The following is a 57,671-nucleotide window of genomic DNA, read 5'->3' on the forward strand; positions in this document are numbered from 1 at the left end:
TCTCGCCGGCATGGACACGATTCTCGAGCAGGCTCCGGCCCGACCGGAGCCCGCCACCGCCGCGGACGGCCCGCCGCCCGTGGCCTCCGCACCGGACCGGCAGCGGCCGGACCGGCGGTGGATGATCGACGTGGCCATCGGGGTCGTGTCCAGCCTCGCGGTCGGCCTGCTCCTGGCGGGGTACCAGGCCTGGATCGACGACGAGCGCGAGGAACGCACCCAGGCGGTCGAGGCCGAACGCTCCGACCACGACCAGATGCTGGCCAACGTGCAGTTCATCCGCGAGACCATCCGTGACGCCCCGGAGGGGGTCAAGCCGTTCCGCGGGATGAACCTGCGCGGTGCCGACCTGTCCGGGATGGACCTCGGCTGCGCCGTCCGCTACGACGCGTCCGGCAGCTGGGCGCGCACAAGCGTGGAGACGTGCGCCGACTTCACGGGTGCCGACCTCACCGGGGCACGGCTCGACGGCGCCAACCTGACCGGGGCCCTCCTGGTGGACGGCTCGCTCGAGGACGTCTCCGCCGTCAACCTCTTCGCGCCGGCCGCATCGATCGGCGGCTCCCTCGACGGCGCACGGTTCGAGGGGGCCGTGCTCTTCGGGTCGATGTTCCGGTCCCCCACGGGGACGCCGTCCTTCGTGAACTCCAGCCTCGACGGCGTCCAGGTCGAGTCCGGGCCGCAGGCACGCTCCGTGCTCACGCTCGACCAGGTCTCGATGACGGGGCTGCGGGTCACGTCCGCCGACGGCGCGACCGGTGCCCGGACCTCCATCGACTGCCGGACAGGGTTCGCGCAGGCGCGTCGCGGCGGTGAGGTGCAGCAGATCTCCTCGTACACCGACCTGACCGACGGCGGCCGCGTCCAGTGCGGCGACTACGGCGAGAACTGCGACTTCGACCGGTTCCCGCAGGTCGGCGCGCAGCTGGTCAGCGCGGGCGTCTGGAAGATGCCCGCCCCGGGATGCTCGGACGGCGCGTCCGGTCAGGTGCCGCAGGACACGCCCGCACAGGACGTGACCCGCTTCTACGACGAGCTGCTGCCCGACTGGACGCGCGAGGACATCGCGCAGGCGGAGACCCTCTGACACGCACGGCCGGCGGTCGCATGAATGTGACCCATGTCACCGTGCGAGGTCGAACTCGTTCCGGGTCGCGCCTCTCCGTACAGGGGTGAGCATCTCCGCACATCAGGCACCCGCCGCCGTCCGCGGCGCATTCAGCGTCCTCGGCCGTACCGCACCCGGTCCGGCCGCCGCCCTCGCCGCACGCGCGTTCCTGCGCGTCGGTCGGCCCGCGCCGGTCCGCGCAGCCGACCGACCGGTCCATGAGGCGGCACGCCGCGGCCGGCTGTCGCACGAGGGTGTCGACGTCGCCACGTACGCCTGGGGCGTTCCGGATGCCCCGGCGGTGCTGCTCATGCACGGCTGGCAGAGCCGCGCGTCCGCCTTCGGGAGCCTCGTGTCCGCGCTCACCGGAGCGGGTCTCCGCGCCGTCGCCTACGACGCGCCGGCTCACGGCGACTCCGGCGGGCGCACCCGGACGGCGCTCGACGACGTCGCCATCGCCCGCCGCCTGACCGAGGCCGAGGCCGAGCCGTGGGCCGGCGTGGTGGGCCACTCCCTCGGAAGCCTCGCGGCCGGCGTCGCCGTCCGCGAGGGGGTACCCACCCAGCGGCTGGCAGGGATCGCGAGCATCGCGTCGTTCCGCTTCACCGAGGACGTGTACGTCCGGGCGATCGGGCTGCCGTGGTCGCTGCGTGACCGGTTCTCGCGGGCGTGGGCCCGCCACCTGCGGGACAACCCGGAGGTCACGCCCGACGTCGCCGACCGGTTCGACCTCGTGGCACACCCGCTGCCGGGGCACGTCCGGGCGCTCTGGCTGCACGACGAGGGCGACCGGCAGATCCCGCAGACCCAGAGCGAGCTGCTGCTCAGGGCGCACCCGGACACCGGTGAGCTCGTCACCACCACCGGTCTGGGCCACAACAGGATCCTGGGCGACCCCACGGTCCGCACCCAGGTCGTCGACCATCTGTCGTCCCGGTAGCCGCCGGGTCCGGCGGGTCCGCCGACGCCGGGAGGGACACGTGCCGGGCGAACCACCGCGCGTGCCAGATCTCGAGGGGCACGGTCATGTCAGCACCACGCCCTTGCCGCCGATCGTGCCTGCCTCCATGTCGCGGTGGGCCTGCACGATGTCGTCGAGCCGGTAGACGCGGCCGACCGGCACGGCCGCACGGCCGGCGGCGACGTCGTCGAGGAAGCCCTGCAGCGTGGCCGGAGCGAGGTCGGTGCTCTCGCCGGAGTAGGCGGTGAGCCGGACACCGTTGGGCAGCCAGTCCATGGGGTAGAACTCGGGGACGGTCCACTGGTCGGAGAGCATGCCGGTGAAGCAGACCACGCCGCCGGGACGCACCGCCCGCAGGGTGTCACGGAGCACGTTGGTGCCGACCAGCTCGACGGCGCCGTCCACCCCGCCCGGCACGAGGTTGCGGACCACCGGGGCGATGTCGCCGTCGTCGATCACCACCTGGTCCGCCCCGCCGGCCAGGAGCAGCGCGCGCCCGCTCTCCGAGCGCGTGGTGGAGATGACCGTCATCCCGCGCGCCCTGCCCAGGACGGCGAGGGCGAGGCCTACGGATGACGTCCCGCCGCGGATCAGCAGCGTCTGCCCGTCCCGGGCCTCCAGACCCACGCGGAGGGAGCCGGCGGCGGTCTGGAGCATCTCGGGCACCGCGCCGAGGACCTCCCAGGGAAGATCGCTGCGGAACGGGATCACCTGGGCGGCCGGCACGGTGACGAGCTCGGCGTAGCCGCCGTCGAACTCGCGGCCCATCCCGCCCATCATCGTCGCGACCTGGGTGCCCGCGGCGAGCCGGCCGCTCGGGTCCTGGTCGACCACGCCCACCGCCTCGATGCCGGGTACCCGGGGGAACGAGCCGCTGTACGCAAGACCCTGTCGGAAGTGCAGCTCTGAACGGTTCAGCCCGAAGGCCGCGACCCTGATCCGCACCCAGCCGGGCGCGGGCAGCGGCACGGGCACGTGGCGCACCCGCAGCACCTCGGGACCTCCGGCGTGGTCGACGACGACGGCCCGCATCGTCGCGCTCATGCGCCCAGCCCCTGCCGCCTCGAGGCGCCGAGCCGCTCCCGCAGGACGGCGAGGGCGTCGGCCAGCGCTGCGACGTCGACCCCGGACGGGTCGAGGTGGTCGGCGAGGGCACGGCCGGCGGTGTCGTCCGCGAAGGCGAGGGCGTCGGCACCGGCCGGGGTCAGGACCACCAGAGCGGACCGGCGGTCCTGCGGGTTCGGTGCGCGCCTCACCAGGCCCGCGCGCTCGATCCGGTCCACGAGCTTGCTCGCCGCGCCGACCGTGATCGACAGGTCTTCCGACACCTCGTGGACCCGGCAGCGGCCGGCATGCCGGTCCACCACCCTGAGGGCTTCGAGCGTCGCCAGGGAGACCGCGCCGGCGGCGGCGAGGCGGCTCTCGACCATCGCCCAGAGCTCGGTCTCGTACCGCACCAGTACATCGAAGAAGTTCCGCATGCCCGCAGAACAGCCTTCCACGGAATTATATTCCCTGGAATATTAATGCCCCCCGGGGGCGCACATCACACCCTCTGCGGGGCGATGCCTCCAGGCCGGGGCAGGAGACCGATCGCGGTCTCGGCGACGCCTTCCAGCCGGTCGGCCTCCATCCCGGCCTTGCCGAGGGCCTCGATGCCTCGCAGGACGGCCAGGACGAGGGTGGCGAGCCGGTCGGCGTCGGCCGTCCGGTCGAGGTCGCCGTGCCGCTGCGCGGCGCGGCGCGGATGTCGTCACCCAGGATCGTGACGAGGTGCCCGAGGGTCCGGCGGGACCGGGCGGTGACGTCGGGGTCGTGCTCGGAGAGCTCGGCCGCACCCTTCGCGAGCAGGCATCCGCGGTGGGCGGTGTCGGCGGCGATGCCGGCCGCCGCCACGCGGATGTGAGCGCACAGCCGGGCGTAGGCGCCGTCGTCCGGTCCGGCCAGCCCTTCTGCCACGGCGTCAGCGATGCGCGCGCAGTAGGCCTCGAAGATCCGGAGGTACAGCTGGCGCTTGCCGCCGAAGGCGCCGTACAGGCTGCCCTTGCCCAGCCCGGTCGCCGTCGCGATCGCGTCCATGCTCGTCCCGGCGTAGCCGGTCGTCCAGAACTGGTCGAGGGCGACGTCGAGCACCGCCCCCTCGTCGAACTCTCTCGGCCTGGCCACCTCTGCAGGATAGGCCATAGTTGACCACTCGGTCCATAACTCGCTACGGTTATGGACGACACAGTCCATAACGAAGGTGGGGATAGTAGTGACGAGCAACGAAGAGATCGTCCGTGAGGCGTACCGGCTGGCGGAAGGCGACGTCCTCGACGGACCCGGTTTCCGCGCCTTGTTCACCGAGGACGGGACGTTCAACGACATGCCGAACTCGCTGACCGTCCGCGGGGACAGGATCCCCCAGGCGCTGACGGCCCTCGCGAGCGCGTTCCCCGACATCCACCGGGAGCTGCTCGAGGTGCACCCGATCGGTGACGTGGTCGCCGTGGAGCTGCGCATCCAGGGGACACACCTCGGCGGGTTCCCGACGCCGGCGGGCGAGATCCCTCCGACCGGTCGCCGCATCGACGTACCGACGGCGGACCTCTGGTATCTGCGGGACGGAAAGATCGAGGCCTTCAACTGCTACAACGCGGCGAACGTGTGGTTCGCCCAGCTCGGGGCCGGACCGGACTTCGAGTCGGCGATCGAAACCGCGAGGGCAGCCGCCGCGAGCGTGTAGCACTCCGCGGCACCGGAACTGACCGCACACCCCGAACGGAGTCCGTCATGGACCAGCTGAAGATCTACACCCTGCGCACGGAAGAAGCGCTCCAGAGGTACGCCACCGTGCACTGGCCGCGGCACGTCACCAGCATGCCGTCGTTCGGTGTCACCGTGCGCGGCTTCTGGACCGATCACCAGGCCGGCGCACACCGGCTGATCGCCCTGCTCTCCTTCGAGGAGAGCGTCGATCCCGACGAGTTCTTCACCGCGTACGTCGCGAGCCCCGAGCTGGCGGCGGACATGCAGGGTTTCGACACCAGCGACATCCTGGACGTCGAGGACCTCCTGCTCGATCCGGTCGCGGGGTCTCCCCTGACCCGGAAATGAAAAACAGCCGGACCTACGATTCCGTAGGTCCGGCTGTTTGCGATGTCCTGCAACATCGCATCGTAGCGGGGGCCGGATGTGAACCTGCGACCTCTGGGTTTCTGGAACGAACTAGCTGACGCCCTCTGTGCGTACCTCGGACGACATTCACGCTGCGAGCGAAGATCAACGATGTGCGCGGAGTGCTACGCTTGCGCACATGACAACGATCGCTGCTCGCGAGCTTCGCAACCACACGGCCGAGGTGCTACGCCGCGTGGCCGACGGCGACCACGTCACCGTGACGCAACACGGCACTCCGGTCGCAGAAATCGGCCCGGTGACGTCGACGCGGCCCCGGTCACTCCGCCGCGCCGAGCTCCTGAAGATCCTCGGGACGGTCCAGGCCGACCCCGGTCTGCGCGAGGACCTGGCAGAGCTCGCCGGCGAGACCACCGACGACCTCGGGCCGATCCTGTGAGCACACCCGTAGCACGGGGCCTGCTCGACACCAGTGTCTTCATCGGCCTGGAGTCCGGGCGACAGCTCGATGGCTCCGCGCTCCCCGACGAATCCTTCGTCTCGGTCATTACTCGCGCGGAACTTCAGGCGGGCGTGCTCGCCGCCAAGGACTCCGAGACGCGCGCCAGACGGCTGGCCACTCTCGACGCGATCGGTTCGCTCGAACTGCTTCCGGTCGACGCGACCACGGCATCGCACTGGGCACGACTTCGCGTCAAGCTGGCGGAGAACAAGCGTCGCGTGAACGTCAACGACCTGTGGATCGCCTCGATCGCACTGGCCAACGGCCTCCCCGTGGTGACCCAGGACGCTGACTTCGAGCCGCTCGCCGAGCTGGATGCGCTGAGCGTCATCTCGGTGTAGGCCTGACCCCGACGAGTGGTCCACCACTGTCCACCGAATCAGACAGCCGGGCCAGCTTCCCCGCGGGTCACTCCAACGACGTCGGCATAGTGCGTCGTCAAGACCTTGGGTCGATGCCGCACCGGGGTGCGGGCATAGGGTCTATGGGCGCTCAACGACGTCGAGCCGCCGAAGAGCTCGTTCCAGGCCGCCCCGGTCTCCGCGGTGGCGACCCGCATCGGCGAGGGCCTCGCCAAGCAGGCCGGCAAGGTCGACAACATGAGGTGCGGTCATCGTGATGATTCCGTTCGAGGGTTGCTGTGAAGGGCTAGTTCTCGCAGGATCACGAGGTTGCCGCATTTCGTCGCCTCGAAGACGACGATCCCGGCGACCGCGCTGAATCACTATGCGGGACTCAACTCCCGGCCGTTCACATCGGGCATCGAGCGAATCGAGGTCGAGGCGCGACCACGCCGTCGGGATAGGGCAGGTTTCCCATTGGGCCGCCCAGCAGTCCTCCGGCACAGCCGACAAAAGAATGGATGCGTCGCGGCAGGAGTGAGATCGCGCGCTCCGGCACGTCGGTGTCCGCGCCAGCAATCCGCGCATCGGACGGGCCAGGAGATCGGGGGCATGGTCCCGAGCGGCACAGCGAGCCAGGTGACAGCGCTCCGTGGTGTGTCGAGCCACAGATCCCGCCAGGGCCTGTCACTGGAGACAGCAAGACATGGCGGAGATTGGCCGCGGTGTGCGTCATTTTGTGCGTACCCCGCTGTGTGACAGGAGCAAAGCGAAGGGCCCCTCCCCGGTCTGTGACCAGGTGAGAGGCCCTTCTATTTGTAGCGGGGGCAGGATTTGAACCTGCGACCTCTGGAACACGTCGTGCCCGAGATGTCCAACTACGTAAAGGTCTGGAGTCGGCGGGATCTGCCTTGGTTTCTCGGGAGATACCCCGACTAGCAGGCACGATGCTAGCGCAGCCTCGATGGAGGTGCTTGGGCGTGGATGGACTTGTCGGGGCTGAATCTGTTGCGTTCTTGTTGCGGGGCTCGAAACGATGACCCAGAGCGTTCGACAGTCACGCTGCGTCGCTCCCAGCGGTCCTGCGAGCTGCTGCTCGTGCAACTGCTTGTTCCGCAGGCGGCCAGACTCCGAACGATCTGGCGGCAGCCCGGCACCGTAGGGTGCCAGATCCGCACTCGAGACGGTCAGCTGCGTGATACCGACAGCGACGACGGCGACAGGCGCAGGAGTGTTCTCGGCGGCAAGCGCGAATGGCAGACCACCCCAGAACCACACTTCGTGCACCAGCACGACTGGTTCGTCGGCTTCGGCGATCAGCCGCTTCAGGACCTTGAACTGCTCAGGAATCGCATCAGCAAACAACACCCGCATGTCATAGGCGAACTGTTCGACGCCAGGCGGAAGCTCGAGCCGCTCAGGCCGTACGGCTTCCACAGCCATATCAAGGTCTGCCGCGCCTGCGACCGGTGCGAAGGAAGCCCCTGTCACCTCTACGGCGTCGCGATACCTGGAGCCGGTGACGAACGTGACGTCGTGGCCGCGGGCCACCAGGTCTTCGGCGACGGCGAGCATCGGGGCAACGTGCCCGTAGATCGAAGTGGCTGCCACGATGATCCGTGTCATGACGTTTCTCCCATTACGTGTGATAGCCGCGCGGACTGTTGCCGCGCTGTCGAACCGCTGCCATCGGAGTCGTAGTGACAGCCAATGGGTGAATCTTCTGCTCGGCGGCGGCCGTCGTTGTCCATGTGACGACCGTCCGCAGCACGACCGGACAGCGCCGAGGCGTGAACTACGTACTCGAGGAAGTGATGCACCTGTTGCTCCCCTATCGGTCAGAGGCCAGCCCCAGCGGTCGGACCGCCTCAGATGACCGTCGATCAGCTGACAGAAGATCGATATCGCGTCGACGACACAGCGCTCGTGCCTGTCGGGCGGGCTGCGGACTCAACCTCACAGCCGTCTCAGCGTCAGGGCAGGGCCACTTCGCACGGGTCGCCCGAGCATGTCGCCCAAGGGCTCCCGACCGCCCAGTTCCGCCCAGCGTGCGACTTCGCCTTACGACCACCCTTCGCTCGGCGAAGCTCACGCCAGCGCCGTTCCTGCTCGGCCTCCCGAAGCCGGTCCTGATGGATGGATCGAGCCAGCTCGTACTGCATGAAGTTCATGTCAGTGCCTTTCCATGTGCATGATTCCCGGTCATTCGGCGCGGGTCTCGGCGCGCCTCGATAACAGCGGGGTGTGACCCCGGTGAGCGGTGCCGCAGCACCACAAATACCCTACGGGGGTATAGCCGGGCCCGGGTGCACAGTTGCCCCGAAGCACTCGTTGAGTGGTCGACGGTGCAATGCGCTGCCGGCGGTGGAGCACCTGGAGACCCCCGCGAGTTCTGTGGCGAGGGCCGGTGTCACCTGTGCCACGTGTTGCTCGGTTCCATGGCCCAGCCAAGCCGGCCTGCGTCGACAGCGCGTCGACGTCGCGTCCACGCACGTCGCTCAGGCCCGGAGAGCCGCGGATCTCCGGGCCTCGTTCTTGAGCGAGGGAGCGTGTTCCCGGTTCAACTGGAACCGGGCGACCCCACCGGGCTCAGGAGACCCGGCCGGCCGGCTTGGGTGCGCCCGGCGCGAGCAGCCCGTGGTCGATGGTCAGCAGATCAGCGTCCAGGGCCATGGCCGCGTTCTTGCCGGCAGCCGCCGCGGCGACGACGGAGGAGAGCGGGACGGGCGTGGCCGCTGTGTGCGCGGAGTCCCCGGCGGCGTAGACCCCGCGCATGCTCGTCCGACCGACCGGATCGACCTCGGTGCACCCGGAAGGCAGCAGATCCAGGCCGAGCTGCTCGGCGAACGGCGCACTCTGCACGGGGGCGGTCCCGACCAGGACACCGCCCACCTGCTCGTCGGCGCCATGGGCGAATGTCACCCTGACGCCCGACCCGTCGCGACGAAGGGCTGTGACCTCGTCCGCCCGGACCGTGACCCCTGCGGCATCCAGGATCGTCCGGTGGGTCGGGTCGAGCTCGCCACCATTCGTCAGAACGGTGATCCTGCTCGCGACGCGCTCCATGAGCAGCGCCATCCGTGGCACCTGAGATCCGCTGCCGAGCACGGCCACATGGGTGTCTGCGTACTCGAAGCCGTGGCAGTAGGGGCAGTGCGCGACAAGAGAGCCGAACAGCTCCTGAAGGCCGGGCGTGGGCGGCAGCTGGTCGCGAAGTCCGGTGGCCAGGAGCAGCGTGCGGCCGGCGACGACTCCCCCGTTGTCCAGGAACACGACGAAGCCGCTCCCGGGCACCTGGACGATCTCCGTCGCGGTGGCCTCGCGAATCTTGACCGAGTCATACTCAGCCAGCTCGGCCCGGGCCGTGGCACGGAACTCCGCTGGTGTGGTGCCGTCGCGCGTGACCATGTTGTGGATGGCGTCGGCCGAACCGTTGCGGTACTCACCGGAGTCGAGCAGCAGTGTGCTGCGGCGCACCCGGCCCAGCGTCAGGGCCGCCTGCAGGCCGGCGGGTCCACCTCCGACCACGATGACGTCGTAAGGATCGATGGCGGCGTCGGGCGAAAGGTGTTGCGGCATGGGGAGTTCTCCTCGGGATGGACCTACAGGAATCAACACGGCACCGGATGCCCCTCAAAGAGCTCCAGGCTCGCGGCATCGCTCTCGACCATCAGGCTGGCGCGGGCCTCTGCCCCGGCATGGTCCTGCTCCAGCGGGCGTCGGCCGTCATCCGCAGGACGCCTGCGGCCGGCGCCGTCAGCCATGATCGGGGCAAGGACTGTGTACCGGACGAGGTGCTGCATCCGTTGTTCCTGCACTGATAGACGGCGGCCCGGAACCCGGGCCCCGTCCATCTGAACCTCGACCGGTCGACGGAATGTCGACGTCGTGTCGACGTCCCGGCATCCAGGATTCTGCGGACATGGGGGCAGGCGTACGGGCACGGCTGCCCCGAAGAGCTCAGTTCCTGCCTCATAGGGCATCGAGCAACCGGACGAAGCAGTCGTTCGGCCAGCGTTCGCCGGGCGTTGTCCGTCAGGTCGCCCTTGTCCGAGAGACTCCACGTCCCTCGCGCCTCTGCCGGACCTGTCCCTCGCCTGCGACGGGTACGCCGCCGTCGAGCGCGATCGCCAGGAATCGCAGGAGGATCATGTCCGCTACCGGTGCCGCTCTCACGAACTGGTCGAACGATGGCAGGGTCGACGCCCGGCGATGCCAGCCGGGCGCGCGGTTGGACGACGAACTCTGGCGCACGTCGCGTCACAGCCTTCACGCGTGCGTCCAGGCGAAGGCGCTCGGTCTCGTCGTGCGGAACGGCGTGGTGCTGATCGACGAGGCGACGCCGCTCGCGGTGCCGAGCCGCGTGGGGTCCCCGCCGGTGCAGGAAGAGAGCCGACAGCCACGAGCACCCTGGTACGTGGAGCACGGGATGCTCGGTGAGCTGACGGTGGCGGGCCTCTTGAGATGGACCTCTGAGGAGGCGGCCCTGGCAGCTCGTGCCGCTGTCGCAGGGTTCGACGGCGAGTTCGCCGATCTGGCCGTCGCGGACCTTGTCGAGGCCAAGATCGCGGCCCTGCTCGCGAGCAACGAACCGGCGGTCTGGGATCGCCGGCTGGAGCGCGGCGAGATGCATGTCACCGGCGAGCACCTGGTGTGGATCAGGCCGGAGCTGGTCGAGCCACGTCCGGCGGAAGAGGTGGACGTCACGGCTCTGCGCAGGTACGACGTGCGATTCGCGACCACGACGTCCGCCTTGGAGTCCAGCCGAACGGTGTCGTCCGGGCTCGATGCGCTCTTCTTCACGGCGTTCAACCTCGCGTCGGGGGCCGCGTCCGCCCAGGGTGTCGGGGTGCCGCTGCTCGCTGCCGATGGGTCTGCCTCGAGCTCGCGGACGGCCACGACCACCGTGATCACCGGGAGGAAGCTCTTCGTCGAGAGGTCCTCGCGGTTCCTCAGCGGTGTGCGATTCCGGGTGTTCGTCGACGGCATCGAGCTCAGCGGCACGCCAGGGGCGGTTGCTCGCGGCGTGGCAGTGGACCTGCCGGCGATCTTCTCCTCGGCCGCCGAACCGCGGGCGGTGCTGACGTCGCCGACACAGGTCGTGACGGGCCAAGACACCTTTGCCCGGCCGCTCTCCGGCGACGAGGTGCTCCATGCCGTCGACCTGACACCGGTCGTGGCCCAGGAACAGGCACGCCTGCGACGCGCTGGGTTGGGCCCCGAGCTGACTCGATCGATCGTGGCCCAGGTCCAGGACGTGCTCAACGAGCGCAACGCGCGTAACAACAGCAGGTGGTGGCTGACGACCGGCAGCGTCTCACGTGGGATTACTGCGGGCGCGGACACACCTCTTCTGCGGCGCCTCACCTCCCGGTTCAGCGGCCATTTCCGGGTCGTCGCGACGCTGGAGAGCATCCAGCGCCTGGGCACGACCGATGCGGTGCCGATGCGCACCGACCTCGGCGGAGCGCGCGCCGTGGCGCTCGGCGAGGGAGGGTCGAGCGCGGCGGCGATGACAGTGGCGCTGAACACCACGGGACTGACCGGCTCTCTCCCGGATCCCAGCACCGTTGCGATACGCACGAGCGGGGTCGCGCCTCTGCTCGGGGTGACGGTGAGCCGGAGCCGGGAGTGGAGCCACCGCTTGACGTCGCAGCCCGCGACCCACTCAGTGCTCAACGCGACCGCACCGCAGGCACGCTACCGGTCCGTGCTCGCCATCAAGGTGATCTGGGAGTCCAGCAGCATCGCGGCGCTGACGCGCAGGCCGTCGGTGACCACCCGGACCAACGGCGACATCGGCGTCCCTGAGCTCGGTACGCACGGTGCTGCCGCCTTCGAGGAGCGCCTGCTCGGTCCGCGTGCCGGCAAGGACACGCCGCCCACCGGCGCTGCCGTCGTCGTGCCGACGGAGGCAGCGGGCTCGGCCGGCCCGCACCTGCAGGTGCTGCCGCAGGAGACCGAGACGCTGCGCCACACCGTCTCGGTCCGGCCCGCCACACTGCATCCGGACTACCGCCCTCGACGTGGTCGGCGCGAACCGCTGGCGCTCGCCAGCCGGATGGGTCTGGGCTTCGCCGTGGGCAGCTCTCTTCCCGGCTCCGAGCTGGTGGCAGAGCACTTCCGCACCCGGCTGGAGCAGCTGGTCACCGAGCGCGGCATCCGCGGGGTCGACTGGGCTGCCGTGCACCGGGACCTCCTCGTGAACTTCGGTACGCCACGGCTCGAGGGCGACATGAACGGCGTGCTGGCCGGGATCAAGCACACCCTCCGGGTCGGTGACCGTCAGGTGAGTCTGTTCGTGCGCCTGCATCTGACGGACACGGTCGACGTGACCGACTACCCCGGCGTGATCAACACGCGTGCCGCGGTCGGCGAGTCCGTGGTGGGCGGAGTCTCGAAGCAGTGGACGGCGCAGGGCACGGTGGGTGGCGCGCTGCGCGTGACCGTCCCGTGGGTGCGGGTCCAGGCGGGAGCCGTTCGGATGATCGGCCGGTTCTTCCGCGGTCACGGCGACCACTTCGGCGTGGGCACCGAGACGTACCGCCGTGTGGAGAGCATCGGCCGGGAGGACGAGCACACCATCGACGCCGTCTACGAGTCGTCCGTGCACGTGGTCGATGACCGGAGGCTCCGTCCCGAGCGATGGTGGACGCTCGACCCGACCAATGTCGTCGCCAAGATCGTGGTGCCGGGACAGCACGTCCCCGCAGAACCGGTGCGCGCGGACGTGGCACTCCGTACTGGTCTACTGACCCAAGCCACCAGGGCATGGCCAGAGGGCCACCGGCTCGACCTGACGGCCGGCACCGCGGGTCTCTTTCCCGTGTTCCTGACGCTCCCGGTGCTGGCGCGGACCACGGCCGGCCTGTACGCCAGGTTGCACGGTCTCCCTCCGGCCTGGGCGCAGAGCGAGGTCTGCTGGCCCACCGAGATCCTCGACCTCGCGGACCCTACCTGGCACGCGGCGCGGCTGGGCATGCTCGCCGGCGAGCGGGGCTTCACCGCGGAGCTGCCGGACCGCGACGGGTGGCGGACGACGGTCACGGTCAGGTTGCGCGCGTACGCCCCACGGGAACTCGCGACCACCGGCGAGACGGAGATCGAGCAGTACTCGAAGACGACCCAACACCATGCCCGCGAGCGAGAGCACGGTCACGCGGTCGGCGTGCAGGTAGCCCTGGGCCCGCAGGTTCGACTCGGTTCCGACGCGCCTCAGGACATCGAGTCGGTCGGCGACGACGACTTCGGACGCGACACAGTCACCTCGCGCCAGGGACCTGGCGGCAGGGCGGCCCTGCTCGCGCACGGCGGGGCGGAGCAGTCCTGGACGCGTACCGCGAACCAGAAGACAGGATTTCTCGACATCACCCGTGCCACGTACTCGGGCCCCAAGACGGCCCTGCGGGTCGACCCCGTTTACCAGGTGACCGTCACCCGGGCCCGGGGTGAGCGGCCCGACGTGGAGCACGCCCGCCGGTACCTGAGATTCGACGGCGCACTCGACCTGCTCGCACCCCCGCGCCGAGCCGAGGACCTCCTTCCTCCGACCCGGCGGGCCGGTGCCCCGGCCTCGCGCGACATGCCGCGGACCTATATCGGCCCCGGGCTCCCACGGGCCTCGGCACACGCCGAGCAGCTCATGGCCGACGGTGTGCTGGACGCCGTGGAACGCCACCTGATCCGGCACGGCGCACTGCGGTCACGCCCGGACGAGCGCGCCGGCGTCGCCGATCCCTTGCGCCGTTCCCTGGAGGCCGTGTTCCGCTCCGACGCGTTGCTCGCTCAGATGCCGGCTCTGCTCAGCTCGGGCGTCTGGGTGTGGCTCCCGGTCAAGGGGTTCGCCGGGGCGGCGTACTACCTGTGGGTTCGGGTCACGGTGGCGCGGATGGACCCGGCACACGGCCAGCGGCCCCGTCCGGAGGTCAAGCTCACCCTGCGCGGCGAGCGGCTCCACGAGACCGAGGACGGAAGGTCGAGCAGGGTCACCGTGCTCGGCGGCGCCGCCGTTGTCGCGCGTGGCGGCACACGATCGGCGGAGTCCCACGAGCACGGGCACGGTGGCGCGGAGCTGCGAGCGGGCAGGCTCTTCAGCCGGGAGAGCGCCGTCAGCAACTCGACCAAGACCGTCGACATCTATCGGCTTGGCACCAAGGACGAGCACGGGTCGCACGAGTTCGAGCACAACGTGAGCTTCCGGGTGGAGACCGCCATGTCGTACGACCCGCCCGAGATCGTCAGGGTAGTGGCGGACGCCATCGGCACGGTCACCCGTGGCGCGCGACAGCTGACGCACCGGATCGCCGACGTCGCGACACGACCGACGGGACTCCTGGGCGATCCCGCCGCTGCCGTGCTCGCCGGCTCGTCCGCACGGCCGACGCTGCGGTCAGAGCGCACCTGGTGGCTCTGGCGGGAGGTCGAGCACGTCGAGGGCCGGACCAGGTTGCTCGTCCCCCACCACATGACGGCAGCGGACGCGGTGCCTGAGCAGGGGGCCGCGTCCGTCGCACCGTTCCGACGCACCTTCGGACAGGACCCGCGCTGGGAGCCGGTCGACCTGCGGCCGCACGGCCTGCCGCCGGCATTCCTGGAGAACTTCCACCCCGGAGACGTCAACGCCGAAGCCATCAACCGCTGGACGTGGCTGGCGGCCGTGCGTACGGTACGGCCGCCAGACCTCACCGATCACGCGGTCGACGAACGTGCGGGAATCGATGTCCCCGCACGCGCCGGGCTCAGCCACGCGCACGACATGGCCTACCTGCACGACACCAGTCACGGCGCGGTGCGGCCACGCATCGTCGAGCTCCTGAGCCGGGAGTACGAGGTGCATGTCGGCACCGAGGTCGTCAAGGTCGGCTTCGAGCTGCGGGCGGCGCGAGAGTTCCGTCCGGAACAGGAGATCCGGAACAAGACGCGCCGGTACCAGCAGGTCGACACCGCGACGGAGTCCGCGCGGAGCACATCCTCCGGCTGGTTCGTCAGCCTGGGACCGGAAGGCGGAGGAGGAGGCGCGGACCAGGCGTTCATCGGACGGCTACCTTACGAGCGAAAGGTGGCCACCGGTGAGAAACGGACCGCCGGTGACTCAGCAACGCACGAGACCAACCAGGAGGGCACCCGCCAGCTGCGGTACTTCGCCTTCGACGTCACGCTGGTCGCACAAGTCGCGACGTCACCTCGACGCGCCCTTCGGGTCGACGTCACCGATGGACTGGTCGGCGCCCTGCCGGTGGAGAACGGTCGGCTCGTCGGAGACCTGGAGGACTCCCTCGGATGGCTGCTGCGGCCCCAGGACGAGGTCCGGGCTACCGTCGACGCAGGCGCTCGACCGATCATCTGGCAAGCCAGCAGCCACAGCGACGGGCAGGCATGCGTCTCGGTGGCCACGGTCACGCTCGTTCCGCCGACACGCTCCGGCTACTGCTCGTCCGCAGATCGTTCGATGTCGCCCTCGGCCCGCCAGATCCAGTTCCACCGGTGGTAGAGCACCTGGAGGCCCGCGCGAAGCTGGTTGTCGAGGGACGGGTTGGACCGGCCGGGCTCCGGCAGGGCCGCCTCGCCGATTGCCCACGTGGCGCCCGCCTCGCGTGCAGCCCGCAGCCGAGCGGCGATGAGCGCGGACTGCGCACCCCGGCCGCGATGCGCCTGCAGTGTGGCACCCGAGTTGAGCGAGGCGACCGTGCCGTACACGTACAGGCTCGCCCCGGCGACCATGTGGTTTCCGTCCCAGGCGGCGAAAGGCGTGGCGGCGGGGTTGTGGAAGCTCTGGGCGAGCATCGCCACAAGGTGCTCGTTGTCCATCCCGAACTGACCGGTGACCAAAGCGGCCCACTCCACCGCCTCGCCTTCGGTAACGGGCCCGACCCGCAGATCGGTGAGGGCTGTGGTCCGGGTCTCCTCAATCGGCGCGCCCAGCTTCGCCCACGAGCTGCCCTCCTCGAGGCCGTGGGCGGCCGAGATGTCGTCCCAGTCGGCGGGCAGTACCGACGGCGCGATCTGGAGCACCGCCATGGGCGCTCCCCGGTCCCGGTAGAAGGCCAGCACCCGGTCGATCAGGTCGTACGTCACCGGCTCGGCTAGCCGCGAGTTCGATCAGTGGTGGATGGCGAGTGACGCCGACCGACAGGCACACGGGCACGAACATCTCCGCCATGCCGTTGTCGGAGACATGAGCTTCGCGTTCGAGACGTTCGCAGCGGCGGACGATCCGGAGCAGGTGCTCGGCGTCCACACCCCCGAGGCCGGCTCTGCGTCGGAGCGCGCGGTCGTCGAGCTGGCGGCACTGGCGGTGCCCTCTGTCGTGAGAGGAGCACGCACGCAGAGCCTCCGCATCGCGTGACCGGAACGGTGCAGCCTCACCGGGCTCCCGTGGTCCCGACGGCAGGCTGGGGGGTCGCCGGGCGGCGACGCGCTCCAGCGGCAGCTGGTCACGAGGTCCGGTGGCCAGGAGCAGCGTCCTGCGGCGGGGGTCAGCACGGCACCGGGTGCCCGGCGAAGAGCTCCAGGTACCGGGAGTGGACCTTTTCGGTGTGGTCTCCCAGCGCCGCCGGGGTGAGGATGTCGTGCCCGAGCTTCGCCGCCGCGGGGATCAGGTAGCTGCTGAACGCGGCACCGGCCGCCGCCGCGATCGCGGCGGGCACCGCGAGAGCCGTCTCCGGATGCACGGCGTCGTCCGCCTCCGAGAGCGCGGCGGCCACCCGGGTCAGCCGGGTGCCCTCCGGCACCCTGCGGATCGCAGCCGCGATGCTCAGGTACTGCGCCAGCGCCGTGTACGAGTAGCCCCGGTCCGTGACCCGGTCGGGCAGCAGACCAGGTCGGTACAAGATCCGCAGCGCCGCCGCGACCGGACGCGCGGCCTTGCGGGGGTGGGGGTCGTAGAAGGGAGCGATGACCAGCAGGCGCCGGACCTGGAGCGTGGGCCTCGTCGCCAGCCAGCTCGCCAGCACCGCGCCGGCAGATATCCCGACGACACCGACCTCCGTTCCCAGGCTCGAGGCAACGGCCCACGCCGCCAGGGCGTGGCCGCGCAGGCCGGCAGCGGTGACCCCGGCGTGCGCGTCCTGCTGGACCAACCCGTGCAGGGGCGCCCTCGGCGCGAGGACGTTGTATCCCTGCGCGTAGAAGCGTTCGCCCAGCGCCGCGAACTGCGCCGGCGTGTGCGTGTAACCGTGGAACATGAGAACGGCTTTCGGTCGTCGCGTCCCGTGCGACCACACCTGAGTGCCCGCACCGGGCAGAACAGCGGGATTCGCGGCATCGCTGTCGACCATCGACCTGGCGCGGGCGTCTGCCCCGGCATAGTCCAGAGGGTTCAACGTCGCTCGTCCGCGGTCGCGCGGTGGGTGTCGAACCGGCACCCGACGGGCGGTCCCTCCGGTGGGCGTCGGCCGCCGTCATCCACAGGGCGCCTGCCGCCGGCACGGTCGGCCATCACTGACGCAAGGACTGTGTACTGGACGAGGTGCTGCATCTGTTGCTCCTGGACTGATGGACGGACGGCCCGGATTCCGGGCCACCTCCAGGAAAACCTCGACCGGTCGACGAAATGTCGACGTCGTGTCGATGTCCGATCAGTCACGCATCCGCCCGTGTTCGCGCCCGGACCAGCAGCGGCTACTGCTCGTCCGGCGATCGCGGCGCGGGGTCCAGCGTGCTCCACGTCCCCGCCGCGATCTGCGCGGCACGTTCAACGTCCCCCTCGGCGCACGCCTGGATGAGGTCGTCGTGCCTGTTCGCCGATGCCACCCCGGCCACGGACGAGAACCGCAGCATCTCCGCCCGGCGCAGCACCGGAGAGAACTGATCGAGCACCGCGGCCAGCGCACCGTTGGCCGCTGCGGCGATGGGCACGGCATGGAGCTCGTCGTCCACCCGCAGTGCCGTCTCGATGTCACCACGAGCGATCGCCTCCCGGAACCGGAGGTTCGCCTGGCGCATCCTCTCGATCTCGGCCTCGCTGAGATTGCCGACGGCGCGGCGGACCGCGAGCTGGTGCATCGCGGCCACGACATCACGGGCCTCGCGGACCGCCCGCTCGCTGAGGGAGGTGACGGTCGTCGAGCGTCCGGGCTGCGCGGCGACCAGGCCGGCCTCGGCCAGGCGCAGGAGCGCCTCACGCACGGGCGTGCGGCTGACGCCCAGCCACGTGGCGAGGTCGCCGTCGCGCAGCTGCTCGCCAGGTGCCAGCGTTCCGTCCACGATGGCGTCACGCAGCCGATGGTAGACATCGTCCCGGAGCAGCCGACGGTCGATCGCAGGATCATTCTGTGGAATGGGCACGCAATATATTGCACCCCCCGATGAGGTGAAAGCAAACGGCAGAGCGCATACGTTGCGATATATTGCATGAGATACACTCGATAGCGTGCATGGGACGCGAGGGTTCGCAGAGGCCCTCGCTGAGCCAGCGGCCCGACGAGAAAGAGTGGACATGAGCGTCAGGACAGTCCGAGGGCCGGCCCGTGCGGCGACGGACGACGAGACTCGCCCGGCCGCTGCCGAGCGCATCCTGGACGCGGCCGACACTCTCTTCGACGCCCACGGGATTCGCGCGGTCAGCGCCGACAAGATCATCGACACGGCCAGGACAGCGAAAGCCACCTTCTACCGGCACTTCCGCACCAAGGACGAGCTCGTCGTCGCCTACCTGGAACGACGAGCGGCCCAGGAGCTCTCGGTGCTGGACGGCATCCGCGGCTCGGCGAGAGACGGCTCCGAGGAGCTGCGGCTCCTCGCCGACGGGATCGAGTCCGAGATCGGTCGCCCGGAGTTCCGAGGCTGCCCGTTCCTCAACGCGGCGGCCGAGTACCCGGACCCGGAAAGCCCCGTCCGGGCAGCGGTGGCGCGTCAACGGACGCGGTACCGAACGGTGTTCGCCCAGATGCTCGGACGGCTCGGTGTGGCAGACCTCGCGGTGGCCACCGAAGCTGTGATGATGCTGCGCGACGGCGCCATGACGGCCGGCCGTCTCGACGGGGGACGAGATCGACGGACGCTTGCCGTGGCGCTGTTCGCCGTGGTGGACGCCCATCGGACCGAGACGCAGGAGAACCGGTCTGCCTAGGCGTTTCGGCGATGCGCCGCTGGGCACACCGCCGAAACGCTCACGCCGGCACCCTGCTCAGGGCTCCGCGTGCAGCCCTCGGTAGTTCGCGTGGAAGAGCCGCTTGCCGACCGCACGCAGCGCGAGGTCCCGGGTGGTCGGAGACATACCTCGCGTTCGGTCTCGTTTGTTGCTCTCGCGCTGCACGTGCTCCACCCGCGGCCGACGCCGCCGCTCGTACGCCTGCACGGCACGTTGGATCGTGGGAGTCGTGCGGAGCACGTCGGAGAGCACCAGGGCGTCCTCGACGGCCATCGCGGCGCCCTGGGCCATGTTCGGCGTCGTGGCATGCGCCGCGTCACCGATCAGCAGGACATTTCCCCTCGACCATGCCGAGAGCACCACCTGTTCGATCGGTCCGCTGTGCACGACGGCCCCTGACGTCAGCTCAGGGACGGGCGCCGCGAAGCGCTCGCTGAGCCCTTCCGGACCGGTGCCCGCGTCCTTGACTCCCACATCGACGTAACAGTACGCCTGGTCCGCGCTGATCGGGACCATCAAGAACGACGCACCCCGGCCCAGGCGCGCCGACCACGCGGCGTCCATGGCGCCACGAGCCGCGAGCAGCCGCCAGACGTGCAGGCCCGTCTGCTCGAGCCCGGCGTCGGCGAACGCGAGCCGACGCACCGTCGAGTGGACGCCGTCCGCCCCGATCACCAGCTCGTAGTGCCCGGAGGCGCCGTCGTCGAACGTGACATCGACGCCCGCACCGTCCGGGACGATCGACGTCGGGCTCACGCCCCATCGGATCGGCACGTCGTCGACCCCGTCGAGCATCACACCGCGTAGCGCCGCTCTGGAGGTGGCGACCGTCGGGGCGATGCCTCGCCACAGGTCAGCCATCCTCACCTCGTAGAGGAGACGCCCGCTGGAGTCTGCGACCCGCTGGCTGTCGATCTGGATCGACACGTCGACCACCGGCTGACCGAGCCCGAGCGCGCGCAGCCCACGTACCGCGTTTGCGGGGAGGAAGATCCCTGCACCACCGGGATCGGGCGCCGGGGTTCGTTCGACCACCTCGAGCTCAGCACCCCATCCGCGCAGCGCGCGCGCCGCGGCGAGTCCGGCGATACCAGCCCCCACGATCAGGACCCTGCGCACCGCACCGCTCTGCGTCGACGCTCCCGAGGACTCGGACGACGGGTTCGACATTCTTGTTTCCCTTTCGAAAGTGCACATCTGTCTTGCTGGGTCCTGCGCCCGGGCCCGCCGGTCGGCAGCGCCCGCGCCGTCGGTCGCTCATAGCCCGACCTCGGCACCCGGTGGCGGTCAGCGCAGGCTCCACTTCTGGTTGTCGGCTCCCGAACAGGACCAGAGCTGAAGCTTGGCGCCGTTGTCACCCACCCGGCCGTCCGTCACGTCCACGCACCTGTCGGCGCTGATGTTCACCAGGTCGTGCGAGGCGTTCAGCGTGAACCGCTGACCGGCACCCCCGGTGCAGGCGCGAACCTGGATCGGCGCGCCGTCTCCCGTTCCAACAGCGGTCATGCAGTTGCCTTCGGAGCGGACGGTGCCGTCCGAGTAGAACGTCCAGGTCCGCCACGGTGTGACGGGTTCGCAGTCCCAGAGCTCGATCTGGACGCCCGTGCGTCCCTCGTCGGTGACGTCGATGCACTTGCCGGCCCCGTGGTTGACGACGGCGCTCCTGGCGAGGACCTTCGGTTGCGGCGCCGTCCGCGACGCGGGTTCGTCGGCACCTTCGGACGTCCCAGAGCCTGAGTCGCCGGCATCCGGGGGCGTGTCCTCCTGGGCCGCCCGGGTGTCGGAGGTCGGCGTTCCGGTGGGCTTGGAGCTGTCCTCGGCGCTCCCACCAGACGAACCTGCGACCGGAGCAGACCCGCCCCTGACGGGGCCGATCGCCGCGGGCTCAGCCGCCGGTTCGGCGCCCCGGGGCTCCGCGCCGCCAGTCCTCGTGGGTCCCGAGTCTGTGTCCGACCGGTCGGCGTCCGTCCGGTCGCTGGCCCTGGCCTCGGCCGAGGGCGAGGCCTCCGCCTCGCTCCGGTGGGCTGGGGCCGCCGAGCCGGTGTGACCGGTCAACGCGCCGACACCGACCGCGAGGCCGCCCGCCAGCGCCACGACGAGGAGCGCGGGCAGCACTCGGCCGAGGAGGGTCGCGGGGCGCTCCCCCGGCCGTCTGACGACCGACGTCAGGGCGCGGGCCAGGCTCGCGTACTTCCTGCCGCCACGGGGCTCCTGCGGTGTCTGATCCACTGTCATTCCCTCTCGATCTGGTTGCTCTCGGCGCGGCCGCCGGACGCATGCTGGGTCGGGGCACGACGGCTCACGGCGGGCCCGTCGGGACGTCCTGCGGGAGCACGAGGGTCAGGTCCTGCGAACCCGGCTCCTTGAGTCCCGCCACACGTTGTGCCTGGTTCTCCGTCATCCGCTGGAAGACCTGCCGCGCCGTACGGCCGTTGCCGAACCGCTCACCCCGGGGGATGCCGGCGAAATAGTCGCCCAGCTGCTCGACCGCGCTGTCGGCGAGCTGGTAGTCGTAGAGCTCCGCGAGACGGCACACGATGCCGACGAGTTCGTCGGAGGAGTAGTCCGCGAAGGTCAGCGTCCGGGTGAAGCGGGAGGCGAGCCCCGGGTTGGAGTCGATCAGCCGTTCCATGTCCCGCGGGTAGCCCGCCGCGATGACGACGACGTCGTCCCGGTGGTCCTCCATGAGCTTCACCAGGGTCGACACCGCCTCCTGGCCGAAGTCGGCGCCTTGTCCGTGGGGGACGAGGGCATACGCCTCGTCGATGAACAGCACGCCCCCGATGGCCTGCCGGAAAACCGCCTGGGTCTTGGGCGCGGTGTGTCCCACGTACTCACCGACCAGGTCGCCCCGGGACGCCTCGACCAGATGACCGCGCGTCAGCAGGCCCAGCGCCGCGAGGATACGGCCGTAGAGGCGAGCCACCGTGGTCTTGCCCGTGCCGGCGTTCCCGGCGAACACGAGGTGCCGGGACAGGGGTGGCGCCGAGAGTCCTGCCTCCTGCCGGCGCTTGACCATCCGCATGAGGTTGGCGAGCGCGTTCACCTCGTCCTTCACCCGCTCCAGGCCCACCAGCAGTGCGAGCTCCCCGAGCAGGTCGTCCAGGCTCTCCTCCCGAGGATCGGTCTCGTCCGCGCCGGCGGTGCCGGCTCGGACCTCCGTGACGGCTCCCGGTGTCCTCTGTGAGTCCGCTCTCGCGCTGTGGGCCGGCAACGAGCTGGTAGCGACCGCCCGGGTACTGCACCCCTCGAAGACCGGCGCCGCGCCGTCGGTCAGCGTCAGGTCAGCCGTCGTGTCGTGCACCAGGCAGTCCCGGAACAGCGGTGTGGCCGCCGCGCCCACGTAGATGGCGGGGAACTCGGTCTCCGACACGGTGGACGTCTCGATCAGGCCGGCGGCGCCGTCCGCCACGTACACCCCGTTCTTGCGGGTGCGCGCGATGGTGACCGACCGGACCCGCGGCCCGGCGGAGGCCCACACGACCAGGCCGCTGCCCCCGGTGTCGGTGATCGTCACGTCCTCCAGCGACGCATTGCTGCCCTCGTCGACGAAGATCCCCGCTGAGCCGGTCTCCATGACCTGCCCGCCCCGGACGAGCGCGTCGGTGCGAGGACCGATCTCGATGCCGGTGCCGGCGATGCCGGACACCTCGCAGCCGTCGAGCAGGGGACGGTGCCGGGTGCTCAGGCACACGCCGGCGCCGGAGTCGCTCACCCGGCAGTCACGCAGCAGGAGGTCCCCGTCCTCGACGGACACACCCACGCTCCGGGCGCCCTCCACCCGCACCCGCTCCCCGACGAGGTCCGCGCGCTCCACCACACGGACGCCGTGCTCCGGCGTGGTGCTCACCAGGCAGTCGCTCAGCGTGGCCCGCGAGCCGCCACTGAGATGGACGGCCGTGAACGCGGTGTGCGAGACCTCCCCGCCCGTCAGGACCACCGTTCCCTCGCCGGACACGTGGATGCCGTTCGCCCTCGAGCGGGTCAGGACCGTGTCCCGCACCCGCGCGGTCGCGGCCCCCGTCACGACGAGGGCGGTGCCTTCCGAGTCGGCGACCCGCACCGTCTCCAGGGTGACCTGGGCGCTGCCGGCGGCGTGGATGCCGCTGCTGCGGGTGTCGCGCACCTGCGTGGTCGCCAGACATATCCGGACGTCACCGGCCACGAGCACGCCTTCCGCACCCGTGCGGACGATCTCGCAGCTCTCCACCCTCGTCCGCTGCTCGTCCTCCCCAGAGGCGGCGACGTCCAGGTCTGCGCCGACGACCGCGGGAACGGCGCCCGGAGCAGCGGTGCCGACGGCGAGGACTCCCTGCGCACCCGCATCGTGGATGCGGCAGTCTCGCAGCACGGGATGCCCGAGGGTCTCCAGCTGCACGGCAGGCCCACCGGTACGCTGGAACTCGCACGACTCGAACACCCCGCTGGCCGCGCCGCCCACGTGAAGTCCCCGGCCGCGGACGTTGTCCACCCTGGTTCCGGAGCACTGCGCCCGGGCGTCGTCGTCGAGGCGGATACCGTCACCGTCGATCCCGCGGAGGGTGCAGTCCACGAGCACGGTTCGGCTCGTCCCGGTCAGGTGGGCTCCGGCCCCCTCGCTGTCCGAGACGTCGCAGCGACGCAACGTCACGTTCGCGTCACCGGTCACCTCGAGGCGTCCGCCGGTGACGCGGCACCCCTCCAGGACCGGTGCCCCGCCACGAAGCAGGACCGCCACGTCGTTCGCGGCCGGGCCTTCGAACTCCAGGTCACGGACGGTCGCGCCCGACCCGGTCACGGTCAGCGCCGGCCGGTCCACCGAGACGACGTGCACGGTTCCGGCCCCTTTCGCCGCGAGGATGGTGACGGGACGGTCGACGACGAGGGGCTCGTGGTAGACACCCGGCTGGACGGAGATGGTGGCGCCGTCACCGGCCGCGAGCACGGCCGCGCCGATGGTGCGGTGGGCGCCCCAGCCGCCCGCGGGCGTGACCCTCTGCCACCCCGCGCGCCCCCCGCTCGTCTCGGCGGCGGGGCGCGCTCGGTCAGAGCTGGCCACCGACCTGGGCCAACGCCTCGAAGACGCCGAAGACGCCGACGGCGAGCGCGATGCTCAGGACGGACAGCGTGGAAGCGACGGAGCCGATCCATGCGGGACGGGCGCCGCCGTCGTCGGCGGGCTCGACGAGCTTGACCAGGCCCACCACCATCGCCGTCAGGCAGAGACCGCAGACCACCAGCATCTGCAGCGGTCCCGGCAGCCAGGGAAGGAAGGTGGCGGGTGCCTGCAGGCCCAGAGCGACAAGGCCTGCCACCCCCGCGGTGAGCACAGGAACGACCGCGGCCGGAACGGTGCTCTGCCCCGCCTGGGCGATCAGCGCCAGGCCGACGCAGAGAACGAGGAACACCGCGTAAAGGTTCGTCGATCTGCTCAGCACGACGAGACCGCTGACCAGGACGACCGCGGCCGTCACGCTCCAGGCGACCAGAACGCGGCGGCTCCGGTCCAGCACGGCCGCCGCCTCGGCTGAGGCGTCGGTCACCGGTGCGGCGGCGCCCTGGCCCGGGGGCAGCGACGCGAGCCGACCCGCCAGTCCCGGACCCAGCGCCAACAGCACGAGCGCGACCACGGTGACCACGGCAACCCGTTCGGTGGCGTCCGCCCGGACGAGGGCCAGCAGCACCGCGACCGGTACCGACACGACCGCGAGCAGCGCGACGGTCAGGGTCCAGACGTCGATCACCGCAAGCAGTACCGCGAGGGCCCCGATCGCGGCGCCGCCTGCTGCTGCCACCACGGCGGCGTTCTCACTCACGCGTGAGACGGGAAGCGCATAGCCGGCCAACGCGAGTGCCGGGACCGCCACGAGTGCCAGTCCGACCCGCAGCGGCGCCGGCACGGGCCAGTCCTTGCGCGTGGCCAGACCTGCCACGAGGACGAGCGCGGACCCGTAGGCCGCGGCGACCAGCCCGGCGAGAGGGCTGTCGGGGGTCGTGACCACGAAGGTTGCCACAGCGGCCAGGAACCCCAGGGTCGCGAGGACCACGGCGGTCAGTGCGCGGTGCCACCCGCTCCACCGTTCCCACCGCCCGCCCTCGTCGACCACCGCGTCTTCCAGGTCGGTGACCAGCGGGCCGTCCGTCTCCCCCGCGACAAGGTCCCTCAGGTACAGGGTCGCGCCGTCGACCACCTGCGCCTCAAGGAGGGACATGCTCGGCGGAAGCGGCGGCTCCCCGGCCCGGGCGAGCGACCAGGCGGGCGGCAGGGTGTCGTCGCCCACCTGACCACAGCGGTGGATGAGGTCGGGGAGGTACTCACCGATCGGTGCCCGGGCGGGCACGGCCAGGTTCACGCGTCGCCGCATGCCGACCACCGTGATCCGGCAGCGGTTGTCGTCCACCTTCAGTTCCTCGTCTCGTGTCAAGTGGTAGCAGGCGGCCTTTGATCAGCGCTGGTCAGTGCTGCCAGGACCTCGTGTTGGCCCACTCGGCTTCCGAGTAGTTGCCCCAGTTGACGTTCATCGCCTGAGCGATCTGCCCGAGTACGCCCTCGGGCCCGAACAGCCCGTCGGCCGCGACGTTCCACTGCTGCTGAAGGGCCTGGTAGTACTCGGCCGCCTGGCTCTCCGTCCAGGACTCCTGGAGCGGCGCGAGCTGTCCGCGCAGCCGCGCCAGCTCCTCGGAGCAGATGTCGGCGCGCTGGTTGAGCCAGCTGCCAGCGGCCGCGAGGTCGCCGCCGACGCGGATGGTGGTGCCGTCGATGTCAGACATGGGTGTCCCTTGGTCGTCCGCTACACAGAGGTACGCGGGGGGCGCGTGGAATGTGGGGCCGCAGGGGCGGCTCAGGCGAGGTTCGCCCCGGGGGCGATCGTCCGGTCGCCGGCAGGCAGAGTGGCGTCGAGCGCCCTCAGGTTGTCGATGTTCCGCTGCTCGGTCTCGGTGTAGTTCACGTAGGTGCCGCGCAGACCTGATGCCATGCCGGTCAGGCTGTCGTGCAGCATCCGGGCATAGATGTCGTACTCGGACATCAGTGTCGTGAAGGTGCTGTGGGCCATACCCTGCCAGGACGTTCCCAGACTTTCGACGTAAACCCTGATCTGCCCGAGGATGGCGTCGATCTCCTGTGCCGTGCTCTCCGTGCTCGTCGCGGCATTGAGCACGTATTCCGGCGTGACCCGATAGGTCACGTCACCAATGGTCGTCACGGTCTTTTCCCCTTCGTCCGCCATCTGGTGTGCGCGCGACCGGCGCCTTTGAAGGCAGCGTGCCAGGTCGCACCCGAACAGTAGGCAGACGGGCATGACGGACATCGGACAACGGGGTAAGGGCTTCCCTTTGAGCGCACACATCCGCCCGTCCGGGCAACGTTCGCGGGCCCGTCGACGAGGTGCTAGTAGGCCCCGATCCTGGCGCCGTAGGCCACGGCCTCGATCCGGTTACGCAGACCGAGCCGCCTGACCACGCCCTGGATCACTCCCTTGACGGTGCTCTCGGAGTACTGCAGCCGGGCAGCTATCTCGCGGACGTCGGACCCCTCGGCGAGCATGCGGAGCACTTCGATCTCGCGCGGCTCGAGGCCGGCCTTCCTCGCGATGACATCCGAGTCCCGCCGCTGCTCACGGATCTCGTCGGTCAGGGCTCTCGTCAGCGCCCCGGGCAGCCGCGACCCACCCCGGTCCGCCTCCATCAGGGCTTCCGTGATCTCATTCAGTCCTACCGAGGTGTAGCTGAGAAAGCTCACCACGCCGTGCCCGACGACCTCGAGCAGGGACTGGTTGCTGATGCACGGAGCGACCAGCACCTTGGGGATCTCGCAGACGCCGGGTACGCCCGAGGACCTGCGGAGCAGGTCCGCCGGCTCGTCCTCCGTCCGGGCGGTCACGTACAGCAGGACGCCGGCGTCCCGGGCCATCTCGGGAGGCAGCAGGGTGATGTCCGGGTGGTCTCGCAGCCAGGCGTTCGCCCAGTCCGCGGAGATACGGTCGGCGGCGAACACGGACACGGCGGTGCGCGGCCCGGTGTCCGCGCGATCGGTGTCCTCCTCAGCGCTCGCCAGCTCATGCTGGTCCGACGGTGCACGCCGTGACCCCGGTACGGGAGGGCGAGCCGCAGCGGGGGGAAGAACCACGAACGTCGGAAACGTCATGGATCAAGGGTAGGACGGACAACGACGGCAACGGCCTTTTTCGCGTGCCGCAGCCGCCTCCCGGCGCGTTGATGAGATCGGAATTTCTGATGCGTTCGATAGCGCTCGCCGAGGCGGCCTCGTCAACGGCAGAGAACGATCCGAAAAGGTGCCGCGGGCAACCTTCCGCTCAGCCCGTTCCGGTCTTCTTGAAACGCTCGTCGAGGTAGGAACGCATGTGTTCAGGAAGGTCGAGCTCGCCCGCCTTGATGGTTTCCAGAAGCGTCATCCACGCCTCTGCGGTGAAGAACAGCTTCGGGCCGTCGGGGTCCTTGCTGTCGCGCACGGCTATCACGCGGATCTGTTCGTCGTCGGTCATCTGGGTTCCTGTGTCCTCGGTATGAAGGCGGACGCGTCAGGCGCCCGTGGTGGAGAACGCCACGACGGAGACCGTGACGCAGTAGTCGCCGCTGTAGCTGCTCTTGTGCCAGCCCGCCTCGGACACCTTCTTGCCCGGCGCCACGTGCTGGAAACCCTGCGGGTTTTTGGCCGTCTGCCGGGACCGCTGGTTCAGGCTGAGCACGTGCGCCCGGTGGACGGGCAGCGCCGGGAGCTGGGAGCGCGAGGCCCGCGCGGTGACGGGTCCGTCGTGGCTGCGGTCGGCGAGCGGGGCCCAGCCCGACGTACCGTCCTGCCGCTCCGCAGGGGCAAGCACGACCCGGCGCCCGTGATCGCCGTACACCGTCCGCCCCTCGGGCGTGACGGCGTGCAGCGCGATGCCGAGGTACGGCCCGACCAGGTAGGCCCCGACGGTGTCGGCGTCCCGGGCCTCTGGTGTCCACAGCGCTTCGAGGATGCTCTCGGTGCCGGACCGGCCGGTCTCCCGCCGGATGGCGTCCCTGGCCTCCTGGCCGAGAGCTTCCGGGTGGTTGACGACCAGGCCGGTGAGGGCGATCTGGAGCCATTCGGGCGTGTCCACGTACGTGTCGCGGTCGACGAGCAGACCGCCCCCGACGGCGTCGAGGATCGCCCGGTAGAGGGACCCCTCGTCGGACGCGTTGTCCAGGACCGCCTCGCCCACCTGACCCGACGGGGTCGCCGTGGTGTCGACGCGCTCGACCACGTCGGTGAAGAGCGTGTCAAGGGTACGGACGGTGGTGGGCGCCTGGGCGGCAGCCTCCTCCGAAGTCCGGGCCGATGGGCGCACCGGCGCCCAGGCGGGCACCTGCCCCGCACCCCGGGCCAGGACGACGCGCGGACCGCCTTCCGTACCGTAACGGGCGACCTGCCCCTCGAAGCCGACGACGACGAGGTCGACGCCGGCGCGCTCGGCGAGCAGGGCGGGGGCCAGCGCCGTCGTCAGGGCGTCCCAGTCCCCCGGGCCAGCGAGGGCCTGCGCGATGTAGTGCCAGGCGTCACCAGAGCGGACATGCTCGGCGATCTGGTCGTGCAGTGCCCGCGCGTCGGCGAGCGCGGGACTGCCGTCGAAGTGGTGCTCGACGATGCGCGCCTCCGACTCGAAGGTGTACACCGCGCGGACGAACGACGGCATCGTCCGTGCGGCGCTGTCGGTGGCGTGGTCGCTGAGCGCCGCGCGGAGCTCGGCGGCGCTGCCCGCGTCGATCGCACCGCCGGTCAGGCGGCCCCCGACGGCGTCGAGCACCGCCTCGAAGAATCCGTCGGGTCCGGCGGCCTCCGTCCCCAGGGCGGCCTGGTGCTCTCGCAGCCAGGAGTCCAGGGCGCCAGGAGCCTGCTGGCTCGCCGGCATCAGCGCGTTGAGCGGGGACATGGCGGGGAAGTGCAACGCCTGGGAGGGCAGCGCGGCCCATGCCCCCGGGCCGCTCGTCCGGGGAGCCGTGGTGTCGTCCGGGACCGAGGCCACATAGGCGGGCCTGCCCTGGCCGTACCGGTCCAGACTGCCGTCCGGTCGAACCACCCGGACGGCCACGCCGACAAGCTGCAGCAGGAATGGCGCCACGGAGTCGGCGAGCTCCGGCCATGACGCCGGGTCTGTGATGCTCGCCAAGATGTCGTCCATGGCCGCACCGGTGTCCACCCGGGCGTCGATGTCGGCGGCGAGCCGCAGGTCGTCGGCCGCCTGTCCTGGTGCCCGGGTACGACGCGCGTAGTGGTCGGCGTAGACGCTGTAGATCGTCAGCCAGAGGTCCAGGTCGTCGTCCCGCTCGCGCCGGCCTGCCTCCACGACGGCCGCGCGCAGGTCCTGGGCGTCGGTCACGATGCGCTGCCCGACAGGCAGGCCGCCGTCCAGGGCCTGGAGGATGGCACCGAAGACGTCGTCTCCCGGCGGGACGGTGACCTGACGCCCGTGGCTCAGGGCCCAGCGCTGCTGGTCGGGACTGAGTACCGTCGACGCCGGGTCCTGCTCGGCGACGGGTGGTACGGCGACGAGCCGGTCGTCCTCCACAAGATCCTCGAGCGCGCGGAACGCCGGAGCACCCGCGACGTCGGCCACGCGGGTGGCGGCGGCCGCGTCCTGAGGCTGTCGGGCCGGGGCCAGCGCCACCCAGGCGTTCCCCGCGGTCCGGGCCAGGGTGACGTGACCCGATGCCGGGTCACCGTGGTCGCGGACCGATCCGTCACGATCCAGCACGCGCAGCGCGACGTCGAGCTGCTCGGCGGCAAGCGCCGGCCACCGGTCGTCAAGCGTGCCGGAGGCGGGTGCCGGGCCGCCGAGCGCCGCGACGAGCCGCTCGTGCTCGGACGGCGGGAGGACGAGGCCGACGGCGTCCAGGAAGCCGACACCGAGCGCGCCCTGCGCGGGGGCGCCGAGCACCCGGAGCCCGGCGCCCATCGCCCAGGCGACCTGGTGGCCCGACAGGCCGTCGAAGGCCCTCCGTGCGTCGCGTGGCACGGCCGCGGCCCAGCCGGTACGCGCGTGCCCCCCGTCGGCGGCCTCGACGATCACCACCGCGGGCCGGGCACCGTCGAGGGCCGGACCTGTGAGCGGGCCGTAGGCGCGTGCCTGGCCGTCCGCGCCCACGACGAACAGGTCGCGCCCCAGGTAGTGGCTGACCACGGAGGGGAGCACCTGATCGGCCAGTCGGTCCCAGTACCCCGTGTCGGACGCCGCGTCCGAGGAACGGTCGACCAGCACGGCCGCGATGTTCTGGCGCGCCTCGCCGGTCTCAAACGCGGCCTCGATCGTCCGGTCGAGCTGCACCAGGTCATGGTCCGGGTCGCCCGCCGCCATCCACTCACGGGTGACCGACCGGTAGGCCTCGGCAGCGGCCGGCCACCAGGGCAGGTCCTCCGTGGGCGTGTGCGTGTCCGCCCGCACCTGGTCGGCGAGCTCCTCACGCAGCCTGACGACGTCCCGCACGGGACGGTCGCTCAGGGTGACGGCACCACCCGCACCGGCCAGCACGGCGTCGAGGAACGGCAGCGGCCCCCCCGGCACGAACGACATGCCCCAGGAGCGGGCCCAGCGGGCGACCGTCCAGCCGACGCCGGCGGGGGCACCGTTGACGCCGTACGACAGGCCCTCCGGGTGCTCGGCCACGGGCCGCAGCGGCTCGGGCCGGAGCGGCTCCGGCGGCACGACCTGCTGGCGCTCGGCCTCGACGGGTGCGGGCTCGAACCCCCTGGGGGTCGCGTCGAGCGCCGCGAGCGGCGCCACCCGGGCCGCGGCCTCGCCCGTGGAACCGGTGGAGCGGGCGATGCTCGCTCCGTCCTGCGGACTGCCCGACCACTGGGCGGCGAACCGCTCCAGCGTGGCGACCGTTGTCGGATCGGGATTCTGCTTGGCACGCTCGCTCTCGAGTACCGTGCCGAAGCCGTTCCGACGCCCGTCGGAGTCGTCGGTCATCCGCACCTGCGGGTAATAGGGACCGTAGACAGACCGCGAGGTGCCCGTCCCGCTGGTGCTGGATGCTAGCGACTCCATGAACACATGAGCGATGGCGCCCGCACGTTCGTCATGGACGGCCCATTGTGCAAACCCGCGCAGTCGCGCCTGCGCCCATTGGAGCTGCCCGTCGTCCGGAACGAAATCATGACCCCGCATTCGAAGTTCGCGAACCACTAAGGGCCGAAGGTACGTGAGTTCCGCTGCGGTCAGGCTCGGGGCGCGTAGGGGGACGGCTCCAGGAACAAGCTCGGGCCCACCGAACGCAGCGTTGAGAGCGCTGAGCGCCTGGCGCACCTCAGGATCGAATCCCATATCGTACCGAGTCGCCGTCACATATTCCGCGACAAACTCGGCAGGATTCTCACTCGCATAAGCGCTGACCTCTCCCGTAATCTCCGTGTTCTCATCATCGATGAGCGCAGTGTTCAGAAGGTCGGCCATCGCCCGGGGATTGTTCTGGTAGTGCAAGAAATGCGCCACCTCATGAACAATTCCAGCTTCCGCGATGTGCGCCACTCTGTCATATACACCGAGGTCAGCCACATCGCCTGACCTTTGAAATCCCACGGGAAATTCAACACCCGACCGCGGCATCAGGAGAATGTTGTTTGGTGGCACGAAGTGGGTGTGGGAATTGCCTACGATCACCTCCCGCCGGATATCGACAGGTCGACCAGTACCCCTCGAACGGGTTACCGTGATTCGGTCCGCGTATCTCGGGAGGTAAACCTGGAGCTCCGCCTCCTGAAATTGATATCCGCGCTGCTGCAGCGCTATCACGGCGTTCCTCATCCGTTGCTGGCTGCGCTGGACCACAGGATCGTATCGTCGCTCACGGTGGAAGTTCACGCGCAAAGGTCCGATTTGCTCCCGAAAGACTTCCAAAGCCCCGTTTCTGTCGAAGTGGTGCCCCAGATTGCTGCGCTCGAGATACGATTCCAGTTCAGGATGCCAGAACACTTGTTCCCGCGGCAAATTCCTGAGTTCGTTGTCAGAGATACCTTCCGCAACAACAGACGAACGGCCGAGAATAGCGCTCATCTCAGCATCAACAAAGCGCTGTCGTCCGACTTCGTAGGCTTGCATGGCACGGTTGGAGAGCCGCCCGTGGGCGTCGCGCTCATCCATAACGAGGTAGTGATGAGCATTGATGCCATTTGCCAACTCCCGCATGTCACCCGCGTAATCCAGGCGCTCCAAGAGAGTCGAGAGATCCGGAGCGAGACGCCTGTAGCGCGCATCGATCATCTGCGGCGACAGCGCTGGTACGCGGCTCTGCTGGGAAGACGAAGTGCCTCCGCTGCTGGAGGCATATACCCGCTGAGGAGCATATGCCTGCTGAGGGGCGTACGAGGATCCGGACGACCACTGCCCGGCCCCCGCATACTGGGTCTGCTGAGGTGTCAGGGACAGAACCGAATGAGCAGCGATACCAGCTTGTCGCAGCGCGGCCGCCTGGTTTGCTGTTACGGCGATCACACCGCTCTCGATGCCGTCGATGACCTGCCGCTCTGCCGGGTTCATGAATGCTCGGACGTTGTTCACCGAACGCAGGGCAGCGATGAGCTGGTCAACTGGATTCCCGCCGTCGGCAAGGTACCGTCGGCCAGCGAGCACCTGGTTGTACAGGAGCTCCGCCTGGCTCACCAGTGGCATCTTGCGATCGACGTCGGTCAGCGCCCCGAACGCCGCCTTGATCGCAAGGTCTCGTGCGGCGGGCTCGTCGAGGATCTCCTCGTCCTTCTTGGCCCGAAAGAGCTGCCGGGCCTCCAGCAGCAGTCCGTCGGCGCTCTTCGGGTCTTGCGCGGCAAAGGCGTCCCAGGCGTCATGCACCGTCGTAGGGATTCCGTCGCCGACGACGTCAGCGACCGTGTCGGAGACCGCGTCGTCGAGCTTCGCCCCGCGCAGCGGCACGGGCGACATGCCGACGACGGCTCCGCCTCGCACGGTCAGGTCGAGCACCGTGGCCTCTGCGCACGCGTCAGCGCTCTGGCTCGACTTGCGCCAGGCATTCCTCACGGTGGTCCTCCTTTATCGGGGCGAGGGGTGTTATGGGAATCGGCTGCGAAAAATCAGGACTGCGTGCGGCTGCCCTCGAACAGACCCGGGCGCCCCGTCCACGGGAACGTGCGCTCCGGTGCTGCACCGTCTTCCGCCGGCCGCTCCGGAGCATCGGTCGGCGGCACAGCCGCGATCTCTGCCAGGTCATCGAACTCGCTGTCCTTCACCCCGAGGACGAAGGCCTCCCACTCGTCCGGGGTGTAGTAGAGCGCCACGCCGTCGGGGTCGTCCGCGTCCCGGAGGACCACCATGTACTCGGCGTGCTTGTGCGTGACGGGCACGTCGTCACCGTCCACGAACACGACCTCTGCCGATTCCACGATCCCGCGCATGTCCACCGTCCTGGGCTGGTCCCTCTGGTCTGGGGCGCGCAGCGCACACGGCGCGCCGCCCGTCACATCATCGGGTCGCCGCACATCGTTCCTGCGGGAAAGCGCACCAGCACCGCCCCTTCGAGCAGCGCACCTGCCCGGAGGGGCAGCACCGCCGCTACCCGCCTCCTGCGTTCAGAACGCACCGGTGCGGATGCCGTACGCGACGGCCTGCACCCGGTTCCTGAAACCGAAGCGGTTGACGACCTCGTGGACGATGCCCTTGATCGTTCGCTCGGAGTAGTTGAGGTCGGCACTGATCTCGGCGATCCTGCTGCCGGCCGCGAGACGACGGAAGACCTCGATCTCGCGCGGTGACAGGACGGCGCCCGCGACGTCCAGCCCGGACGACTCTCCCGCGGAGTCCTCCTGAAAGCTCCGCAAGCCCCCGGCGCCCTGGGCCCCGGCATCTGCGACCACCGCGATCAGTGCCTCTGCCACCTCGGACATGCCGGTCACACCGTGGTTGAGAAAGCGCGCCATGCCGCGGTCGGTGGCCTCCGTGACCTGGCGGGGACTGAGCCGGTCGGTGACGAGCACGGACGGGCGCGTCACGCTGCCCGGAGCCACTCCCATGGCCGCGATCGCGCGTCCGGCCGCCTGCGGTGCGATGAAGAGCAGGACGTCGGCGTCGGGACGTTCCCGGAACGGCAGGCAGACGAACCGTGGATGCATGTCGAACCATGCCCCCACGCCCTCGTCCGCTGCCCGCCCGGAGGTCCAGAGAGCCACCGCGATCTTCCGGGGAACTGTCATGGTGGGTCCGCGCCTCTCAGGTGACCAGAGGTTGACGAGTTGAACAGCCGAAGCGTAGCCGTTGCGTCGCCGCCGATCGCTTCGGATCTGGCCGTTCCGCCCGGATCGGGCGACCTCGTGCCCGAACGGCTGTGCTTTGTGGCCGATCGGACACTTCATGCACGAGGACGTGGCCGGTGCCCCGCCCAGGTGCCAGCCTGCTCTGGCGCGTGCCGCGCCATGTCGCCCACGAGACAGGTACGCCGCTCCAGCCACCGGTGCGGGTACACCTCTCGCACAGCCGCGCACCCACCCTCTTAAGGATGCAGAACTCGCGATGAGCAGGATCGCTTTCCACCGCCCCGCACGAATCATCGCTCCGACGGTGCCGGAGCAGAGGGTGACTCTCACCCTGCCGCCGCAGAAGCCCGACAGCGGCGGCTCCAACACGTGGCTCTACGTGCTGCTGCCGTTGCTGAGCAGCATCAGCATGGCCGCGTACATGGTGACGTACGGCAACCCGTGGCTCGTGATGCTCGGTGTGACGATCGTGGTGGTCTCGATCGCGCTGACGTTCGGTATCCGCTGGCAGCAGCGCAGCTCCGCCCGCAACGCGCGGGACCGGCAGCGCGAACGCTACGACGAGTACCTGGCAGGCATCCGCCGGCAGGCTCGTGCCTCGTTCACGGCCCAGCGGGTCGCCGACGCGTTCAGCCACCCCAGCCCCGTGCGGCTGTGGGCGATCACGACCGGGCGTCGTCGCGTCTGGGAGCGCAGGCCTGGGGACGACGACTTCCTCAAGGTCCGTCTCGGCACCGGTGACGGTCCACCGGCGATGCAGATCGCCATGAACCCCCGCAGCGATCCGATGACCGAATACGACCCCGTGGCGGACGGCTGGGCCGGTTCGCTGGTCAAGAAGCATGCCCGCGCCGACAGGCGGCCGGCGTGGCTGGACCTCGCAGGCTCCGGGGTGGTCAGCCTGGTGGGGCCGCGGGAGCAGACCCGGAACCTTGCGCACACACTGCTCACCCAGCTGGCCGTGCTCCATGCGCCGGACGACGTCACCGTGGCCGTGCACACGGACGGTGCTGCCGGCTGGGAGTGGACCACGTGGCTGCCCCACGCGAACCAACAGGATGCCCGTCCGGGCGGTGCGGGTGTCGTCCCGCTCGTCGCGGAGACGTTCGACGGTCTGAGCGGCTTCCTCGACGAGTATGTGTCGACAGCGACCACACGCCGGGCCGAACGCACCGGGCCCATGTCGGGCTTCCGCGACGTAGGTCCGGAGCACCGGTTGGTCGTCGTCCTGGACGGGTACCGGCCGGGCGCTGACTGGGCGCGCGACCCTGTCGTGGGGCGGCTGGTGGCCGAGGCCGGACCCGGGACCGGTATCTGCGTGGTCTGCCTGGTCGAGCGCGAGAACGAGGAGCCCGAGCGGGTCGACGTCCGGGCTCGCGTCGACGAGCAGGGCGGCCTGACCCTGACCAGCCGGACGCCCGCGCTGCACAGCGGCGTCGACGGCGCCGTCGCCGACCGGCCGGGAGTCGTGCTGTGCGAGCAGATCGCCAGAGGTCTCGCACCGCTGCAGCTCTCCGGCGAGCAGGAGCAGGTGCTCTCCCGCACGGTCGCGCTGCCGGAGATGCTCGGGTTCGACGACATGGCCGACGTCGACCCGCGCACCCGATGGAAGGCGCCGGACGACGAGACGCTGCTCCGGGTACCGATCGGGGTGACCGGAACGGGCGAGGACCTGGTGCTCGACCTGAAGGAGTCCGCCCAGGGCGGGGTAGGCCCGCACGGGCTGGCGGTGGGTGCCACCGGCTCGGGCAAGAGCGAGTTCCTGCGAACCCTCGTGACGGGACTGACGATGCAGCACTCGCCCGAGGTGCTCAGCTTCGTGCTGGTCGACTTCAAGGGCGGCGCCACGTTCGCCGGGGTGACAGAGCTGCCGCACGTGGCGGGCCTGATCACGAACCTTGCCGACGACCTTGCTCTGGTCGACCGGATGCACGCTGCTCTGCACGGCGAGCAGCAGCGACGACAGAACATGCTGCGGGACGCGGGCAACGTCGACTCGCTGCGCGACTACCAGGTACGACAGGCCGCCGGTGGCACGGACGTGCACGGGCAACCGCTCGAACCGCTCCCCTACCTGCTCATCGTCGTCGACGAGTTCGGAGAGCTGCTGTCGCAGCGGCCGGACTTCACCGACTTGTTCGTCCAGATCGGCCGCGTCGGGCGCAGCCTGGGCATGCACCTGCTGCTCGCCAGCCAGCGGCTGGAGGAGGGCCGCCTGCGCGGCCTCGAGTCACACCTCTCGTACCGCATCGCGCTCCGGACGTTCAGCGCGGGCGAGAGCCGGGCGGTGATCGGCACCCCGGACGCGTACCGCCTCCCATCCATCCCGGGCTCCGCGTACCTCAAGGTCGACGAGTCGGTCTACGAACGCTTCCGCGTGGCCCACGTCTCCCGCCCGTACCGGCCACGGCCGCAGGACGCCGAGGCCAGCAGCGGCCCGCCTGAGCCCCCGGTCGAGCTGGGCCTCAGGACCGCGGAGGACGCCGCCGCCCAGGCGATGTTCGGCGAGCTGCTCCAGACGGTCGAGCCCGACCGTCCCGGACCGGGTGAGCGCACCGAGATGCAGGTCGCGGTCGAGCAGCTGCGCCGCTTCGGCACACCGGTGCACCAGATCTGGTTGCCCGTGCTGCCGGACCTCATCCCGCTCGACGCGATCCTCGGGCCGGTCGCCGCCGAGCCGGAGGGGCGCGGGCTCCAGGCCACGGCCTGGCCGCTCGGCGAGCTGTCCTTCCCGGTCGGTGTGGTCGACGTGCCGGCGGAACAGTCGCAACGGCCCCTCATGCTGAATCTGTCAGCACACGGGCATGTGGCCCTGGTCGGTGCACCGCAGAGCGGCAAGAGCACCACCCTGCGCACGGCCCTGATCGCCGCGATGCTCACGCACACACCCGACGAGCTGCGGTTCTACTGCGTCGACCACGGCGGTGGCTCGCTCCAGGTCCTGCAGGGCGCACCTCACGTGGTAGGCGTGGCCGGCAGGCACGACGAGGAGCGGACGCGCCGGGCGCTCAGCGAGGTGCACCAGCTCGTGGGCGAACGGGAGCGCCTGTTCGAGGAGTGGGGCGTCTCGACCATGGAGGAGCTGCGCCGACGGCGCGACGAGGGCCTGCTGCCCGACGGCGTCTCGGTCGCGGAGGTGGTGCTGGTCATCGACAACTGGGGAGCGGTCCGCGCCGCGGACGACTCGGCGGAGGCGCTCGTGCAGGAGATCTCGTCGCGCGGTCTGAGCGTCGGCATCCATCTGCTGCTCACGGCCAATCGCTGGGCCGAGGTGCGCCCGAACCTGCGGGACAACATCAGGGGCCGGCTCGAGCTCCGCCTGAACGAGCCGACGGAGTCGGAGGTCAGCCGCCAGGCGTCACGACAGATGCGTGCGGCCACCCCGGGGCGGGGCATCGTCTCCCCGGGTCTCGTGTTCCACGCGGCGTTGCCACGGCTGGACGGGGACTCGAGCGCGGAGAGTCTTGGCAAGGTGCTCGACGCCCTGGTCAGCGACATTGCCGACGCGTGGCGCGGCGAGACAGCCGGTCCCCTACGCGTGCTGCCGAAGCTCCTGGGCCCTGCCGAGCTCGACCGTGCCGTGCTCGCCGACGGGCAGGTTCGCCCGCACAGCGAGGTCCCGATCGGGCTGCGCGAGCTCGACCTGGCGCCTGTGTCCGTGGACCTGGAAGCCGGGGACTCCCACTTCCTGGTCTTCGGTGACGGCGGTTCGGGAAAATCGTCCTTTCTCCGCACGTGGATGCGCGCGATCGCCGCGCGTCGGGACGCGACGGAGGTGCGGTTCGTCGTCATCGACTACCGCCGCAGCCTGCTCGGTGCCGTGCCCGACCCCTACGTGGGTGCGCAGGCGGGCGACCCCGAGCTCGCCGCCGCCTATGTCGAGCAGGTCGTGGCCAAGCTCAAGGAGCGGCTGCCCCCGCCTGACATCTCGGCGCAGGAGCTCCGTGAGCGCAGCTGGTGGACCGGACCAGAGTTCTACGTCGTGGTCGACGACTACGACCTGGTGTCCGGAAGCGTGCAACGTGGCCCGCTCGCTCCGCTGGTGGACTACCTGACGCAGGCGAGGGAGCTCGGGCTCCACCTCATGGTCGCGCGGCGCGTGGGCGGCGCGTCCCGTGCCGTGATGTCCGACCCGCTCATCACTCGCCTGCGCGAGCTCGGTTCGGCCGGGCTGCTCCTCTCCGGCGACCCGCGCGAGGGTGCGCTCCTGGGCGACCAGCGGGCCACGCAGCAGGCGCCGGGGCGCGGCGTGCTCGTCCAGCGGGGAAAGGCCGCCGGGGTGGTCCAGCTCGTGCTGGACCACCCCGACGAGGCGACTTTCGAGGAGCTCTGAGCATGACCACCAAGCAGGGGAACTCAGGTGCGGGTGATCGACCCGGCGGGCGGCTCAGGGAACCGCGCCTTGCGGTCGGCCGAGCCGTAGGACTGACCGGCGCGATCGATACCCGCGACGAACTGCCCGGCCGCCTGGATCGCGTCGGCGATCTGACCGAGCGTCTTCTCCTGGACGGGGTTCATGCTCGCCGCGAACTCCCGCGCGGGTTCGTTGATCTGGCTCTCCACCTCACGGGTCCGGAACATCTGCTCCGCCGACGTGGGCGCGTAGAACTCCTTGATGACACCACCGGCACGCGCCGTGACCTCGACCGTCGTCGTGGCGCGCTGACCGAACACGGAGTCCCTGGTGTCGAAGACCAGGCTGCGCAGCGCCTGGTACGAGGACACCAGTGCCTGCAGCTCCCCGACCATCGTGGACATCCCACCCCGGACCGAGGCCATGCTCATCCGCAGGGGCGGGGTCTCGGGCGGCGCCGTCTGCTCGGGAGCGTCACCCGACCCGGTCGCCTCGACGGGGTCGTCGTTGAAGGACGGACCTCCTGCTGCCCACTCGTCGGGAACAGCGAGCTGGGAAACACCGGACCACAGGTCCTTGCCCTTGTCCGGGTCGGGCGGGGCCTCGCCGGACTCTGCCGGGGGTTCGTACGGCGCAGCGTACTTCGGCGCGACCGGCGTAACGGATTCGTTCGGATCAGTGGGCATGCGTCCCGCTCCTGCTCATGCATCGGGGTTGACCATGCCGACTATAGGTTCGAAGAACTCTTGGTCGAGATCAACGATCTTGAAGACCAAACACTGTGCCTCTTATGGCACGAGTGGTCGACAAAGAGGATGAGTTTCGCGACAAGACGGAGGTCGGCCACATGCCGAGCGCAACCTTGAGCCCTGAGGAGTTCCGCGTCCAGCTCGGCCAGCTGCGCGCCGCGATCGGGGCGGTCCGGCGTGAGCACGCCACGATCACCGCGGCCATGGGCCAGGTCGAGACAGAGTTCGCCCGTGCCAAAGAGGCGTGGAGCACCCCCGCGGCGCTGACATACGAGGACGTCCAGAAATGGTTCGAGCACGCAGCGCACGAGCTCGAGGAGCTGCTGGCCGAGATGACACGACGCATGCAGCACTCGTACGAGGTCTACCGGGATGTCGAGGAACGTAACTCGCGAAACCTGTCCCCCCAGCACAACCAGCAGAACGGTCGCTGAACATGCCTGATACCAGCGTCGACTATGACGCCGTCGAGTCGTTCTCCGTGGACCCGAACGGCCTGGTGGCGAGTGCACGGAAGATCCGGGAGCACACCGAGACCATCATCGACTCGCTCCTGACCATCGAGAACACCCTGGACCAGCTCAGCCTGGGCTGGGCGGGGAGTAGCGCGGACGAGGCCCGGGACTTCGGACAACGATGGCAGGCCATCTCGTGGGATCTCTTCGGCACCGAACAGGCGCCCGAGCGCGGTGTGCTCGCGGTGATCGCGAGCGGTGTGGCGACGGTCGGTGACCTCTTCGCACGGACCGAGACATCGCTCGTGGAGTTCTTCGAGACCTTCGGCCAGGGGCTCGTGGGCGGCGGCTCCGAGGGTGAGACCTCCTTCGGACCACGCGAGGACATCACCGACGTCCGGACGACGGCGGTCACCCAGGACTGGTGACGACGCCGCTGGGCGTCCAGACAAGCGATCCGACAAGACGACGTGAGGTTTCATGCCATCGGGGACGAGCTACGGGTTCGGCGTCGACTACTACGCCATGTACGAGCTCGGCAACGCCTGGATCAGGCTGGGCGACGAGCTCGACGAGCGCACCAGGACGATGAGCCAGGCCGTGGCCGGCATGGACTGGTCCGGGAGCGCGGCGGGTTCGATGCGCACCGTGTGGGGAGAGGGCTCAGGCGACGCCACGTCGATCGCCGGCGTCACCTCCCTGCTCATGGGTGCCCGTGACAACGCCTACCAGATCGGCGGCGCGATCCATCACTACGCCGCCAAGGTCCTGGAGGCGGAGGAGCGCGCGGAGAAGCTGGCCCTCGCTTCCTTCCTCGGCGGGCTGTTCGGATCCCTCCTGACGCTTGCGTTCCCACTGATCGCGTCGGTGGGCTTCTTCGGCCGGGCATTCATCATTCTCGACCAGGCGGTCGGGCGGCTCGCCGGGGTCATCACGCGGATGATCCCGAACGCGCTGCTCGGTCCGGGCGCGAGGGCCGTCGCCGAACGTGGGCTCGGGTACATCGGTGCGGCGATCACCGGGGCCGCCACCAACACCGCCGTCGACTTCGCGATCCAGGCCATCTCACACCGGGCGGTGGGCGAGACGTGGAAGCCCACCGCGATCGACGCCGCCTTCTCCGCGGGCTTCGGCGGTGTCTTCGGAGCGGTCGGTTACGTCGGTTTCCGAGGCAACCACCTGCCTGGTCCGAACACGAGCGTTCCTCGGGTCACGGTGCCCGCGCCCTCGAGTGGTTCGCCCGGGCTGCCCCAGCGGTCCGCGTCCGGCGGCTTCGTCCCCACGGTGCGCGACGACGGACTGCACCAGGCTCCAGCCGTGCGCCCGACCGAGCTGAACCTGCGCCAGGTCCCGGTACCGTCCGGCCGCACCGCCACGCCGCCGCACGGCTCTGGCTCGGCCACACCTGCGCCGAGCCCGGACGCCGGCGGGGCAGGGGGCCGGCGTCATGACGCAGGAGGTCAGGACGAGAACCTCACCCTGGTAGCCCCCGCTGCGATACGCGTGGAGGGCGGCGGCGCAGAGTGGGCCGTGCCGCTCGGTGGTGCCCGGGAGACCCCCTCTGAGGGCAGCGGTGGTGAGGGGGCAGTGCCGTTCGGCGGTACCCGAGAGACGCCTCCCGCCGACGGCGGCGTGATCGGCGGTGCCGCCCCCCGCCCCGTACCAGAGCCGCACGCCGGCGGGCACGACCCCGCCGTGCACGCCGGCACCACCGAGGCTCTCACGTTCAGGAGGGACGAGTGGCAGACATTCCTGGATGACCGGGACGCCGTGTACCTGAACCGGCTCGACCTGGAGGAACGCTACAACTGGGCGACGGCTTTCGGCCCGGACAAGGATGTCGTTGCCACGCAGGCCCGGTTCCGGGAGCGGGACCCAGAGGGCACGGCACTGATCGAGCGTGACCCGGCCACGCTGCGCGACCTGAACGCGAGCTACCACCGTGACCTGCGGCAAGGCTTCGAGGCATCCTGGCACCGGACCGGCGGCCGCCCCGACGCCGACCCGGGCTGGGCCGCCGAGCTCTCGAGGCTGCGGGGAGGACTCGGGGACCGGTTCGAACACTTCGCCCATCGCCAGCGGCTGCTCGACGAGTTCGACGACGCGTTCACCCGGTCCCTCGACCAATTCCGGAGCGACGACCTCTTCGGCGGCGCCTATCTGGCGGATCCTCCTGAGAGCGCGCACGCCGTGAGGTACGACGAGGCCACGGGCATGCCCGTCGCGTTCCGGGACCCGGGACCGGCGGCCCACGTCCGGGCGACAGGGCGGGCTGAGGTGACGGCCGCGACCGACCTCGCCTGGCAGAGCGCTGGCAACCGCCGTCCTGCGGGCGAGCACGCCCGAACGCTGGACGAGTCGATCAGCGACCTGCACTCCGGACTGCCCGCGCGCCTGGCCCACCGGAGTGATCAGGAACGTCAGGTGGAGCACGCCGGGCGGGACTTCGACCGCGCCCACGCGGACTGGCAGGACGACGTGCGTGTGGGCGGTCAGATCAGCGAGGAGGCCGCTGACCGAGCCCGCCACGAGTTCCTTCGCGACCTGCGCCGTCACCACGACGACCTTGGTCGGCAGCTGGAGGGCGCTCCGCCGGAACGGTTCGGCCGGGCGTGGGAGCGGACGAACGAAGGTTTGGTGGGCACCGTCCCGGAACGTCTGGAGCACAGCGGCTTCCGTGCCCGCGCCCTGGAGCGGGGGCAACGCGCCCTGGATGACGCGCTGGCGCGGCACCAGGAGCGTTCACCCCTCGAGGCCACCGTGAGCGAGGACAGCAGGGAACGCCTCGCCATGGCATGGAATCGGGACATCGAGACGACCGTGGACGACCACTGGTTCCGCGCCAGGGAGGCTGCTGCCCGGCAGCCCGGATCGGCAGCTCCCGAAGGCCCGGACCTCACGCCCGACGGCCAGCTGTCCTGGGACGAGCGCTTCGAGGACCTCGCGTCGACCCTGCCGCACCGGATCACGCACGAGCTGGAGAAGGACATCGTGCTCGGGCAGGCCGCACGCGACTTCCACCACCTCGCCGGACACCCGGACGACCTGCGCGGTCAGCGGTACGACGTGAGCGTCAAGCAGTTCGACGACATCGCGAAGGACTTCCGCACCGACACCCTCACCCAGTACGACCGGATCTGGGCGCCGGCGGAGGCCGACTCCCGGGCGTGGCTCGCGCACGAGGCCTCGCGGGCGGACCTTTTCGCCACGACCCTGGCCCGCGCACAGGAGTCCCCGCTCCAGGCTCCGCCCCGGCCCGCGCCGCGGCCGGACGCGGACGCACCGGTCACGGGCACCAGGTCGGAGGCCACGCCGCTCAGGATCGACCCTGACCTCGGCAGGCAGCCCGACTCCGCGGAGTCCAGCTCCGGCCGGAGCACGTCGCTCGGTGACCAGCAGACGCACGAGACCGCGCACTCGGCCCGGACCGACGACCGTGCGGCGTCCGGATCGCCCTTCCGGATGGACGAGGCTCAGATCCAGGTCGTCCGCGAGGAGCCCGTCAGCCAAACCCTGTCGTCCAGCGGACCGCGCCAGGGTTTCGGCGAGCCCCGCACCACGGCTGCGGAGGCTCATGGCCCGCTCGGAGCCCTCCGCGACCAGCCGCCGGTGCGTCCGGCGGGACAAGGGGATTACGGGGAGGAGTTCGGCTCGACGCTGCGCACCGACCCGGCCTACGCGCACGGAGCAGCCGCCCAGGAGCTCTACACGGCCCGGCTCGATGTCCTGCGACAACAGTACGTCGACGCGAGAACCGCCATGGACGTGAACGGCCCGGCCGACGCCGCGCAGGTCGAGGAACTTCGACGAGGTGTGACCGACGCCGCGGGACGCCTCCGCGCCGAGAGCGCGATGATCGCGGACACCGTCCGCGAGTTCCACGACCGGTACGCGGAGCTGGGCCGCGAGCTCTCCCACGACCTGGGCGCCCGGATCTGGTACACGCGGCAGATCAGTTCCGTGGAGGACGAGTTCCGTGCCGCGCTCACGAACCAGGGGGTCGTCGCCCTGGCAGGTCTGGAGCGCCACTTCAGCGCGCAGGCGCAAGCCGTGCGCGCTGCGGCCCACACCGATCTCGCGGGTCCGGACGCGCGGTCGCAGGACTGGCGGAGCGCCGTCTGGCAGACACGACGCGAGCAGCTGGACGCCACCTACCGCGAGGCGTTGGCGCATGCGGCGCAGGAGTACCCCGCCACGGTGGCGGAGGCGACGTCCACCCTCCCGACCACCGACGGCTCGGCCGCTGACGTCCTGCACGACCCGGACTCCAGTTCCGCCGCCGTGCACGCCGAGCACCTGGCTCAGGTGCGGGCACGCTTCCACGAGGCGCTCGACCACGCACAGGACTCGGTCACCGCCGGCATCGTGAGCAGGACCGCACACCAGGAGACGGCAGACGAGCACCTGACACCCGAGGCAGCGCTGCTGGCCGCTTTCGAGATCGAGGACCCTGCTCTGACGGAGACCGCCGCGGCGGTGCTGCGTGCGGAGTTCGACGGGGCGCTGCGCGCCACGGCGGCCGCGCAGCCGGCCCCGGCCGAGAGCGTCCCGGAGCAGGCCTCGCCGGACTGGGACGGATGGCTCGCCCGGCAGGTCGAGGATCTGCCGGTGCGGCTCGCCCTCGAGGCGGCGCGTGCCGCTGCCGTGGCCGAGGCACGCGATCTGGGCGAGACCATGGGACGCGCCTGGGAGTCCGCGCTACCGGTGCCCAGCCCGATCTTCGTGAAGGTCTTCGACATCATGCCCGGCCCGGTTCCCGCCGTCCTGCGCGAGGCCGTCGTGGACGCCTACGTCGCCGACGTCACGACCAGGTTCGACGACGCGTTCGCGGGCCTCACCGCGGCGGGCAGCGCGCGCGGCCTGCTCGGAACGAGGCTGCAGGAGTGGCACCTGTTCTCCCGGCAGGCCACGGAGCGCCTGGACATGTGGTTCCCCGTCGCTCTCGCCGGCAGGCGGGCGGTCAGCGTCGCGGAGAGGCACTTCGACCAGCATCTCGCCGGTCTGGAACCGGCGGCACCCCTGTCGACCCATCAGGCGCAGCGTCTGAGGCACGAGTTCGCCGTCCGGGCACAGGAAGCCTTCACCCAGATCTTTGCCGGACACACCGGGGAGGCCTCGGACCTCACCGCCCGGACCTGGCGATGGGAGGCCGTGCTGTCCGGCCTCACCAGGGACGTTCCGGACCAGGTCGCCTTCGAGGCGACGGCCGCGACGTCGCTGCACGAGGCCGGCCAGTCGTTCCAGAGGCTGAGCCGGGGCCACGACCTGGACACCGACCGGCTCGAGGAGCTCGCCGTCGGCTACCGGAGGGACTGGTTCCACGAGCTGCGCACCGTCTGGGCGCCGCCCGGCCTCCCGGAGACATGGCTGGACCACGAAGAGCAGACGGACGACGCGTTCACCGGCGGGCTGACCGACCTCTGGACGACCGAGGCAGAGCCCGAGTGGCAGAAGTCCTCGCAGAGCATCCCGCGCGAGGACGGCGGCCCGGTCTACTGCGTCGAGGCAGCTCCGGTCTGCTTCGCTCCCTACCGCACCGAGAGACAGGAACCCCCACGATGAGCACGACACCAGAGTTCGACGTCAAGGCCCTGGCGGCGCAGACCCGGCAGATGCAGGAGAGCATGGCCAGGGCGCGGGAGCGGATCGAGCAGCTCCAGGCGACCGGGAACGACGGGACCGGCATGGTCACCGCGACGGTCGGTGGTGACGGCCGCGTGCTGTCCCTGAGGATCGATCCGTCGGTGATCGACCCGACGCGGCCCGACGTCGTCGAGGACCTTGTCGTCGCCGCCACCAACACCGCGATCGACGCGCTGCGCGACCTGCACGCGGAGAGCATCGGCGCGGTGACGGAACAGATCGGCGGTCTGCTCGACGGGCTGGACGGGAGCCCGTTCGGCGGGGCGGGCCACGTGCCGCCGCCCGAGCAGCACCGCTGACCGCGCACCGTGGCACCGGGCTCAGGCCCGGGCCACGACCGCCACCTCCACGCACGCACGCTCGCTGTCGGGGATCACATTTCCCTGGGCGTCGCGGGCGCTGCGTGACCCGGACGCCCACTGCGTCCCGTCCTGGTCGGTGACGACATGAGGTGTCCGGGGCGCGGGAATGCTCTGCCCCTGGCGGTCCGTGCGGGGAGCAAGGGGGTGGGGGCTGTCCTGCGCCTCCGGTCGGGACTCGAACGCTTGCCAGATCACGGCGAGGTCTTCGGCGCTGAGCGAGGACCCGCCGCTCGACACATCCCCCGGGTCCCTGTCGGTCCCGACCACCATCCGGGTGATGTCGTGCACGGCCTGGTCGATCGCCGCGCGTCCCGTCTCGCTCCCTGCCGGGTCCTGGACCGTGGCGGCAGCGTGCGCCGCGTGGAGCTGGTCACCGACCGCCACATGCAGGTGGAAGAGGTCGCCTCCAGGCAGCCGCGGACCGAGATCGTTGACCTGCTGCCGGACGGCGGCGGCCAGCTCGTCCGCGAAGTACCGGACGTCCTCGACGCCGACCCCCGGACCCTGCTGCACCCGTAGCCGTACCGACGCCTCGCTGACCCACTCCCCCGAGGGGAGCTGATAGCGCCTCGCATCGAATCGGACCGTCTGGGGGTTCTCCGTAGCCTGGGCGTCGGGTCGCTGCGCAACGAAGGTGCCGTCGACCGGGCTGGCGGGCGCGAGCTCACGGAGACCGGCGTGGTCGTTGTGAGCACCATCGCCCAGATCCAGGCTCTGCATGCCTTGGGTGATCGGGGACAAGGTGTCCTGTTCTGTCTCGTCGACAGGAGAACCTGACACCGAGATGTCATCCACGAGAATCTCGTCCTGCGGAACCGTGGGGAACAAGCTCGCGAATTGAGCATAACGGTCAACCCCGAGAAGGTCGTGAGCCGCCCAGGCCACGTCGACGTTTCCCTCAAGAAACCCGCGCAGCGGACCATACCGCTGGACGGTGCGGTACATGTCCCCCAGCAGGCCGTCCAAGGCGGCTTCGTCGGCGGTGTCCGCGGACTGCATCAGGCTCCAGAGGGAACGGGCGAGGTTCCGACGCACCATCCTGACCCAGTGGCGCTGCAGTCGGTCATCCTCCGCGCGGACAGCATGGTTCGCCTCGTCCCACGACCTCATGAGCTCCGTCTGGCTCGTGTCCGGCCTGGGGAAGCTCCCCGTGTAGCCGTCGGTGAGAAGCACGGTGTGCCGCACCGGGTAATCGCCCTCCCACGATGCCGCATCCGCGGCGCGCTCTCGGACGAAGTCCGCGTGCGCGTCCAGAAGCTCCTTCTCGATGTACCGGGCATCAGCCGGCACTGCCATCGCCTCGGTCCACTCCTCGAGGAGCAGGGGACCACGGTCGAGCGCGGGATCCAGCACCACGGGGACAATGCGACCGTCATCGAGCTGTCCCGGTACGACAGGCGCGGTGTGGTAGAACCACTCCAAGGTAACCGGAGCATCGTGCCGCGCTCCCCGCGCGTACGGGGTAGTCACGGTGGGCCTCCTCAGGACCGCGGACGCCGCGAAGACCTGCCGCGGTTCGGCACCCCAGCGCAGCAGCTGCGCCGACCAGTGCAGGGAGCGCAGGTCGCAGCCGTCCTCCGGGTGTTCGGCTGCCACCGGCACCGTGCCGTGCTCGACGTGCTCGAACGTCGTGAACGGCAGTCGTCGGTACCACTCGCGGAGCTGGTCGAACGGGACCGGGCTCGAGTCGGCATGCCCCAGGAGGTCGTAAAACACGTGCTCGTAATCGGGCCATCTCCGGACGAGCTCGTCCTCGAGCGAGGTCGAGGTGTCCAGCTCGCCCCAGGCCCGTCGGATGTTGGCCAGCGCGTTCAGGTCACGGTCCAGTGCTGCGAGCTGTCCCAGCACCCAGTCCACTCTGTCCGCGTCCCGGAAGAACTCCGCCGTCGCGAGAGCAATACCTGCGGCGTGCTCGTACGGGCGGGCGAGCTCGTCGTTCGTAGCGCGCGTGCCGGGGCCGGTGGGCCGAGTCATGATCATCTCCACGTGGCGAGCGGCCGGTGGGGAGAGCCGCCCCTCCGCCACAGCCACGTCGACGAGGCCTGCCAGAGAGCTGCCGGCGGCATGATGAAAGATCTCGGCCACGGTCTCCTGGTCCTCGGCCACCGTCGACTGGCGCCAGAGCAGCGTGAAGAGCGCGGGCGCGTCCACCGGGCTCTGCGTCAGGAGCGCCTCGGCCCTGGAGGCGTAGAACTGGTGTACCGCGCCGACGGGATCATGGCTGAGGGGCCGGCTCTCCACCGTTTCGGGGGCGGCGGCCGGCTCGGGCTGGTAGCGCATGAGCCCGATCCAGGCCGCGTCCTGGGGGAGCACTGCGAGACTGCCTACCTGGCCGTCGAGAAAGACCACGGCGTCCTCGGTGTCGACCACGTTGAACAGGTGGCCGCGGTCCTCCCACCCGACGTACACGACGCCTCGGCTCCCCGGGCGTTCGCGGATCCGGTCGATCACCTCGTCGTAGCTCTCGACGAGGACGAACGTGCCCTTGTGGCGTTGCTGGAGCAGTTCCATGCCGTAGAAGCTCGGGCCGGTCGGTGGAATCCGGACGTCCGGCCGCCCGTCGAGCATGTGGTCGACGGCGACCACCGCCTGGTTGCAGTTCTCCGTGCCGCGCGTGGGATTCAGGTGACCGAGCATCGGGAAACGCTCCCCCAGGAACCGTTCGGCCTCGGCGAGGACCAGGTCGTCAGCTCCCTCGAGAACGTTCTGGTTGATCGACGGGCGCGTGGTGACTCCCGCCACGGCACGATCGATCAGGGGCCACGGCCGCTGGGTATCCGCCACCGCCGGTGACGCGTCCTGCGCCACGGTCCGTAACCGTCTGTGCTCCCACCGGAACTCGGCCACGCGCTCCGGGGGCGCGGGAAGCGGACGCTGAGCGGTGTCCAAGACCTGCGGCACACCGGCGGACGAACCAGGGTTGGCACGCCGCTGGGACGGTCTCAGCCGCACGGGCTCGGACAGGCGCCCCATCCTGACGGTGGGCGGCCCCGGCAGGAGCTCCAGCATCTCCAGCACGCGCCCGGGTAGCTGGACGGTGGCGCCCACGTGGGTGCTCGCTATGTGGTCGTCGAGCACGTCGAGCGACTCCACCAAGGCCTCTTCACTCCGGGTGACCGCACGCACCTGGGGGCGCAGATGATCGTCTGACCGGAGGAACTCGAACACTCCCTCCCAGATCTCGTCGGGCCGGGGGTGGCGGGCGATCGCGTCCTGGAGCAGAAAGAGGTCCAGGTCACCGCCGCGCAGCGAGAGGCTGCGCAGGGCGGTGAGGACCATGTCCTGGGTGAAGGCGAGCGTGGCCGGCCCGGACGACAGGGTCTGGTCGTGTCGGACGCGCACCTCGCTGCCGGGGAGCCAAGACATGCCGTCGGTCCCCCGCGCTGTCTCGAGTCCGCGCACGCGGGGTACGTGTGTGCCGCTGTAGCCCACCGACTCCAGGACCTTCCCTGTCAGGTCCAGTCCCGTCCGGTACATCACGGAGTGCCGTTTGAACTTGAGGCGGAGCGCGTCGTCCGCCTCCGTGGGCGGCCTGAGCGCCCCGAGGTAGAGCTGCTCCTGGTCGAGGCGGTACTGCTCGTCCAGCTTCTCGATGTGGATATCGAGCAGGGGGTGGTGCGGCGGCGCGACCAGCGCGTTGTTCTGGTAAGCGACCCGCCCGTCCGGCATCTCCTCGTAGTCGACCGCGAACGCGCTCTTGCTGGCCACGACCCCCGTTGCCGACAGGTCGCGGAGGGTGGTCACGTGATCACCTCCGTCGACGTACATACCACCGAAGTCGGACACGATCTGGATCCGGAGGATGTCGCTGGCCGCCGCCCAGCCCGCGCCGGACCGCTTGGCGCGTTCGATCTGTACGAGCCGCGTCGTGGGTGCGGCGCGCGCCGCGTTGTACACCTCGTCCACGTTGACGAGCACGATGTCGTCTTCTGCGGCGGCGACGGACAGCAGCTCGAGGTGCCTGGCCCGCGGGCTGTCCGGGTCGATCTCGTCGGAACGACCCTGGAGCTCGTCCCGGGTGACGTCGGTCCACAGGACGAACGTCGCCTGCCCGCGTCCGATCGAGGCACTGCTCCGGAAGTTCTGCCAGAACACCTTCGAGGCACCGTCCAGGGCCGGCACCGACCCGAGCCAGATGGCATGGACGACCTGGGGCATCTCGACGTGTTGCGTCGGGAGCAGCGGCGCAGCAGGGTCCGGGGCCCACCGGCGATCATTCCGGCGGTGAACGACGCTGTGCGATTCTTCAGGAATGTCCCACGTGCGGGGGTTCATGTCGGAGTTCGAGACAACTTCCGCCAGGAGGTCCATGCTGCGCAGGAAGTGGACGCCTTCGTCGGCGGACAGGGCCGAGTAGTCATAGGGCGTACCGCTCTCGGCGTCCACCAGGAACTTCGGGGGCTGCGGCGGTCGCAGTCGACCGAAGACGTCCTGGATGTGATCTTGCGTGGGTGTAGCCGCCGAGTAGGTGCGCCGCAGGCGGGCGACGAGGTCTCCGGCGTCCCTGATCGGTCTGACCTCGTCGTGCAGCCCTCGCACGACCCCCTCCAGCTGGGTCACCGCGGCGATGCGCGGGTTCTTGTCGCCGCCCTTGTTCCTCCAGAGCTTGATCTTGTCCAGCAGGTCCCCGAGCAGGGCCACCGAGCGGTGGTCGTTGTTCACGGCCCCTACGGCGTCATCGATGCGCCTGAGCTCGGCAGAACGGCCGGTGACCAACCCAACCGTCCTGACCGTCGATCGGGCGAGCCACTCCTGCGACGTGGGCAGGCCACCGGGCCCGGTCCAGCTCGTCGTGCCCGCCACCGGCTTGCGGGCAGCAGCACGCGAGCTCTCGGCGACCGCCTGAGGTTTCGGCCCGCCCGGAGCCCTCAGCAGGACCAGCGGGCCCAGCTCGTCCGGTCCGCCCAACCGGATCGATCCGTCCCTGAGGTTCAGCGTCGCGTCGCCGGCCTGGACGCAGGCGGGATCTCCACCGCCCGGGCTGTGGCGCGAGGTGCGCCACAGGGGCCTGGCGGGCGGTGTCTGCACGTCGTCGACGCTGGGCATGCGTGGAGCTCCTGCGGCCTCGGACGGCGGACGAAGCAGGCAGAGCGAGGCCGGGCGGACTCTGCCTCTCAACGCGGACCTGTCCCGAGCGTCGGACACGAACGGCGCTGTCGGTCCGGAGGCACACGACACAGGCACTTTCGGGCAGGGACTCTGGGCGGATAGGTACCTCGACGACGACGTCGCGCATCCTGCCAAGGCCGCGCAGAGGACCCTCAGCCCGCACTCACGAGGGCAACCTCGACGCAGGCTCGTCGGTCGTCAGGGATCAGACGGCCTTCACCGTCCCGCGCGCTGCGCGACCCGGACGCCCACTGGGTGCCGTCCTGATCGGTGACGACGTGCGGGGCCCTGGTCACCCGCCCTGTAGGAGGTCCCCCGACCGGCCGGTACCGCATGAGGGCAATCCGTCCGGCGTGGGCGGGCAGCGACGCAAGCTGCCCGGTCTGCCCGTCGACGAACACCACACCGTCGCTCGTGTGCAGCACGTTGAACAGGTGGCCGCCGCCGTCCCACCCGACGTACACGACGCCCCGCTGCCCCGGCCGCTCGGCGATCCGTTCGATGACGTCGTCATAGCTGCTGACCGGGACGTACTCGCCGCTGTGATGTGTCCGCAACAGGTCCAGGCCGTAGAAGTCCGCCCGGTCCGACGGCGGAATCCGTACGGCGGTGTCGCCGTCGACCATGCGGTCGACGGCGATGACCGCCTGGTTGCAGTTCAGCCGGTCGCCGGTGACGTTCAGGTCCTTGAGACCGGGGAACCGCAGCTCCAGGAACCGGGTGGCCTCTGCCTGGGCGGCACTCTCCCGCACCCGGTCGAGGTGACGGACGGCGTCCCGGTTGATCGACGGGCGTGTGGTCAGGCCGGGGACCGGCCGGCTGATGAGTGCCCACGGCCCCTGCTCCTCGGCGGACTCCACCTGCGCGACAGGTCCTGTCGCGGGAAGGATCAGCCGCCGGCCGAGCGAGGGCAGGGACCCGGTCACCGCCGGCGTCCGTGGCAGTGGCCGACCCGGACGTGCGGACACCTGCGACGTGTCCCGGGTACCACCGTGCGTCGTGCGGGACCAGGCCGGGCGCAGCCGTACCGGCTCCGACCGTCTGCCCAGGCTGAGGGCCGTGTCGTCGGGCGCGAGGTCCAGCATGGCCAGCACCCGCTCGGGAAGCTTCACGGTGGCAGCGCCTCGCACGATCCGGGCCGTGCTCGCGCTGACAGGCCCGACGGCCGCGGCATCCTCGCTCCGGCTGATGGCACGTACCTGTTGGCGCAGCTTCTCGTGGGAACCGATGAACTCGAACAGCGATTCCCAGACGAGGTCTGGACGTGGGTGGCGCGACACGGCCGAGCCCAGCTGGAGCAGGTCCAGGTCGCCGTCACGCAGGGAGAGGCTGCGCAGCGCGGTGACGATCAGGTCCTGGGTGAACGCCAACGTCGCAGGGCCGAGGGTCAGGTCCGGACCGGACTTGCGCTGGTTGTCGGGATGCCAGGCCATCGTGTCCAGGCCTCGCGCGGAAGCGATGCCCACGGTGCGCGGGACGTCAGGTCCCCGGTAGCCCACCGATTCGAGGACCTTCCCCGTCAGGTCCGGGCCGGTCCGGTACATCACCGAGTGGCGCCTCAGGTTGATGAGGTCCCCGGAGCCACCGTCAGCCCCCGGAGGTCGCAACGCCTGCGCGTAGAGCTCTGCCTGGTCAAGACCGTACTGTTCCGTCAGCCTCTCGATGTGGATGTCGAGGAGCGGGTGACGAGGCGGTGCCACGATCACGTTGTTCCGGAACGTGAACCGCTCAGCGGTCTGGCTGCCGACGTCGATGGCGAACGCGGCAGGCGTCGCGACCACACCGGCGGGCGAGAGGTCATCCAGGCTGGTGACCGCGTCGCCACCGTCGACGTACATCCCGCCGAAGTCAGACACGATCTGGACGCGCAGGATGTCGCTCGCTGCCGCCCAGCCGGTGCCGGAGCGCTTGGCGCGCTCGATCCGCATGAGGCGTGTGGTCTGTGCGGCTCGAGCGTCGTTGTACACCTCGTCGACATTGACGAGCAGGATGCCGTCCTCCTCTGCGGCTCTGGCGAGGAGGTCCAGGCGCAGGCCCCGAGGCATGTCCACCTCCGCGACCGCTCCCGGATCCTGTATCTCGTGGCGGGTCACGTCGGTCCACAGCACGAAGGTCGCTCGACCACGATGAGACCTGGCGCTCTCGCGGAACGTCTCCCAGAACGCCTCTGCCGCACCGTCCCGGGCGGGCACCGATCCGAACCAGACGGCGTGGACGAGCTGCGGCATCCTGACCGTGTCCTCGGCCAGTGGCCGCACTCCGGGGTCCGGCGCCCACCGGCGGCTGTCCCGACGATGGGCGGTGCTGTACGTGTCCGGCCGCACGCGCCAGCGCCGTGGGTCCAGGTCAGCGCTGCGGACGTTCGTCCGGCGGATGTCCATGCTCCGGAGCAGGTGGACGCCTTCGTCGGCGGTAAGCCGGGAGTAGTCGTACGGCACTCCGCGCTTCGGGTCGATCAGCAGACTGGGGGGCGGGGGTGGCGTGAGCCGTCCGAAGACGTCAGGCACGTGGTGCTTCACCACGGCGGTCGGGTCGTAGGAGTCCTCGAGGAGCGCTACCAGATCGGCGGAGTCGTTGATCCGGGCGAGACGGTCGTGCCGCGCACGCGCCGCTTGTTCCAGCCGACGGACCGCGCCGATGCGCCCGTTGGTCGCGCTGCTCTTGCGGGACCATGCAGCGATGGCGCTCAGCAGGTCGTCCAGCGGCTCCGGGGCGAAAGGTTCCTTTCCCACAGAAGTGAGGGCGCGGTCGATCCGGCGCAGCTCGGCCGACCGCGACGGCCACCACCGGGCGACAGCTGACTGACGGAGCCACTCCTCGGCGGTGGGGATCTGGGCAGTTTCCATCTGACCGGCACCACCGGGGGCAGGCGCGAGAGGAAGGTCTTCTTCGGACCGGTCGTCGTCGACGGCCGCGAAGGTCACGTCACCGAGATCGTCGTCGTCGGCCACGTCGAGCTTCAGGGAGGGCGAGGGCGTGTGGACGGTCACGAGGACGTGACGTTCCAGGTCATCCATCCCGTCCGCGCGCAGATTGCGTTCCATGAGCGGGGGCACGTCAGACCCCTCCCAGACATCACTGGTGAGGGCGAACGAGTCGACCCCGAGTGGTTCGGCGATGCCGTGCTGCTGCCGCTCGAGCTCCGCCGCGAGCTGCCGCCGGAAGGCCGTGAGCACCGTCTGCACCCGGGAGTGGGCCCGGTTCCGGTCTGCGGTCGGGCTGTAACCGGTCACGTGGACGACAGGAGTGACTCGCAGCTCCGTCGCCAGACGCAGACCGTCCCGCGCCACGTCTCTGGCCACGAGGCTCATCTGGTGACGCTGTGCGGAGGACAGCGAGTCCCTGCGCTCCAGGCGCAGGATGGTCGTGGACGGCTCTCGCGGGGCGAAAGTGCGGAACTCGCCCCAGTCGTGATCCGTCGACGCGACCTCCAGGTGGTGGTCGTTGGTCCATCCGGCGTACCGCGACGCGTAGACCGTGACGCCCAGATGATCGGCGACCTGCTGCGCGGGTCCGTCGTCGACCCGACCCACGTCGCAGCCGAGGAGGACGATCCCGGCGTGCGGGTTGCCGGCCCGCAGCGCGCGCCAGTCCTCCCGGTGTCGGACGAAAGTCGCCACCTGCGGCCCGAAGAGAGCCTTCTCGTCCGGGCCCAGCAGCAGGCGGATGTTCCCGTGGGACAGCAGGAGGAACTGGTGGTGGTCCGGCCAGGGAGCCGCCCGCAGGACCGTCTGCGTGGCATCACCTGGCACGCGGACCCGGTACGAGCGCAATCCGTCCGAGGTGTACGTCCTCAGCGAGTCGATGTCTCTGGCGAGAGAGTCCGGGTCCATGATCGACGCCCCGACGAGATGCGGGTTGATCGTGTTCAGCGGGGTGCTGCTCGGCGGGACGTATCGTGGCGCCGACGAGGATCCCTTCTTCTCGAAGAGCGTCCTGCCGAACAGGCTCACCTTCATCCCTCCCGGCCTGGCGAGCTCGTTCGTCCGCGTCGTGCCGTAGACGTGACGAAGCCGCTCGGCGAGCTCCTGCGCCCCGCTCGTGGCTCCCTGGTCGAGATGGATCCGGTGCGCCACGGCCATCCGCACGCCTTCGAGCACCTCGTCGCGTCGGCCGGCCCCGTCGGCCCGGTCGAGGGAGATCGGAAAGGCACGGTGACGCGACAGCATCAGCTCGCCTGCCTGAAGGAGCGCCTCGTCGTGCTGGCCCGGATCAGCACGGCGGAAGAAGTCGCGTGCCTCTGCGACGAGCCTGTCCTCCTCGGGGCGCGCTGCCGGTATGGCCAGAGGGCTCGGCGGTCTGATGACGATGCTGGTGGCAGCCTCTCCCGGATCCTCCAGGCGGATCGATCCGTCGCTCAGGTCCAGGACCGCGACACCGGCCTGGACACAGGCCGGTTCATGTCCGCCAGGGCTGTGTCGGGACGAGCGCCACCGAGGCAGGGCCCGTTCACTGGGGATGTCGTCGGTTCGGGGCACGCATGACCTCCTCCGGTGCCGGTCGCTCTGTCCTTCCCGGGAGGAATACCTGGATGTCGCGCACCGCATACGTCGAACCCGGCCAGACAGGCAGCCGGGCCGGCGGAAGTGCTCAGCGTCGCACCAAGGCGCCCCCTCACCCGCTCTGTCGGGCCAGGTATGCACCAACGACCAGCCGCTGTGTCCGGACGGGCGCAGCGGCGCTCAGGGTGTGCCGCGGCGCCGCCGCAGGACCATCGCGCGGTGCTCAGGGACGCTCCAGTTGAACCGCACGGCGAGAAGCCGCAGCACCGTGGTGAGCACCACGCACGCCACGGCCGCAGGCAGGACGGGAACACCAGCCGCCACGAGCCCGACGAGCAGTGCGGCGCCCGCCGCCGCGGCGATGGCGTAGAGGGAGCCCACGTGCAGCAGTGCGACCGGCAGGTTGAGCGTCACGTCGCGCAGCACCGAACCGCCGACCGCAGCAGCGGCCCCCACGAACACGGCTGGCACGACCGGGACCCCCAGTGCCAGTGCCTTCGAGGCACCGATCGCCCCGAAGAGCCCGATCGTCACCGCGTCGAGCGCGACGATGAGCGGGTCGAGACGGACGAACAGGCGCTGGAGCAGGAGCCCGAGCAGTGCCGTGAGCGCCGCGACGAGCACATACCAGCTGCCGTAGATGACGACGGGCGGCTCACCCAGGAGCACGTCACGCAACAGGCTCCCGCCGAGCGCCACCCCGATCCCGACGAGCACGACGCCGAGCACGTCGATCCGGCGCTCGGTGAACCCGCCGGCGAACAGCGCTCCCTGCAGCGCGCCGAGGCCCACTGCTCCGAGCTCTGCCCAGAGCGGGATCTCGAACGGTGCGATCAGGTCCATGACGTCTCCTCAGAACGATGTGGTTCACGTTGTTTCACGGGCGACCTCTCGGTCACTCCAGGGCAGGTAGCGTGCTCCACGTACCGGCAGCGGCCCGCGCGGCACGGTCGGCGTCGCCGTCCGCGCATGCCCGGATGAGCTCGTCGTGCCGGTCGGCCGACACGCCGGCGCTCGCCGACGAGAAGCGCAGACGTTCCGCCCGGCAGAGTACGGGCGTGTACTGCTCGAGAACCGTGACGAGCGCCCGGTTGGAGGCCACGGAGACGGGCACGCCGTGCAGCTCGCCGTCGGCGACCAGTGCGGCCTCGACGTCGCCCGCCGCGATCGCCTCCCGGAACCGGGCGTTCGCAAGGCGCATCGCCTCGACATCCGAGTCCCGGAGCCTTCCGATCGCCTGGAGCACCGCGAGCTGGTGCATGGCGGCCACGACGTCCCGCACCTCGCGGACATCCTGCCCGTCCAAGGACGTGACCGTGGTGGAACGGCCGGGCTGCGCCGCGATGAGTCCGGCCTCCGCCAGCCGCAAGAGCGCCTCCCGGACCGGTGTCCTGCTGACTCCGAGCCATGCGGCGAGATCCACGTCTCGCAACTGCTCACCGGGCGCCAGGGTGCCGTCGACGATGGCGTCGCGCAGGCGGTGGTAGACGCTCTCGCGAAGCAGGTGGCGTTCGACCGCGGGGGCGTTCCGTGGAATGGGCATGCAATATATTGCTCACGATCTCGGGTGAGATGCAAGCATCCACTTGACGGAGCACGCAATATATCGCATGCTGCTAGCACGAGATGTTCCACTACGCGGTTAGGAAGAACCATGCACAACACCACCTCGACCGGACCGACCGCCGGCGCAACCAACCCCACCGTGCTCCTGGTGCACGGCGCATTCGCCGAGTCCGCGAGCTGGAACGGCGTGATCGCCGACCTCGCCGGGCGCGGCTACCGGTCCGTGGCCGTGGCCAACCCGCTGCGCGGCCTCGCCGAGGACGCCGCCTACCTCCGCAGCGTCATCGACAGCATCGAGGGCCCCGTGGTCATCGCCGGCCACTCCTACGGCGGCTCCGTGATGAGCGAAGCGGCCGAGGGCGCCACGAATGTCGCCGCTCTAGTCTACGTTGCGAGCTTCCAGCTCGACCCCGGCGAGAGCACCGGCGAGCTCGCCGCCAAGTACCCGGGCGGGGAGCTCGGCGACGCCCTCGAGCCCCGCTCGTTCCCCGCCTCCGACGGCACCACTGGCTCCGACCTGTACATCCAGCCCGCGGAGTTCCGTCGCGTGTTCGCCGCTGACGTCCCTGCCGACGTGGCCGACCTGATGGCG

40 protein-coding genes (1 of these 40 cut by a window edge) are annotated in these 57,671 nt (G+C 70.3%); 15 read left to right on the forward strand and 25 right to left on the reverse strand.

Annotation, left to right across the window (positions count from 1 at the left end; genetic code table 11):
- The first annotated feature begins 10 nt into the window (after positions 1 to 10).
- Entirely contained in the window at positions 11 to 1,087 is a 1,077-nt protein-coding gene (locus APR03_RS02940) for a pentapeptide repeat-containing protein (RefSeq protein ID WP_253832558.1), read from the forward strand.
- Between the two features lie 85 nt (positions 1,088 to 1,172).
- Positions 1,173 to 2,048: an alpha/beta hydrolase gene (locus tag APR03_RS02945; RefSeq protein ID WP_253832560.1), complete on the forward strand. Its 876-nt coding sequence runs from the start codon at positions 1,173 to 1,175 to the stop codon at positions 2,046 to 2,048.
- 84 nt (positions 2,049 to 2,132) lie between these two features.
- Here APR03_RS02945 and APR03_RS02950 read toward each other — a convergent pair whose 3' ends face one another.
- Genes APR03_RS02950 through APR03_RS02960 form a run of 3 tightly spaced genes read right to left on the reverse strand, consistent with a single transcriptional unit; the run spans position 2,133 to position 4,235 of the window.
- Entirely contained in the window at positions 2,133 to 3,113 is a 981-nt protein-coding gene (locus APR03_RS02950; RefSeq protein WP_253832561.1) for a zinc-binding dehydrogenase, read from the reverse strand.
- Complete coding sequence (locus tag APR03_RS02955) at positions 3,110 to 3,550, reverse strand: MarR family winged helix-turn-helix transcriptional regulator (protein ID WP_253832563.1); 441 nt, start codon at positions 3,548 to 3,550, stop codon at positions 3,110 to 3,112. The genes APR03_RS02950 and APR03_RS02955 overlap by 4 nt, the downstream gene beginning before the upstream one ends.
- Positions 3,551 to 3,575: 25 nt before the next feature.
- On the reverse strand, positions 3,576 to 4,235 hold the full coding sequence (locus APR03_RS02960; RefSeq protein WP_253832566.1) for a TetR/AcrR family transcriptional regulator: 660 nt from the start codon (positions 4,233 to 4,235) through the stop codon (positions 3,576 to 3,578).
- A gap of 88 nt (positions 4,236 to 4,323) precedes the next feature.
- Between APR03_RS02960 and APR03_RS02965 the strand changes: the two genes are divergently transcribed.
- From APR03_RS02965 to APR03_RS02980, 4 genes are all read left to right on the forward strand, one after another.
- Positions 4,324 to 4,794 carry a nuclear transport factor 2 family protein gene (locus tag APR03_RS02965; protein ID WP_253832568.1) on the forward strand — a complete coding sequence of 157 codons (471 nt, stop codon included), beginning with the start codon at positions 4,324 to 4,326 and terminating at the stop codon, positions 4,792 to 4,794.
- Positions 4,795 to 4,841: 47 nt separating this feature from the next.
- Positions 4,842 to 5,165, forward strand: coding sequence for a hypothetical protein (locus tag APR03_RS02970; RefSeq protein WP_253832570.1), 324 nt, complete (start codon positions 4,842 to 4,844; stop codon positions 5,163 to 5,165).
- A 199-nt stretch (positions 5,166 to 5,364) separates the two neighbouring features.
- On the forward strand, positions 5,365 to 5,625 hold the full coding sequence (locus tag APR03_RS02975; RefSeq protein WP_253832572.1) for a type II toxin-antitoxin system Phd/YefM family antitoxin: 261 nt from the start codon (positions 5,365 to 5,367) through the stop codon (positions 5,623 to 5,625).
- Positions 5,622 to 6,029, forward strand: a complete 408-nt coding sequence (locus tag APR03_RS02980) for a type II toxin-antitoxin system VapC family toxin (protein ID WP_253832575.1) — start codon at positions 5,622 to 5,624, stop codon at positions 6,027 to 6,029. Before APR03_RS02975 ends, APR03_RS02980 begins: the two co-directional genes overlap by 4 nt.
- Before the next feature lie 732 nt (positions 6,030 to 6,761).
- On the opposite strand, the gene APR03_RS02985 is transcribed toward APR03_RS02980, so the two are convergent.
- The 3 genes from APR03_RS02985 to APR03_RS02995 form a co-directional block, all read right to left on the reverse strand.
- On the reverse strand, positions 6,762 to 7,655 hold the full coding sequence (locus tag APR03_RS02985) for a glycosyltransferase family protein (RefSeq protein WP_253832577.1): 894 nt from the start codon (positions 7,653 to 7,655) through the stop codon (positions 6,762 to 6,764).
- 963 nt (positions 7,656 to 8,618) lie between these two features.
- A complete protein-coding gene (locus tag APR03_RS02990; RefSeq protein WP_253832579.1) occupies positions 8,619 to 9,608 on the reverse strand; it encodes an NAD(P)/FAD-dependent oxidoreductase in 990 nt (329 codons plus the stop codon).
- A gap of 32 nt (positions 9,609 to 9,640) precedes the next feature.
- A complete protein-coding gene (locus APR03_RS02995) occupies positions 9,641 to 9,832 on the reverse strand; it encodes a hypothetical protein (RefSeq protein ID WP_253832581.1) in 192 nt (63 codons plus the stop codon).
- A gap of 428 nt (positions 9,833 to 10,260) precedes the next feature.
- Between APR03_RS02995 and APR03_RS03000 the strand changes: the two genes are divergently transcribed.
- Entirely contained in the window at positions 10,261 to 15,519 is a 5,259-nt protein-coding gene (locus APR03_RS03000) for a hypothetical protein (RefSeq protein WP_253832583.1), read from the forward strand.
- Here APR03_RS03000 and APR03_RS03005 read toward each other — a convergent pair.
- Positions 15,453 to 16,103: a GNAT family N-acetyltransferase gene (locus APR03_RS03005; RefSeq protein ID WP_253832585.1), complete on the reverse strand. Its 651-nt coding sequence runs from the start codon at positions 16,101 to 16,103 to the stop codon at positions 15,453 to 15,455. The genes APR03_RS03000 and APR03_RS03005 overlap by 67 nt on opposite strands.
- On the opposite strand from APR03_RS03005, the gene APR03_RS03010 reads away from it, so the two are divergent.
- Positions 16,087 to 16,374 carry an MmyB family transcriptional regulator gene (locus APR03_RS03010; RefSeq protein ID WP_308216428.1) on the forward strand — a complete coding sequence of 96 codons (288 nt, stop codon included), beginning with the start codon at positions 16,087 to 16,089 and terminating at the stop codon, positions 16,372 to 16,374. The genes APR03_RS03005 and APR03_RS03010 overlap by 17 nt on opposite strands.
- Before the next feature lie 130 nt (positions 16,375 to 16,504).
- On the opposite strand, the gene APR03_RS03015 is transcribed toward APR03_RS03010, so the two are convergent.
- Both APR03_RS03015 and APR03_RS03020 read right to left on the reverse strand, forming a co-directional pair.
- Positions 16,505 to 17,212, reverse strand: a complete 708-nt coding sequence (locus tag APR03_RS03015) for an alpha/beta hydrolase (protein WP_253832589.1) — start codon at positions 17,210 to 17,212, stop codon at positions 16,505 to 16,507.
- A gap of 436 nt (positions 17,213 to 17,648) precedes the next feature.
- Positions 17,649 to 18,314 carry a GntR family transcriptional regulator gene (locus tag APR03_RS03020; protein ID WP_308216423.1) on the reverse strand — a complete coding sequence of 222 codons (666 nt, stop codon included), beginning with the start codon at positions 18,312 to 18,314 and terminating at the stop codon, positions 17,649 to 17,651.
- A 151-nt stretch (positions 18,315 to 18,465) separates the two neighbouring features.
- Between APR03_RS03020 and APR03_RS03025 the strand changes: the two genes are divergently transcribed.
- Complete coding sequence (locus APR03_RS03025) at positions 18,466 to 19,098, forward strand: TetR/AcrR family transcriptional regulator (RefSeq protein ID WP_253832594.1); 633 nt, start codon at positions 18,466 to 18,468, stop codon at positions 19,096 to 19,098.
- A gap of 57 nt (positions 19,099 to 19,155) precedes the next feature.
- Here APR03_RS03025 and APR03_RS03030 read toward each other — a convergent pair whose 3' ends face one another.
- The 11 genes from APR03_RS03030 to APR03_RS03080 all read right to left on the reverse strand — a co-directional run bounded on the left by APR03_RS03030 (position 19,156) and on the right by APR03_RS03080 (position 34,438).
- On the reverse strand, positions 19,156 to 20,316 hold the full coding sequence (locus APR03_RS03030; protein ID WP_308216424.1) for an FAD-dependent monooxygenase: 1,161 nt from the start codon (positions 20,314 to 20,316) through the stop codon (positions 19,156 to 19,158).
- 90 nt (positions 20,317 to 20,406) lie between these two features.
- Positions 20,407 to 21,348, reverse strand: a complete 942-nt coding sequence (locus APR03_RS03035) for a ricin-type beta-trefoil lectin domain protein (protein ID WP_253832598.1) — start codon at positions 21,346 to 21,348, stop codon at positions 20,407 to 20,409.
- A gap of 70 nt (positions 21,349 to 21,418) precedes the next feature.
- Positions 21,419 to 24,157 (reverse strand): right-handed parallel beta-helix repeat-containing protein, encoded by a 2,739-nt coding sequence (locus APR03_RS03040; RefSeq protein WP_253832600.1) that lies wholly within the window; start codon positions 24,155 to 24,157, stop codon positions 21,419 to 21,421.
- The gene (eccD, locus tag APR03_RS03045; RefSeq protein ID WP_253832602.1) at positions 24,144 to 25,499 is read right to left on the reverse strand and encodes a type VII secretion integral membrane protein EccD; all 1,356 of its coding nucleotides are present in this window, start codon (positions 25,497 to 25,499) and stop codon (positions 24,144 to 24,146) included. The genes APR03_RS03040 and eccD overlap by 14 nt, the downstream gene beginning before the upstream one ends.
- A gap of 55 nt (positions 25,500 to 25,554) precedes the next feature.
- Complete coding sequence (locus APR03_RS03050; RefSeq protein ID WP_253832604.1) at positions 25,555 to 25,869, reverse strand: WXG100 family type VII secretion target; 315 nt, start codon at positions 25,867 to 25,869, stop codon at positions 25,555 to 25,557.
- 71 nt (positions 25,870 to 25,940) lie between these two features.
- Positions 25,941 to 26,303: a WXG100 family type VII secretion target gene (locus APR03_RS03055; RefSeq protein ID WP_253832606.1), complete on the reverse strand. Its 363-nt coding sequence runs from the start codon at positions 26,301 to 26,303 to the stop codon at positions 25,941 to 25,943.
- A 185-nt stretch (positions 26,304 to 26,488) separates the two neighbouring features.
- Complete coding sequence (locus APR03_RS03060) at positions 26,489 to 27,244, reverse strand: helix-turn-helix transcriptional regulator (RefSeq protein WP_253832608.1); 756 nt, start codon at positions 27,242 to 27,244, stop codon at positions 26,489 to 26,491.
- Positions 27,245 to 27,413: 169 nt separating this feature from the next.
- Positions 27,414 to 27,602: a DUF397 domain-containing protein gene (locus APR03_RS03065; protein WP_253832610.1), complete on the reverse strand. Its 189-nt coding sequence runs from the start codon at positions 27,600 to 27,602 to the stop codon at positions 27,414 to 27,416.
- 36 nt (positions 27,603 to 27,638) lie between these two features.
- Positions 27,639 to 33,110, reverse strand: coding sequence for a hypothetical protein (locus APR03_RS03070; RefSeq protein ID WP_253832612.1), 5,472 nt, complete (start codon positions 33,108 to 33,110; stop codon positions 27,639 to 27,641).
- Positions 33,111 to 33,163: 53 nt separating this feature from the next.
- A complete protein-coding gene (locus APR03_RS03075; RefSeq protein ID WP_253832614.1) occupies positions 33,164 to 33,472 on the reverse strand; it encodes a DUF397 domain-containing protein in 309 nt (102 codons plus the stop codon).
- 186 nt (positions 33,473 to 33,658) lie between these two features.
- A complete protein-coding gene (locus APR03_RS03080) occupies positions 33,659 to 34,438 on the reverse strand; it encodes a helix-turn-helix transcriptional regulator (RefSeq protein ID WP_253832616.1) in 780 nt (259 codons plus the stop codon).
- A gap of 220 nt (positions 34,439 to 34,658) precedes the next feature.
- Here APR03_RS03080 and eccCa point away from each other — a divergent pair, with 220 nt between their 5' ends.
- A complete protein-coding gene (gene eccCa, locus APR03_RS03085) occupies positions 34,659 to 38,672 on the forward strand; it encodes a type VII secretion protein EccCa (RefSeq protein ID WP_253832618.1) in 4,014 nt (1,337 codons plus the stop codon).
- A gap of 23 nt (positions 38,673 to 38,695) precedes the next feature.
- Here the strand turns inward: eccCa and APR03_RS03090 are convergent, their stop codons facing one another.
- Positions 38,696 to 39,379: a hypothetical protein gene (locus tag APR03_RS03090; protein WP_253832620.1), complete on the reverse strand. Its 684-nt coding sequence runs from the start codon at positions 39,377 to 39,379 to the stop codon at positions 38,696 to 38,698.
- Positions 39,380 to 39,483: 104 nt separating this feature from the next.
- On the opposite strand from APR03_RS03090, the gene APR03_RS03095 reads away from it, so the two are divergent.
- Genes APR03_RS03095 through APR03_RS03110 form a run of 4 tightly spaced genes read left to right on the forward strand, consistent with a single transcriptional unit; the run spans position 39,484 to position 45,839 of the window.
- Positions 39,484 to 39,876, forward strand: coding sequence for a WXG100 family type VII secretion target (locus APR03_RS03095; RefSeq protein WP_253832622.1), 393 nt, complete (start codon positions 39,484 to 39,486; stop codon positions 39,874 to 39,876).
- A 2-nt stretch (positions 39,877 to 39,878) separates the two neighbouring features.
- Positions 39,879 to 40,325 carry a WXG100 family type VII secretion target gene (locus tag APR03_RS03100; RefSeq protein WP_253832624.1) on the forward strand — a complete coding sequence of 149 codons (447 nt, stop codon included), beginning with the start codon at positions 39,879 to 39,881 and terminating at the stop codon, positions 40,323 to 40,325.
- 52 nt (positions 40,326 to 40,377) lie between these two features.
- On the forward strand, positions 40,378 to 45,459 hold the full coding sequence (locus APR03_RS03105) for a hypothetical protein (RefSeq protein ID WP_253832626.1): 5,082 nt from the start codon (positions 40,378 to 40,380) through the stop codon (positions 45,457 to 45,459).
- Positions 45,456 to 45,839 (forward strand): YbaB/EbfC family nucleoid-associated protein, encoded by a 384-nt coding sequence (locus tag APR03_RS03110; RefSeq protein WP_253832628.1) that lies wholly within the window; start codon positions 45,456 to 45,458, stop codon positions 45,837 to 45,839. The genes APR03_RS03105 and APR03_RS03110 overlap by 4 nt, the downstream gene beginning before the upstream one ends.
- A 21-nt stretch (positions 45,840 to 45,860) precedes the next feature.
- On the opposite strand, the gene APR03_RS03115 is transcribed toward APR03_RS03110, so the two are convergent.
- The 4 genes from APR03_RS03115 to APR03_RS03130 form a co-directional block, all read right to left on the reverse strand.
- Positions 45,861 to 50,948, reverse strand: a complete 5,088-nt coding sequence (locus APR03_RS03115) for a toxin glutamine deamidase domain-containing protein (protein WP_253832630.1) — start codon at positions 50,946 to 50,948, stop codon at positions 45,861 to 45,863.
- A 215-nt stretch (positions 50,949 to 51,163) separates the two neighbouring features.
- Entirely contained in the window at positions 51,164 to 55,654 is a 4,491-nt protein-coding gene (locus APR03_RS03120) for a toxin glutamine deamidase domain-containing protein (protein WP_253832713.1), read from the reverse strand.
- 39 nt (positions 55,655 to 55,693) lie between these two features.
- Positions 55,694 to 56,356 (reverse strand): trimeric intracellular cation channel family protein, encoded by a 663-nt coding sequence (locus APR03_RS03125; protein ID WP_253832632.1) that lies wholly within the window; start codon positions 56,354 to 56,356, stop codon positions 55,694 to 55,696.
- A gap of 52 nt (positions 56,357 to 56,408) precedes the next feature.
- A complete protein-coding gene (locus APR03_RS03130) occupies positions 56,409 to 57,056 on the reverse strand; it encodes a GntR family transcriptional regulator (RefSeq protein WP_253832634.1) in 648 nt (215 codons plus the stop codon).
- A 111-nt stretch (positions 57,057 to 57,167) separates the two neighbouring features.
- Here APR03_RS03130 and APR03_RS03135 point away from each other — a divergent pair, with 111 nt between their 5' ends.
- Positions 57,168 to 57,671, forward strand: partial view of an alpha/beta fold hydrolase gene (locus tag APR03_RS03135; RefSeq protein ID WP_253832636.1) — the 5' portion only. It continues 249 nt past the right edge of the window; only the first 504 of its 753 coding nucleotides appear in the window; the start codon lies at positions 57,168 to 57,170; the stop codon falls past the right edge of the window.

The organism is Promicromonospora thailandica (genome assembly GCF_024171955.1).
Lineage (GTDB): Bacteria > Actinomycetota > Actinomycetes > Actinomycetales > Cellulomonadaceae > Promicromonospora > Promicromonospora thailandica.

What these genes read in the sequence shown, in the direction of transcription:
- APR03_RS02940 (WP_253832558.1), top strand. Translation starts at nt 11, where the DNA reads ATGGACACGATTCTCGAGCAGGCTCCGGCCCGACCGGAGCCCGCCACC.
- APR03_RS02950 (WP_253832561.1), bottom strand. Translation starts at nt 3,113, where the DNA reads ATGAGCGCGACGATGCGGGCCGTCGTCGTCGACCACGCCGGAGGTCCC.
- APR03_RS02955 (WP_253832563.1), bottom strand. Translation starts at nt 3,550, where the DNA reads ATGCGGAACTTCTTCGATGTACTGGTGCGGTACGAGACCGAGCTCTGG.
- APR03_RS02970 (WP_253832570.1), top strand. Translation starts at nt 4,842, where the DNA reads ATGGACCAGCTGAAGATCTACACCCTGCGCACGGAAGAAGCGCTCCAG.
- APR03_RS02975 (WP_253832572.1), top strand. Translation starts at nt 5,365, where the DNA reads ATGACAACGATCGCTGCTCGCGAGCTTCGCAACCACACGGCCGAGGTG.
- APR03_RS02985 (WP_253832577.1), bottom strand. Translation starts at nt 7,655, where the DNA reads ATGACACGGATCATCGTGGCAGCCACTTCGATCTACGGGCACGTTGCC.
- APR03_RS02990 (WP_253832579.1), bottom strand. Translation starts at nt 9,608, where the DNA reads ATGCCGCAACACCTTTCGCCCGACGCCGCCATCGATCCTTACGACGTC.
- APR03_RS02995 (WP_253832581.1), bottom strand. Translation starts at nt 9,832, where the DNA reads ATGCAGCACCTCGTCCGGTACACAGTCCTTGCCCCGATCATGGCTGAC.
- APR03_RS03015 (WP_253832589.1), bottom strand. Translation starts at nt 17,212, where the DNA reads ATGTTCCACGGTTACACGCACACGCCGGCGCAGTTCGCGGCGCTGGGC.
- APR03_RS03025 (WP_253832594.1), top strand. Translation starts at nt 18,466, where the DNA reads ATGAGCGTCAGGACAGTCCGAGGGCCGGCCCGTGCGGCGACGGACGAC.
- APR03_RS03030 (WP_308216424.1), bottom strand. Translation starts at nt 20,316, where the DNA reads ATGTGCACTTTCGAAAGGGAAACAAGAATGTCGAACCCGTCGTCCGAG.
- APR03_RS03050 (WP_253832604.1), bottom strand. Translation starts at nt 25,869, where the DNA reads ATGTCTGACATCGACGGCACCACCATCCGCGTCGGCGGCGACCTCGCG.
- APR03_RS03060 (WP_253832608.1), bottom strand. Translation starts at nt 27,244, where the DNA reads ATGACGTTTCCGACGTTCGTGGTTCTTCCCCCCGCTGCGGCTCGCCCT.
- APR03_RS03065 (WP_253832610.1), bottom strand. Translation starts at nt 27,602, where the DNA reads ATGACCGACGACGAACAGATCCGCGTGATAGCCGTGCGCGACAGCAAG.
- APR03_RS03080 (WP_253832616.1), bottom strand. Translation starts at nt 34,438, where the DNA reads ATGAAGTGTCCGATCGGCCACAAAGCACAGCCGTTCGGGCACGAGGTC.
- APR03_RS03090 (WP_253832620.1), bottom strand. Translation starts at nt 39,379, where the DNA reads ATGCCCACTGATCCGAACGAATCCGTTACGCCGGTCGCGCCGAAGTAC.
- APR03_RS03095 (WP_253832622.1), top strand. Translation starts at nt 39,484, where the DNA reads ATGGCACGAGTGGTCGACAAAGAGGATGAGTTTCGCGACAAGACGGAG.
- APR03_RS03100 (WP_253832624.1), top strand. Translation starts at nt 39,879, where the DNA reads ATGCCTGATACCAGCGTCGACTATGACGCCGTCGAGTCGTTCTCCGTG.
- APR03_RS03105 (WP_253832626.1), top strand. Translation starts at nt 40,378, where the DNA reads ATGCCATCGGGGACGAGCTACGGGTTCGGCGTCGACTACTACGCCATG.
- APR03_RS03110 (WP_253832628.1), top strand. Translation starts at nt 45,456, where the DNA reads ATGAGCACGACACCAGAGTTCGACGTCAAGGCCCTGGCGGCGCAGACC.
- APR03_RS03115 (WP_253832630.1), bottom strand. Translation starts at nt 50,948, where the DNA reads ATGCCCAGCGTCGACGACGTGCAGACACCGCCCGCCAGGCCCCTGTGG.
- APR03_RS03125 (WP_253832632.1), bottom strand. Translation starts at nt 56,356, where the DNA reads ATGGACCTGATCGCACCGTTCGAGATCCCGCTCTGGGCAGAGCTCGGA.
- APR03_RS03130 (WP_253832634.1), bottom strand. Translation starts at nt 57,056, where the DNA reads ATGCCCATTCCACGGAACGCCCCCGCGGTCGAACGCCACCTGCTTCGC.